General features: G+C 65.3%; 33 protein-coding genes and 7 pseudogenes. 29 read left to right on the top strand and 11 right to left on the bottom strand.

Features of this window, described 5'->3' with window-relative positions:
• Window positions 1-262 precede the first annotated feature (262 nt).
• Window positions 263-1,102 (top strand): sulfonamide-resistant dihydropteroate synthase Sul1, encoded by an 840-nt coding sequence (gene sul1, locus CRO07_RS16830; RefSeq protein ID WP_032072921.1) that lies wholly within the window; start codon window positions 263-265, stop codon window positions 1,100-1,102.
• 444 nt (window positions 1,103-1,546) lie between these two features.
• On the opposite strand, the gene CRO07_RS18520 is transcribed toward sul1, so the two are convergent.
• Entirely contained in the window at window positions 1,547-1,894 is a 348-nt protein-coding gene (locus tag CRO07_RS18520) for a hypothetical protein (RefSeq protein ID WP_141400099.1), read from the bottom strand.
• Window positions 1,895-1,915: 21 nt separating this feature from the next.
• On the opposite strand from CRO07_RS18520, the gene CRO07_RS16820 reads away from it, so the two are divergent.
• From CRO07_RS16820 to CRO07_RS16795, 6 genes are read left to right on the top strand one after another with little or no spacing between them, the layout of a single operon-like run.
• The gene (locus CRO07_RS16820) at window positions 1,916-3,241 is read left to right on the top strand and encodes a site-specific DNA-methyltransferase (RefSeq protein WP_068767875.1); all 1,326 of its coding nucleotides are present in this window, start codon (window positions 1,916-1,918) and stop codon (window positions 3,239-3,241) included.
• Window positions 3,241-4,224, top strand: a complete 984-nt coding sequence (locus tag CRO07_RS16815) for a DNA cytosine methyltransferase (RefSeq protein WP_176504617.1) — start codon at window positions 3,241-3,243, stop codon at window positions 4,222-4,224. Before CRO07_RS16820 ends, CRO07_RS16815 begins: the two co-directional genes overlap by 1 nt.
• On the top strand, window positions 4,172-5,683 hold the full coding sequence (locus CRO07_RS16810) for a phage portal protein (RefSeq protein ID WP_407919645.1): 1,512 nt from the start codon (window positions 4,172-4,174) through the stop codon (window positions 5,681-5,683). The genes CRO07_RS16815 and CRO07_RS16810 overlap by 53 nt, the downstream gene beginning before the upstream one ends.
• Before the next feature lie 4 nt (window positions 5,684-5,687).
• Window positions 5,688-6,713 (top strand): head maturation protease, ClpP-related, encoded by a 1,026-nt coding sequence (locus CRO07_RS16805; RefSeq protein WP_097031804.1) that lies wholly within the window; start codon window positions 5,688-5,690, stop codon window positions 6,711-6,713.
• Between the two features lie 4 nt (window positions 6,714-6,717).
• Window positions 6,718-7,083 (top strand): head decoration protein, encoded by a 366-nt coding sequence (locus CRO07_RS16800; RefSeq protein ID WP_097031803.1) that lies wholly within the window; start codon window positions 6,718-6,720, stop codon window positions 7,081-7,083.
• A gap of 25 nt (window positions 7,084-7,108) precedes the next feature.
• Entirely contained in the window at window positions 7,109-8,122 is a 1,014-nt protein-coding gene (locus CRO07_RS16795) for a major capsid protein (protein WP_097031802.1), read from the top strand.
• A 1-nt stretch (window position 8,123) separates the two neighbouring features.
• On the opposite strand, the gene CRO07_RS16790 is transcribed toward CRO07_RS16795, so the two are convergent.
• On the bottom strand, window positions 8,124-8,969 hold the full coding sequence (locus CRO07_RS16790) for a PGN_0703 family putative restriction endonuclease (protein WP_097031801.1): 846 nt from the start codon (window positions 8,967-8,969) through the stop codon (window positions 8,124-8,126).
• Between the two features lie 15 nt (window positions 8,970-8,984).
• Here CRO07_RS16790 and CRO07_RS16785 point away from each other — a divergent pair, with 15 nt between their 5' ends.
• Both CRO07_RS16785 and CRO07_RS16780 read left to right on the top strand, forming a co-directional pair.
• Window positions 8,985-9,299 (top strand): head-tail joining protein, encoded by a 315-nt coding sequence (locus tag CRO07_RS16785; protein ID WP_097031800.1) that lies wholly within the window; start codon window positions 8,985-8,987, stop codon window positions 9,297-9,299.
• Between the two features lie 5 nt (window positions 9,300-9,304).
• Window positions 9,305-9,937 (top strand): DUF6441 family protein, encoded by a 633-nt coding sequence (locus tag CRO07_RS16780; RefSeq protein WP_097031799.1) that lies wholly within the window; start codon window positions 9,305-9,307, stop codon window positions 9,935-9,937.
• Window positions 9,938-9,979: 42 nt separating this feature from the next.
• On the opposite strand, the gene CRO07_RS18515 is transcribed toward CRO07_RS16780, so the two are convergent.
• Complete coding sequence (locus tag CRO07_RS18515; protein ID WP_141400098.1) at window positions 9,980-10,357, bottom strand: hypothetical protein; 378 nt, start codon at window positions 10,355-10,357, stop codon at window positions 9,980-9,982.
• Window positions 10,358-10,444: 87 nt separating this feature from the next.
• Between CRO07_RS18515 and CRO07_RS16775 the strand changes: the two genes are divergently transcribed.
• The 4 genes and pseudogenes from CRO07_RS16775 to CRO07_RS16760 form a co-directional block, all read left to right on the top strand.
• Window positions 10,445-10,864 (top strand): acyl-CoA transferase, encoded by a 420-nt coding sequence (locus CRO07_RS16775; RefSeq protein ID WP_097031798.1) that lies wholly within the window; start codon window positions 10,445-10,447, stop codon window positions 10,862-10,864.
• Between the two features lie 24 nt (window positions 10,865-10,888).
• Window positions 10,889-11,833, top strand: a complete 945-nt coding sequence (locus tag CRO07_RS16770) for a phage tail tube protein (RefSeq protein WP_097031797.1) — start codon at window positions 10,889-10,891, stop codon at window positions 11,831-11,833.
• A 209-nt stretch (window positions 11,834-12,042) separates the two neighbouring features.
• Window positions 12,043-12,864 carry an IS110 family transposase gene (locus CRO07_RS16765; protein ID WP_176504616.1) on the top strand — a complete coding sequence of 274 codons (822 nt, stop codon included), beginning with the start codon at window positions 12,043-12,045 and terminating at the stop codon, window positions 12,862-12,864.
• A pseudogene (locus tag CRO07_RS16760) lies at window positions 12,789-15,972 on the top strand (baseplate multidomain protein megatron); the annotation flags it as partial. The gene CRO07_RS16765 and the pseudogene CRO07_RS16760, both read left to right, overlap by 76 nt.
• 55 nt (window positions 15,973-16,027) lie before the next feature.
• Here the strand turns inward: CRO07_RS16760 and CRO07_RS19590 are convergent.
• Window positions 16,028-16,294, bottom strand: a pseudogene (locus tag CRO07_RS19590) (GTA baseplate fiber-binding domain-containing protein); the annotation flags it as partial.
• Between CRO07_RS19590 and CRO07_RS19550 the strand changes: the two are divergent.
• From CRO07_RS19550 to CRO07_RS16735, 6 genes and pseudogenes are all read left to right on the top strand, one after another.
• Window positions 16,188-16,757 (top strand): annotated as a pseudogene (locus tag CRO07_RS19550) (baseplate multidomain protein megatron); the annotation flags it as partial. The pseudogenes CRO07_RS19590 and CRO07_RS19550 sit on opposite strands and share 107 nt — an antisense overlap.
• Window positions 16,758-16,778: 21 nt before the next feature.
• Window positions 16,779-18,701, top strand: a complete 1,923-nt coding sequence (locus CRO07_RS16755) for a DUF2793 domain-containing protein (RefSeq protein WP_097031795.1) — start codon at window positions 16,779-16,781, stop codon at window positions 18,699-18,701.
• Window positions 18,702-18,995: 294 nt separating this feature from the next.
• Window positions 18,996-19,676: an SOS response-associated peptidase gene (locus tag CRO07_RS16750; protein ID WP_097031794.1), complete on the top strand. Its 681-nt coding sequence runs from the start codon at window positions 18,996-18,998 to the stop codon at window positions 19,674-19,676.
• Window positions 19,666-20,268, top strand: coding sequence for an ImuA family protein (locus tag CRO07_RS16745; protein WP_051294656.1), 603 nt, complete (start codon window positions 19,666-19,668; stop codon window positions 20,266-20,268). The genes CRO07_RS16750 and CRO07_RS16745 overlap by 11 nt, the downstream gene beginning before the upstream one ends.
• A complete protein-coding gene (locus CRO07_RS16740; protein WP_097031793.1) occupies window positions 20,195-21,694 on the top strand; it encodes a Y-family DNA polymerase in 1,500 nt (499 codons plus the stop codon). The genes CRO07_RS16745 and CRO07_RS16740 overlap by 74 nt, the downstream gene beginning before the upstream one ends.
• Complete coding sequence (locus CRO07_RS16735; RefSeq protein WP_097031792.1) at window positions 21,691-25,038, top strand: error-prone DNA polymerase; 3,348 nt, start codon at window positions 21,691-21,693, stop codon at window positions 25,036-25,038. The genes CRO07_RS16740 and CRO07_RS16735 overlap by 4 nt, the downstream gene beginning before the upstream one ends.
• Window positions 25,039-25,367: 329 nt before the next feature.
• Here the strand turns inward: CRO07_RS16735 and CRO07_RS16730 are convergent, their stop codons facing one another.
• Window positions 25,368-25,955 carry a TetR/AcrR family transcriptional regulator gene (locus tag CRO07_RS16730; RefSeq protein WP_268876269.1) on the bottom strand — a complete coding sequence of 196 codons (588 nt, stop codon included), beginning with the start codon at window positions 25,953-25,955 and terminating at the stop codon, window positions 25,368-25,370.
• Between CRO07_RS16730 and CRO07_RS16725 the strand changes: the two genes are divergently transcribed.
• The 9 genes from CRO07_RS16725 to gltS all read left to right on the top strand — a co-directional run bounded on the left by CRO07_RS16725 (window position 25,954) and on the right by gltS (window position 38,961).
• Window positions 25,954-27,321: an HlyD family secretion protein gene (locus tag CRO07_RS16725; RefSeq protein ID WP_235841083.1), complete on the top strand. Its 1,368-nt coding sequence runs from the start codon at window positions 25,954-25,956 to the stop codon at window positions 27,319-27,321. The genes CRO07_RS16730 and CRO07_RS16725 overlap by 2 nt on opposite strands.
• Window positions 27,318-30,056 carry a ribosome-associated ATPase/putative transporter RbbA gene (rbbA, locus tag CRO07_RS16720; protein WP_097031789.1) on the top strand — a complete coding sequence of 913 codons (2,739 nt, stop codon included), beginning with the start codon at window positions 27,318-27,320 and terminating at the stop codon, window positions 30,054-30,056. Before CRO07_RS16725 ends, rbbA begins: the two co-directional genes overlap by 4 nt.
• Window positions 30,057-30,063: 7 nt before the next feature.
• The gene (locus CRO07_RS16715; RefSeq protein ID WP_097031788.1) at window positions 30,064-31,176 is read left to right on the top strand and encodes an ABC transporter permease; all 1,113 of its coding nucleotides are present in this window, start codon (window positions 30,064-30,066) and stop codon (window positions 31,174-31,176) included.
• Window positions 31,177-31,181: 5 nt separating this feature from the next.
• Complete coding sequence (locus CRO07_RS16710) at window positions 31,182-32,261, top strand: alpha/beta hydrolase (protein WP_068767092.1); 1,080 nt, start codon at window positions 31,182-31,184, stop codon at window positions 32,259-32,261.
• A 318-nt stretch (window positions 32,262-32,579) separates the two neighbouring features.
• The gene (locus tag CRO07_RS16705) at window positions 32,580-34,337 is read left to right on the top strand and encodes a PHA/PHB synthase family protein (protein WP_051693716.1); all 1,758 of its coding nucleotides are present in this window, start codon (window positions 32,580-32,582) and stop codon (window positions 34,335-34,337) included.
• A gap of 4 nt (window positions 34,338-34,341) precedes the next feature.
• Window positions 34,342-35,736, top strand: coding sequence for a bifunctional enoyl-CoA hydratase/phosphate acetyltransferase (locus CRO07_RS16700; protein ID WP_097031787.1), 1,395 nt, complete (start codon window positions 34,342-34,344; stop codon window positions 35,734-35,736).
• Entirely contained in the window at window positions 35,733-36,902 is a 1,170-nt protein-coding gene (locus tag CRO07_RS16695) for an acetate/propionate family kinase (protein WP_035745643.1), read from the top strand. Before CRO07_RS16700 ends, CRO07_RS16695 begins: the two co-directional genes overlap by 4 nt.
• Window positions 36,899-37,663: an enoyl-ACP reductase FabI gene (fabI, locus tag CRO07_RS16690; protein WP_035745640.1), complete on the top strand. Its 765-nt coding sequence runs from the start codon at window positions 36,899-36,901 to the stop codon at window positions 37,661-37,663. Before CRO07_RS16695 ends, fabI begins: the two co-directional genes overlap by 4 nt.
• Window positions 37,664-37,755: 92 nt before the next feature.
• On the top strand, window positions 37,756-38,961 hold the full coding sequence (gene gltS / locus CRO07_RS16685; RefSeq protein ID WP_097031786.1) for a sodium/glutamate symporter: 1,206 nt from the start codon (window positions 37,756-37,758) through the stop codon (window positions 38,959-38,961).
• Window positions 38,962-38,974: 13 nt separating this feature from the next.
• Here the strand turns inward: gltS and CRO07_RS19545 are convergent.
• The 5 genes and pseudogenes from CRO07_RS19545 to CRO07_RS16665 all read right to left on the bottom strand — a co-directional run.
• Window positions 38,975-39,172: pseudogene (locus tag CRO07_RS19545) on the bottom strand (transposase); the annotation flags it as partial.
• A gap of 13 nt (window positions 39,173-39,185) precedes the next feature.
• A pseudogene (locus tag CRO07_RS16675) lies at window positions 39,186-40,409 on the bottom strand (IS256 family transposase).
• Between the two features lie 64 nt (window positions 40,410-40,473).
• Window positions 40,474-40,587: pseudogene (locus tag CRO07_RS19540) on the bottom strand (IS5/IS1182 family transposase); the annotation flags it as partial.
• A gap of 95 nt (window positions 40,588-40,682) precedes the next feature.
• On the bottom strand, window positions 40,683-41,051 hold the full coding sequence (locus tag CRO07_RS16670) for an IS5 family transposase (protein WP_097031785.1): 369 nt from the start codon (window positions 41,049-41,051) through the stop codon (window positions 40,683-40,685).
• A gap of 84 nt (window positions 41,052-41,135) precedes the next feature.
• Window positions 41,136-42,230: an IS630 family transposase gene (locus CRO07_RS16665; RefSeq protein WP_097031784.1), complete on the bottom strand. Its 1,095-nt coding sequence runs from the start codon at window positions 42,228-42,230 to the stop codon at window positions 41,136-41,138.
• 245 nt (window positions 42,231-42,475) lie between these two features.
• Here CRO07_RS16665 and CRO07_RS16660 point away from each other — a divergent pair.
• Window positions 42,476-42,712, top strand: a pseudogene (locus CRO07_RS16660) (transposase); the annotation flags it as partial.
• A gap of 27 nt (window positions 42,713-42,739) precedes the next feature.
• On the opposite strand, the gene CRO07_RS16655 reads toward CRO07_RS16660, so the two are convergent.
• Window positions 42,740-43,052 (bottom strand): transposase domain-containing protein (locus tag CRO07_RS16655; protein ID WP_141400095.1); only part of this gene is annotated, 313 nt, incomplete at its 5' end.

Below are 43,052 nucleotides of genomic sequence, written 5' to 3'. Positions count from 1 at the left end.
CGCCCGACGACGCCGCTCGGGACGGAAAATGATTGTCCTGCGGTCGGATTCAGGCGAAACTCACGTCAGACGGCATGCCACTTGGGGAATGTATGCTAAGTGGAGCACCACTAGGGAGCGTAGCGTAAATGGCCGTTCGCCTGGGCCCGCCGAGTCAGCTCGGTGAAACTTCCACGTGGAAGTCGCCAATGTGCCACGGCGTCATTGCTGCCTTTTTGCTCGCCCGATCCCCATCGTGGAAGTCGCTGCGGAGGCCGACGCCATGGTGACGGTGTTCGGCATTCTGAATCTCACCGAGGACTCCTTCTTCGATGAGAGCCGGCGGCTAGACCCCGCCGGCGCTGTCACCGCGGCGATCGAAATGCTGCGAGTCGGAGCAGACGTCGTGGATGTCGGACCGGCCGCCAGCCATCCGGACGCGAGGCCTGTATCGCCGGCCGATGAGATCAGACGTATTGCGCCGCTCTTAGACGCCCTGTCCGATCAGATGCACCGTGTTTCAATCGACAGCTTCCAACCGGAAACCCAGCGCTATGCGCTCAAGCGCGGCGTGGGCTACCTGAACGATATCCAAGGATTTCCTGACCCTGCGCTCTATCCCGATATTGCTGAGGCGGACTGCAGGCTGGTGGTTATGCACTCAGCGCAGCGGGATGGCATCGCCACCCGCACCGGTCACCTTCGACCCGAAGACGCGCTCGACGAGATTGTGCGGTTCTTCGAGGCGCGGGTTTCCGCCTTGCGACGGAGCGGGGTCGCTGCCGACCGGCTCATCCTCGATCCGGGGATGGGATTTTTCTTGAGCCCCGCACCGGAAACATCGCTGCACGTGCTGTCGAACCTTCAAAAGCTGAAGTCGGCGTTGGGGCTTCCGCTATTGGTCTCGGTGTCGCGGAAATCCTTCTTGGGCGCCACCGTTGGCCTTCCTGTAAAGGATCTGGGTCCAGCGAGCCTTGCGGCGGAACTTCACGCGATCGGCAATGGCGCTGACTACGTCCGCACCCACGCGCCTGGAGATCTGCGAAGCGCAATCACCATCTCGGAAACCCTCGCGAAATTTCGCAGTCGCGACGCCAGAGACCGAGGGTTAGATCATGCCTAGCATTCACCTTCCGGCCGCCCGCTAGCGGACCCTGGTCAGGTTCCGCGAAGGTGGGCGCAGACATGCTGGGCTCGTCAGGATCAAACTGCACTATGAGGCGGCGGTTCATACCGCGCCAGGGGAGCGAATGGACAGCGAGGAGCCTCCGAACGTTCGGGTCGCCTGCTCGGGTGATATCGATTGATAGTGCGCGGTTTCATAGTGATTTCCTTGCCGTCTAAGGGAGGCGGATGCCGCGCGTCATCCATTGACTTGCCGCTGATCGCGCACATCAGAACATAGTGGCAACATATCAGATCGGACACCCTCCGTAAACGAGATGTTGTGCGGGGACTGGTTCGGGCGCTGATATGTAGTGACGTTGTCAATAGGGATGCCGTGCGTGAGACGATTTTCTGCGAGACACCGGATGCCAAGACAGATCGCGTCCAGGACGCTACAGATTCAATATACTCGGGAGAGGAGCGCGCAGGCACTGGCCGCGCCGCTGGCTTCCGGGGTCCAGCGAGGGGACCAGTCGGGGTCCAAACTGCCAAGCCTTTGATATCTTGGTTCCTTCCTGGCGATATTCGTATGCTGGCGGGCGAAGCGCGGCATATCGCCAGCGACAGGGCCGGATTTTTGGGAAGCCACCCCGGCCGGAAGCCACCACGCAATCTGAAATAACAACGCAATAACAGCGCCTTGGCTGGTGGACTCCGGGGTGGATACCCTGGACTCCGGAATCCAGCCGGGGCCGGTGGACTCCGCCATGCCGGAATCCACCGCGCAGCGCTGCTGATTGCTGCCCATTCATCATCGACAGGACTTCTCATGACTCTCGCCTTCGCCCCCGAGCGGATCGAGCAGTGGCCGCTTGCGCGCCTGCAGCCCTACGCGAAGAACGCGAAGCTGCACGGTGCCGACCAGGTCGCGAAGCTCGCCGCCAGTATGGCCGAGTTCGGCTGGACCGTGCCCTGCCTTGTGGGCGAGGACGGCGAGCTGATCGCGGGCCATGGCCGGGTGCTGGCCGCGACGCAGCTGGGGCTGACCGAGGCCCCGGTGATCGTGCTCGGCCATCTGACCGAGGCGCAGCGGCGGGCCTATCGGATCGCGGACAACAAGCTGACCGAACTCGGCAGCTGGGACGAGGCGCTGCTGTCGGCGGAACTGAACGAACTGCTGGCCGAGGATTTCGATCTGTCTCTGGTCGGATTTTCCGACGGCGAACTCGACAAGCTTCTGGCCTTCGTGCCGGAGAGCGATGGCGAGGATGCTGGCGCCGGGGGCTCGGTGCCGCCGGTGACCATCCCCGAACCGCCGCGCAACCCGGCGTCGCGGACCGGCGATCTCTGGATCCTCGGCGACCACCGCCTCCTCTGCGGCGACAGCACCAGCGCGGCCGATGTGCGCCGCCTGATGAACGGCGAGCGGGCGGTGCTCTTCGCGACCGACCCGCCTTACCTCGTCGACTACGACGGCTCGAACCACCCGACGCGGAACAAGGATTGGAGCCAGTCCTACGGCGTGACCTGGGACGACAGTTCACAGGGCGCCGAACTCTACGACGGCTTCATCGCCGCCGCCGTGGCCGAGGCGATCACCGAGGATGCCGCCTGGTATTGCTGGCACGCCTCGCGCCGCCAGGCGATGCTGGAAGCCTGCTGGGAAAAGGCCGGGGCCTTCGTCCATCAGCAGATCATCTGGGTGAAGGATCGCGGCGTCCTGACCCGGTCGCATTATCTCTGGAAGCACGAGCCCTGCTTCATGGGCTGGAGGCGCCCGAACCGCCCGCCGAAGGTGGCCGAGCAGACGCTGCCCTCGACATGGGAAATGCCGAGTTTCGCCAAGGACGAGCGCCCCGACCACCCGACGCCAAAACCGCTGGACGCGTTCGGGATCCCGATGCGTCAGCATGTGGCGCGTGGCGGTCTCTGCTACGAGCCGTTCTCGGGCTCGGGTTCGCAGATCATGGCGGGCGAGGCCAATGGCCGCCGCGTCTTCGCGATGGAGATCAGCCCGGCTTACGTCGATGTCGCCGTGGAGCGCTGGCAGGCGGACACGTGGCGCGAGGCGATCCTCGATGGCGATGGCCGGAGCTTCGCAGCCGTAAGGGCCGAGCGGCTGGGCGAGGACACAGACACCGACGCTGCCGCCTGATGGCCGTCTATTACAACGATTCCGACCCCGCGGCCTGTGCCTGGCTGCGGGACCTCATCGCCGCCGGCCACCTTCCGGCTGGCGAGGTGGACGAACGATCCATTCTCGACGTGGAGCCGTCCGACCTGCGCGGCTTCGCGCAATGTCATTTCTTCGCCGGGATCGGCGGTTGGCCCTACGCACTGCGCCTCGCTGGCGTGGCCGAGGACCGGCCGGTCTGGACCGGATCGCCGCCCTGCCAGCCCTTCAGCCAGGCCGGGAAACGCAAGGGACAGGACGATGACCGCCATCTCGCCCCCGCTTTCCTGCGCCTCGTTGCCGCCTGCCGCCCGGAACTCGTCTTCGGCGAGCAGGTTGCCAGCGCGGCGGTGCTCGGACCATCTGGCCGAACGGTTGGAACGACGGCTGAAGGTGCGGCTGGCTGGGCGTGGTTCGACGCTCTGGCGGCTGACCTGGAAGCGGCATCTTACGCCGTCGCGGCGGCCGATCTGCCGGCTGCGGGCATCGGCGCTCCGCATAGACGGGCCGAAACAACGGACCCGTCGAAGACGAGAAAGCCGCCCGCGCCGAAGCTGAAGCCCGTCCCCGAGGCGGCCGTGACCGCTGTTGGCGATACGCTCCGCGAACAGGGTCTGTCGGTCCCAGCGGTTGGCGGCGGCGGCACCTTCCTGCAGGCGAAAACCGCGAACGAGGTGCTGAAGGCGCAGGAGCGGCGCATCCGGCTCTCGAGGCTGAAGGGGGAGTTGATCGAGCGGGCACGCGCGCTGGCGCTGGTGTTCCGGCTGGCGCGGGAGGAGCGGGACGCATGGGTGACCTGGCCTGCACGCGCGGCGGCGCTGATGGCGGCCGAGCTCTCGGCCTCATGCCGCGATGCGACGGGCCAGCAGATCACCGTGGAGCCAGCCGCGATGCAGAAGGTGCTGGAGAGACATGTACGCGCCCACCTCGACGAACTCGCCGAGGTCCGGCCCGACTTCCGGTGATGATGACGCGCTGACGGACTTCGACGGCGCAGGCGAGATCCTGCGCGCCTGGGGCAACGGGCTGCGGCCTGATCCGGACCTGACCGTCTCGGAATGGGCTGACCGGCACCGGATGCTCTCGGGTCGCGCCTCGGCCGAACCCGGGCGGTATCGCACGGTGCGCACGCCCTACATGCGCGAGATCATGGACCGGCTGTCGCCCGGTGACGCGGATCTCCGCGACCGGGTCCAGCAGCTCTGGCTCGCCTGGACAGACGAGGCCGACGCGGACGGGCTGACGGACTTCTACGGCCTGCAGGCCATGGTCGCGCGGGAGATGTTCGTGGCCGGCGAATGCTTCGTCCGGATGCGCCCGCGTCGGGTCGAAGACGGGCTACTGGTCCCGCTGCAGCTGCAGCTTCTCCAGTCCGAGATGCTGCCCTTCGAGAAGACCGAGACCGCGGCGAACGGCAACCGCATCCGCTGCGGGATCGAGTTCGATGCCATCGGGCGCCGCGTGGCCTACCACTTCCGCCGCCGCCACCCGGGCGACAGCACCGACCAGGGGGCGGCCATCCCGGAGACGGTGCGCGTGCCGGCGGCGGACGTGCTGCACATCTATCGCCCCATCGACGCGGGCCAGATCCGGGGGCTGCCGCATATCGCGCCGGCCATGGTGCGGCTGTTCCTGCTCGACCAGTACGACGACGCCGAGCTCGACCGGAAGAAGACCGCGGCGATGTTCGCGGGCTTCATCACCAAGACCGCGCCGGAAGAGCCCATGATGGGAGAGGCGGAGGCGGATCTCGACGGGGCGGCCATCGCGAGCCTCGAGCCCGGCACGATGCAGGTGCTGCTGCCCGGCGAAGACGTGAAGTTCTCGTCCCCGGCGGATGTCGGCGGCGGCTACGAGGCGTTCCAGTACCGGACGCTGCTCTCGGTCGCGGCCTCGCTTGGGCTGCCCTATCACCTCGTCACCGGCGATGTCCGGCAAGCGAACTACTCGAGTCTCAGGGCCGAACTCGTCGAGTTCCGTCGCCGCATCGGCCAGCTGCAGCATGGCGTCATCGTGCACCAGCTCTGCCGGGCAGTCTGGCGGCGCTGGCTGGAGACCGCGGTCCTGTCGGGCGCGCTGGAGGCCGATCCGGCAGAGGTGCGACCGGTGCAGTGGATCCCGCCGCGCTGGGACTGGGTCGATCCGCTGAAGGACATCCAGGCACAGGTGCTGGCGATGGAGGCCGGCATCACGTCGCGGCGCAAAGTGGTCGAGGCCACCGGCTACGACATCGAGGAAATCGACCGCGAGAACGCCGCCGACGCCGCCCGCGCGACAGGTCTCGGCCTTCGCTACCGCACGAGCCCCGGCGAGACGCAGGGCGCCCGCGCGACGCCGGCAACGCGGGCCGAGCCCGGCAACGGCGCCGGCAACGACACGGACGACGGAGCGGCGACGACCGATCCGGCCACCGAACAGGAGTGACGACATGGCAAGCTGGTATGCGATCCGCGCCCGGGGGACCGGTGCGGAAGTAGCAATCTATGACGAGATCGGCGCCTACGGGGTCTCGGCGAAGGGGTTTCTGGCAGAACTGGGCGCGCTGCCTGAGGGCACGCCTGTCGATCTGCGGCTCAACAGCCCCGGCGGATCGGTCTTCGACGCGGTGGCGATCCACAACGCGCTGAAGCGCCACGAGGGCACGGTCACCGTCTGGATCGACGGCATCGCCGCCTCCGCCGCATCCTACGTCGCCATGGCGGGCGACGAGATCGTCATGCCCGAGAACGCCTTCCTGATGATCCACGACCCGGCCGGCCTCGTGATGGGCACGGCCGAGGACATGCGCGCCATGGCCGAGGCGCTCGACAAGGTGAAGGGCAGCCTCGTCTCCGGCTATGCCGCGAAATCCGGCCGGACGCCGGAAGAGGTCTCCGCGCTCATGGCCGCCGAGACATGGTTCGACGCGTCGGACGCCGTGGCGCAGGGCTTCGCCGACCGGCTGATCGAGCCCGTCCGCATCGCCGCGAACTTCGACATTGGGCGCTTCCGCAATGCGCCGCCGGTGTTGGTAGAGCAGGTCGAAGCGGATCAGGACTCCGACGACGCGGCCGACTGCGTCGAGATCGAAGCGGACGAGGACACCGACGAGGCCGCCGAAGGCGATCAGCTTTCTGATGTCGAAAACGAGCAGGCCGCCGCCGCCGACACCGCTCAGCCTCCGGCCGAGACGCCACCTCCCAGCGGCGCGCCGCCGGATCCCGCCGCGATCCGGGCCGATGCCATCGGCCACGCCCGCGCCGTCATCGATCTCTGCCTCCTTGCCGGCCAGGCGCAGATGGCCGGCCGCTTCCTCGAAGAGAACGCGAGCCTCGACGAGGTGCGCGCCGCGCTCCTCGCCGCCAAGGCCGAGGCCGAACCCGAGATCGTGCCCCATCACCCGCAGCCCGGCCGCTCCTCGGCCGCGCGCCCCTGGGGCGAGATCGTCGCCCGCACCTTCAAGCTGAAAGGATGACACCATGACCACGCTCGTCGAAGGCACGCACCCCGGCGGTTTCCTCGTCTGGGAAGCCTTCCGCGACTACACCCGCGAGACGATCACCGTCGCCTCGGGCACGCTTGAGCCCGGCACGGTGCTGGGCAAGATCACCGCGTCCGGCAAATACGCCGCGCACGATCCCGCCGCCGTCGACGGCACCGAGACAGCCGTCGCGGTGCTCTGGGGCAATGCGGATGCGAGCGCCGGCGATGCGCCCGCCGTCGCCGTCGTTCGCGGACCCGCCATCGTCAACCGCCACGACCTCTTCTTCGCGGGCACCCCCAGCGAGGGCGAGATCGCGGCCGCCCACACGGCGCTCCTCGCCGCGGGCATCCTCGTCCGCTGATCCAATCCCGACAGGAGGCATCCTCATGGCCACCATGGACATCTTCGAAGGCGATGCCTTCACCATCGTCGAGCTGACCCGCGCGCTCGAGAACATCCCCTTCAAGCCCGCGCTGCTCTCGGGCTCGGCCCTCTTCAGCCCGCGCGGCGTGCGCTCCCGCACGGTCGTCATCGAGAGCCGGGACGGCACGCTGTCGCTGATCCCGTTCTCCGAGCGCGGCTCGGCCTACGAGCAGCAGGTTCCTGATCGCCGCGAGATGCGCGCCTTCGTCTGCCGCCAGTTCAAGAAGCAGGACGTGCTCTGGGCCTCCGAGATCCAGTCCGTCCGCGACTTTGGCTCGGAAAGCGCAACCCAACAGGTGCAGACCGAAGTGGCCTACCGGCTCAGGAAGCTCCGCCAGGACGCCGAGACCACTTTTGAGTACCACCTGCTGAACGGCATCCAGGGGCTGGTGAAGGACCCGAAGGACCACGCCACGGTGGTGAACTACTTCACCGAGTTCGGGATCACACCGGCGGCCGAGATCGACTTCGATCTCGACAACGCGACCCCCGCCTCCGGGGCGCTGCGCAAGCGCTGCCAGGCGCTGATCGAGAGCGTCGAGGACTCGATGGGCGGGCTCTCGGCCGGCGCCGTTCAGGTTCGTGCCGAATGCGGCTCGGCCTTCTTCGCCGATCTCGTCGCCCACAAGGAGGTACGGGAGACTTACCTCAATACCGCAGCCGCCGCCGACCTGCGCGGCCGCGTGGCCGACGAGGTGAGCTTCGGCGGCATCACCTTCCGCCGCTACCGGGGCGGGGTCGGCTTCACGGTCCCGGCCGACAAGGCGTTCTTCTATCCCGAAGGCATCGAGGGGCTCTTCGAGATCTACTACGCCCCAGCCGACACCTTCGAGACGGTGAACACGCTGGGCCAGCCGCTCTATGCCCGGACGATCCCCGACCGGGACCGCGACGAATGGGTGCGGCTGGAGATCGAGAGCAACCCGCTCCCGATCTGCACACGGCCGCAGGTGTTGCGCTCGGCACGGCGGACCTGAGTCAGAGCGTGACGCCGTATCGGGCGTGAAGATCGCTGAGATGCCGGACCAGCCAGTCGGCCGGTTCGGTATCCTGCCAGAAGCGCCAGAGTTCGGGATAGCTCATCGCCTCGAACGCCGGCGATGATCCTGCCACGCGCGCCCTGAACTCCTCGATCTCGTCTCGATGGGCCACAAACTCGGGACCGGCGGTTGGGTTCGCGGGCTCCCAGAACAGATAAAGCAGCGTCACCGGTCGGTCGGGGAAGCTGCGTGCCAGTCCGAACGCATGCTTGATAAGCTGCGCAGCGTCGAGCCAGGTGTACTTGTCTGGCCGATCCCGGAGGCGCAGCATTTCGCGGAAGTATCCCTGGTCGCGCCGCGAGTCTCTGATCTGCTCCTCGTATGCGGGTGAGAATTCGGCTCGGTGGGGCGACAGGTGTTCGGTCAGCTTCGACTCGATCCCGACCACGCCGCCGGGGCCCGAAAGCACGACATCGAGGTTGGGTGCACGGCCGCCGCGGAGTCCGGTGGGGCATTTCCGTTCGAAGCGAAGATCGTCGAAACCGGCAGCCATCGGCATGGCGAGGTCGGCGATCCGGCTCCGAAACGGCGCGAAGCAGTTGACCGCCAGCCCAGATGAAGAATGGGCCGCCCGGAACTTGGTCTGCAGCTCGTTGCCGTCGCCTGAGGACAGGTCTGCTTCGAAATCCTTCAGCGTGACCTGCGGAAGCAGGGTGTCGCGAAAATCTGCAACGTAGCCCTTCGGGTCGAGGGACGTGTCCGGGTGCTGGCCCATGAACGCCTCTGACAGCGCCTGGACGGCTCGGACCCTCGTCGGGCGTTCTGAAATCGATTCCTGTTTCATGGGAGCAGTATAGCCATGGCCAGCGCGTTCGCATCCGCCCTCGAGGCGCTCTTCGCGGATGCGCATCTCGCGAGTGACATCGTCTACATCGCCGAGGGCGGCGCGCCTTCGCTGGTCCGCGCCATCCTGCGGCGCCCCGACGACGTCACCAGTTTCGGCGAGGCGCGGATCTGGTCGGAGAGCACCCGGCTCGATCTGCGCCTTTCCGAGGTGGCCAACCCGCGTCCCGGCGACCGCATCGAGATCGACGGCGAGGCCTTCCTCATCCAGGGCGAGCCCGTCCGCGACCGCGAACGGCTGGTCTGGACAGTGGATCTGCGTCCGGCCTGATCGCGATGAAGCTGAAGCTCGACATCACCCCGGACCTCGTCGCCGCCATGGCGGCAGAGGTGAAGGCCGGAGAGAAGGCCGTCACCGCCGCTATGCGCGAGGCGGGCACCGGGCTGAAGACCGCCTGGCGCGGCCAGATCACCGGCGCGGGGCTCGGCCGGCGGCTCGCCAACTCGATCCGGAGCCAGACCTTCCCGAAGGCCGGCGAGAGCCTGAACGCCGCGGCGCTCGTGTGGTCCAAGGCCCCGGTCATCGTCGGCGCTCACGACACCGGGCCGCTGATCCGCTCCAAGGACGGGTTCTGGCTTGCGATCCCGACGCCAGCCGCCGGACGCGGCCTGCGCGGCGGCAGGATCACCCCCGGCGAATGGGAGCGCCGCCGGGGGCTGCGGCTCCGCTTCGTCTACCGTCGCCGCGGGCCCAGCCTGCTGGTGGCAGAGGGACGGCTGAACAGTCGTGGGCTCGGTGTCGCGTCACGCTCGAAGACTGGCCGCGGGCGCACGACGGTGCCGATCTTCCTGCTGGTGCCGCAGGTCAAGCTGCCGAAGCGGCTCAACCTAGACCGGGATGCCGAGCGGGCGCTGGACAGCGTGCCGGGTCTGATCGTGGCGAATTGGGTTGAGGGGCGGCTTGGATGAGTGCGCAACCATTGGAATAAACCGGACGCTCGACGGAGCGCATTATTCAGCGCCCACCCACTTCAACACAGCAAGTGCCTCTGGCGAACTACGAACTCGAAGCTTGATTTCCCCGCGTGACGTTTCTTCCGAAGCGGGAAAGTGCTCTTTGGTCTTGCCCGGATCAATAAGCCCTGCATTCAAGGCAGGCTTCCGAAAGTACCACAGGACCCACTTCTGATTCAGGACAGCTGAATACAGCCAGTCGCCCTTGGCTTCGAAACGAAGTTCTCGTTCTATGTAACCATGTCCGGCCGGGCGCACCGTGGTCCCGCCAGGAAAATGAGCATGGGCAAAGGTCAAATAGGCGTCGCGGACGGCAGCATCGATGGCTGTTGCCGCTCGTAGCTGTTCTTCGAGTCTATGCGGATCAAGCAGCATCTTTCCTCCCACCGCTTGGTTCCGCGCGGCCTTCATTAATCCAAACACCCTCGAAACAAACGTCAAGCGCGGAGTCGCGTGACAGATATGCCCACCCCTCGCGAAACCATCCTCACCGCGCTGCACGCGCGGCTCTCGGCGCTGCCCGCCACCGCCCTCCGCGGCGAGGTGCTACCCGAGCGCGTCCCGGCCGAAGGCCTGCTGATCCTGCGCGACGGCGAACCAGGCGAGCCCGAAGTCACGCTGTCGCCCCTGCGCTACCACTACCAGCACCGCGCCGAGATCGAGGCGGTCGTTCAGGGCGCCGATCGCGACGCTGCGTTCGACACGCTGACCGCCAGCATCGGCGCAGCGCTTGCCGCCGACCGGACGCTGGGCGGGCTCTGCGACTGGGTCGAGGCCGAAGCCCCGCGCCCGGTCGATCTGCCGGTCGAGGGCGCGGCCAGCCTGAAGGCGGCCGTGATCCCGGTGGTGCTGCACTATTCCACGGCCGATCCGCTCGGCTGATCCCGACAACCCGAGGAGAACACCATGGCACGAGCCCAGGGGGCGCGGGCGCTGATGGCGCTTGCGTTCGAGACGACCTATGGAACGCCGCCCGCCAGCGGCTTCACCCGCATGCCCTTCGCCAGCACCTCGCTCGGCGCCGAGCAGCCACTGCTGAACTCGGAGCTTCTCGGCTACGGCCGCGATCCGCTGGCGCCGATCAAGGATGCGGTCACGGCCGATGGCGACGTCGTCGTGCCGCTCGACGCCGAGGCTTTCGGGTTCTGGCTGAAGGCGGCCTTCGGGACACCGACGACCACGGGTGCGGAGGCGCCCTACAGCCACGAGTTCCAGTCGGGGTCCTGGACGCTGCCCAGCATGTCGATCGAGACCGGCATGCCCGAGGTGCCGCGCTACGCGATGTACTCGGGCTGCGTGCTCGACCAGATCACCTGGCAGATGCAGCGATCCGGGCTCCTGACCGCGACAGCCCGGCTGGTGGCGCAGGGCGAGACGGTCGGCACCACGACCAGCGCCGGAACGCCCGCCGCGCTGGAGCTGAAGCGCTTCGGGCATTTCAACGGGGCGATCACGCGGAATGGGTCCGCCCTCGGCAACGTGGTCTCGGCCGAGATCACCTATGCCAACAACCTCGACCGGATCGAGACCATCCGCTCGGATGGCCGCATCGACGGCGCGGACCCGTCCATCGCCGCGCTGACCGGCCGGATCGAGGTGCGCTTCGCCGACCAGACGCTGGTGACGCAGGCAATCAACGGCGAGGCCTGCGAGATGGAGTTCGCCTACCTCCTGCCGTCCGGCGAAAGCTTCACCTTCACCGTGCACGCCGTCTACCTGCCGCGTCCGCGCATCGAGATCTCGGGGCCGCAAGGCGTGCAGGCCACCTTCGACTGGCAGGCGGCGCGCGACAGCGTCGTCGGCCGGATGTGCACCGCAACCCTCGTGAACGACGTGGAGACCTTGTCTTAAGATTTCCCCCGGTTCCCGTGCGATACGGGAGCCGCTGTCCGGCACCTCAAATATGCCGGACAGCGGCGGGGGACGGATCGTTGTGGAGATGGTCGGAGAGGGCCGGTCAGTAGTGTGATCGCCCCCGCCTTTTCGAATGTCCTGAACGGATACATGGGGAAGACCTCGCGTCCTTGCCCCGAATGACAAGGCCAGGAGGCGAAAAGACCATGACCGACACTATCGGGATCGACATCTCGAAGACCACACTCGACATCTACCGTATCTCGGACGGCAAACGAGCCCGCTTCGGCAACGACGCGTCCGGCTTGAAGGCCATGCGCAAGTGGCTCGGGGCGGCACCGCTCCGCGTCGTCTACGAGGCGACCGGGCGCTATCACCGCGATCTGGAGGCCGCGCTTGCGGCTTTCGGCCATCACAACGTCAAGGTGAACCCCGCACGGGCGCGACGCTTCGCGCAGGCTACCGGACAGGGAGCGAAGACCGACCGCGTCGATGCGGAGATGCTTGCACGGATGGGTACCGTGCTCGGCCTCGAGGCGACCCCGGTCAAAACTGACGAACTGCACGAAATCAAGGAGCTGCATGTCGCTCGGGTTGCTCTGATCAAGGATCGGACGGCCTGCCGAAACCGGATCGGCATGGCGCGCAACAAGATCGTCCTGGCGCAGCTGCGCGCGCGCCTTCGCCAGATCGACACCCAGATCGCGCAGATCGACAGGGAACTGCGCTCCCGGATCAAAGCCGATCCCGGGCTCGCCAGGCGCTACGAGATCCTGACGTCGATCCCCGGCGTCGGGCCCGTCGCCGCCATCGCCCTGATCATCGAGATGCCGGAGCTCGGGGCGATGAGTTCGAAGGAAGCTGCGAGCCTCGCAGGCCTCGCACCTATCACGCGGCAGTCGGGAACGTGGAAGGGCAAGGCCCGTATCGGCGGAGGCCGCACTGCTCTCCGTTGCATGCTGTTCATGTTCTCGGCGCGGCCGGTGCCGCCATTGGCAGCAGCATCGGCGGCGCGATCCTCGGCGTGAGTGCCGCCACCATCGGCGGCTTCATCGGCTCCAGCATCGGCTCGGTGGTCGACAGCTGGATCATCTCGTCGCTGGCGCCCACACAGCGCATCGAGGGCGCGCGGCTCGACACGCTCCGCATCACCTCGGCCACCGAGGGCGCGGTCATCCCGCGGCTCTATGGCCGGATGCGCATGGGCGGCAACATCATCTGGGCGACCGATTTCCGCGAGGAGACGAAGACCACCACGCAGGGCGGCGGCAAGGGCGGCGGAGGCGGCAAAGTCAAGACGACCGAGTATCTCTACTTTGCCAGTTTCGCCGTAGCGCTCTGCGAGGGCCCGATCACCGGGATCGGCCGCATCTGGGCCGACGGCAAGCCGATGGACCTCTCCGGCGTCACCTGGCGCTGGTATCCGGGCGACGAGGCGCAGACGGCGGACCCGTTCATTGCGGCGAAGATGGGCGCGGCCAACACGCCCGCCTATCGCGGCACGGCCTATGTCGTCTTCGAGGAACTGGCGCTCTCGACCTACGGCAACCGCCTGCCGCAGCTGTCCTTCGAGGTGTTCCGCCCGCTCGCCGATCCCGACACCGCCGAGGGGCTGACCCGCGCCGTCACCATGATCCCGGCCTCGGGCGAGTTCACCTACGCGACGCAGGCGATCCGCAAGACCGATGGCGGCGCGACGGTGCCCGAGAACCTGAACGCGTTGGCTGACTCCACGGACATGGTGGAAGCGCTCGACCGGCTGCAGGCGATGGCGCCGGCGGTCGAGAGCGTCAGCCTTGTCGTGGCGTGGTTCGGCGACGACCTGCGCGCGGGATCCTGCAAGGTGCGGCCGGGCGTCGAGGTGTCGGCCAAGTCGACCACGCCCGCCAGCTGGTCGGTCAACGGCGTCAGCCGCGCCAGCGCCTTCCTCGTCAGCCGCGACGATCAGGACCGCCCCGTCTATGGCGGTACGCCGTCCGACTTCGCCGTGGTGCAGGCGATCCAGGAGATGAAGGCGCGCGGGCTGCGCGTGACCTTCTACCCGTTCATCCTGATGGACGTGCCGCCGGGCAATACGCTGCCGAACCCGTATTCCGACAACGCCGCCGGGACCGGCCAGCCTGCGTTCCCCTGGCGCGGCCGGATCACCTGTTCCCCGGCTGCGGGGTTCGCCGGGACGGTGGACAAGACCGCCACGGCGGCAAGCCAGGTCGCGGCGCTGTTCGGCGCGGCCACGCCCGCGAGCTTCAGCGTTTCGGGCCAGTCGGTCTCCTGGACCGGGCCATCCGGTGACTGGGGCCTGCGCCGCATGGTGCTGCACTACGCCCATCTCTGCGCGGCGGCGGGCGGGGTCGATGCCTTCCTGATCGGCACTGAGATGCCGGGGCTGACGACGATCCGCTCGGGCGCCAGCACCTACCCGGCGGTGCAGGCCTATCGGGACCTGCTCGCGGATGTGCGGTCGATTCTCGGGTCCGGCACTAGGATCGGCTATGCGGCCGACTGGTCAGAGTATTTCGGGCATCAGCCGGGCGATGGCAGCGGCGACGTGTTCTTCCACCTCGATCCGCTCTGGTCGGATGCCAACATCGATTTCATCGCGATCGACAATTACATGCCGCTCTCCGACTGGCGGGACGGGTTCGAGCATGCCGACGCGGCCGAGGGCTGGCCTGCGATCTATGACCGGACCTATCTGCAGAGGAACATCGCGGGCGGCGAAGGCTTCGACTGGTTCTATGCCTCTGCCGCCGACAGATCCGCGCAGGTCCGCACCCCGATCACCGATGGCGCGGCGGCCAAGCCGTGGGTGTTCCGCTACAAGGACCTGCGCGCCTGGTGGTCGAACCCGCACTACAATCGCCCGGGTGGGGTGGAGAGCGGCACACCGACGGCGTGGGTGCCGGAGTCGAAGCCGATCTGGTTCACCGAGCTCGGCTGTCCGGCCATCGACCGGGGCACCAACCAGCCCAACGTGTTCTTCGACCCGAAGTCGTCGGAGAGCTTCACGCCGCATTTCTCGCGAGGCTGGCGCGACGACGCGATCCAACGCGCCTACCTCGAGGCCAGCTACCTCTGGTGGGGTCAGGGCGCGAACAACCCGACGTCATCCGTCTACGGCGGCCGGATGGTCCATGTCCCCGAATGCGCCGCCTGGACCTGGGACGCGCGGCCCTATCCGTTCTTTCCGGAGCTGACCGGCACCTGGACAGACGGCCCGAACTGGCGGCTCGGTCACTGGCTGACCGGACGGCTCGGCGCGGTGTCGCTGCCGGCCCTCGTGCGCCATCTCTGCCTGCGCGCTGGGCTGGCGGAAAGCCTGATCGACGTCTCGGGCCTCTGGGGCGCGGTCGAGGGCTATGTGATCGGGGCACTCGAAAGCCCCCGCGCCTCGATTTCCACCTTGGCCCGCCACTTCGGGTTCGATGCCATCGAAACGGAGGGCGTGATCCGCTTCGTCATGCGCGGCCGCGCCTCGGTTGCGACGCTCACCATCGACGATCTCGTCGCAAGCCGCGAGGGCGAGGCCTTCGAGCTGACCCGCGGCCAGGAGACCGAACTGCCCCAGGCGCTGAAATGGCAGGTCGCCCGCGCGGACGAGGATTATGACGCAGCGCTTGTCGAGGCCCGCCGTATCACGGTCGACACCACGCGCATTGCCTCGGAAAGTTTCCCGATGGCGATCCCGCCCGAAGAGGCCGAACGCCGCTGCCGCCGCGCGCTGATGGAAGCCTGGATCGGCCGGGAGAGCGCCACCTTCCGCCTGCCGCCCTCGCGGCTAGCCCTCGATCCCGCCGACGTCATCCGGCTGGCGCATGATGGCCGTGAGGTCGAGTTCCGCCTCGTCTCCGTCGCCGATGCCGAGGCGCGCGGGATCGAGGCTGTCCGCCAGGACCGCGCCGCCTACGATCTGCCGCCCGGCGATCCCCGGCCCGCTTCGCTGGCCAGCCCCGTCGTCTTCGGGACGCCGGAAGTGGTGATGCTTGACCTGCCGCAGATCAGCGAAGACCAGCCCGCACATCGGCCCCTGATCGCGGCCCATGCCAGTCCCTGGCCGGGCGAGATCGCCGTGTTCCGCAGCGCCTCCACGGATGGCTTCGCGTTGCTGACGACCTTCGGTAGTCGGGCGCGGATCAGGCGATAGCGGCCGGGGGCGATGAGTTCCGCCGCGCCTGCCTGGATGATCTCCCACACCCCTGCTGCCGCCTCGACCGCCAGCGCATTGACCCCGCCGAACAGCGCAACGTCCGTCACGCTCTCCAGCGTTCCGGACAGCAGATCGACGACCAGCGCGTTGCCCAGATCGAAGCGCGAGGTCGGCCCCGGAAAGAAGTCGAAGGCCAGCGTGCCGACCCGCCTGCTGCGTGGCCAGCGCGGGACGGAATACGCGATGGGCACCCCGGCACCGGCTGGGGCGCGGGTTGTGGTCCTGGACACCGCGCTGTCATCGCTGCCCATCGCCGAAGCCGACCTCGGTCTGCCTTGGAACTGGCGCATCGGCCCTGCGGCACGGGCCGTCAGTGACGCAAGCTATGCCGCGCTGGGCTTCGCCCCCTCCGGCCGGGGGCTTGTCCCCTTCGCGCCGGTGCATGCCGAACAGCCGTGGCGAACGGCCCGCAACACGGGCGATCTGACCATCCGCTGGACACGACGGTCCCGCGCGCTGGTCGCCGATGCCTGGGAGCAGGTCGAGGTACCCTTGGCAGAGGACCTGGAAAGCTACGACGTCCAGATCCTCGACGGGGCTGCGATCAAGCGCACTCTGACCAGCAGCACGACCTCCGTCCTCTACGCCGCCGCCCAGCAGACCACTGATTGGGGCGCGCCGCTCGGGCCGGGGCAGACGCTGGCCATCCGCATCTTCCAGCTCTCGAACCGCCTCGGCCGCGGCACGCCCGCCGCGGTCACGCTGCAATTCTGATCCCAATCCACGGGAATCCCCATGTCCGACACCACGACCCATCTGGGCCTGCCGTATCTTCTGGCCGCCCAGGCGCAGAAGCACGTCAGCCACAACGAGGCGCTGCGCCTGCTCGACGCCATGGTGCAGCTCTCGGTCCTCGACCGCACGCGCACCGCGCCCCCGGCCAGCCCGGCAGACGGCAACCGCCATCTGGTGGCCTCCGGCGCGACCGGCCTCTGGGCTGGGTGGGACTTGAACGTGGCCTTCTGGGTTGACGGCGCGTGGATCCGCCTCGTTCCTCGCACCGGCTGGATGGTCTGGGTCGCGGCCGAGGGGCTGTTCCTCGTCTGGAGCGGCAGCGTCTGGGAGGTCGTGGGCGAGCCGCGCGACGTCTCCGATGCCGTGTTCAGCCTGGTGAACGATGCGGACCCAACGAAGAAGGCGACATTCTCGCTGGCGGGGATCAGCACCGGCACCACGCGGAGTTTCACCCTGCCCAACACCTCCTCTGAACTGGCAATCCTTGCAGGCACCCAGACCTTCACGGGCAACAAGACGTTTTCGGGGACTCTGACCGCCTCGGGCACGGTCACCGTCTCGGCAGCGTCCGCCAGCATCGGCACGGCCACGACGACCGCGACCTACGGAATGGGCACCGGGGCGACGACCACCGGCGTCACCAAGACCGTGAACCTCGGCACCGGCGGCGCCTCCGGATCGACCACGGTCGTGAACATCGGCTCTGCGACGGCTGGCGCAGGCGGCACGACGGTGGTGAACACGCCCACGGTCACCTTCGCCAATGCGGTCACGCAGGTCGGCATGCCGCAGGCGAACCTGACTGCTCAGCTTCTCGGCCTCGGCGGGGCCACGGCGGACAGTTACAACCGGGTTTCGGTCAACACTCCGGCACTGCTGTTCAACAACGCAGGCGCAGGCATCGAGGCCACCGTCAACAAGGCGGCCGCCGGAAACGATGCAGCTTTCGCCTTCAAGACCGGGTTTTCGGCGCGGGCGCTGATTGGCTTGCTCGGCAACGACGATTTCAGCTTCAAGGTCAGCCCTGACGGATCCACGTTCTTCGACGCGATCCGGATCGACCGCACCAGCGGCCAAGTGGAACTGCCGCAGCCGACGGTATTGCCGGGACTGGCGGCCGCGCCAACCCCGCCGCCCGCAGGCAAGGCATCGGTCTATGCCCGCAACCGCGCCGGAGCGCCGTGGATCGACGTCATGCGTCCCTCGGGACGGGATTTCCCCTTGCAGCCGCACTTCGGGGTGAACCGGATCGCAAACTGGTCGCCCTCGGTCAGCACCACGATCACGACCGAAGGCCTGCCGATCACCTCGGTCGGCACCGTCTCGCACCCGACCCTCGCCGCGACGAACCTCGCCGCCTCGATGCGGCGCTGGCGTCTGACCTCGGCGGCCGTCGTGGACTCGGTCGCCGACCAGCGCTCCGCAGGCTGGGCCTGCTGGCGCGGCAACGCGGCGGGCTTGGGCGGCTGGACCTTCGTCACCAGGATTTCGCTCACGACACTGCAGGCGACGGGCATGGGCTTCTTCGGCCTCTATGGTTCAACGGCAGCCCTTGCCACCACCCTGACACTGGCCGCAGCCATCAACTGCATTGGCATCGGCTTCCAGCGCGGGACGCACACCCGTTGGCAGCTGGTCGCGAATGACGGCACCGGGGCGCCGACGCTGACCGACTTGGGCGCGAGTTTCGGTATCGCCACAGGCGGAGTGCTGACGCTGTTCATCGCCGCGCCTCCGAACGGAAGCTCTGTCTGGGTGCGGGTGGTCGACGAGGTCTCAGGCGCGGTGTTCGAGCAGGAGATCACCGCCGACCTGCCAGCCACGACGCAATTCCTATCCCCACGGCTGTTCATGAACACCGGCGCGACAGCCGCCGCCGTCGCCTACGACTGCGCCGGGGTCTACGTCGAGACGGACTTCTGATCCGGCTTGGTGGAGAACCAGCTCGTGTGAAGCCCGGGCCAGGCGACATCAGAACGGGAAGCGCCGAACGCCTCGACCGCGGCGCATCGCCCGGCCCGGATCACGGGTTCACGGTTTCAAAAAGCGGCAGGGATTCGCTGCGCCGGAATGGTTGCACAGCTAAGCGGCATCTGTCCCCTGCGGCGATGGGCACAAATCTGCACCTTGGATCAGGCCGAAATCTGAACCACGCTTTCCCCGAAGTCTCTGTTCTGGCAATGTTCCATCCTGTCTTTATGATTCCCGGACCTTCGCATGTGTAATTTGTATTCCCAGACCAAGAGCCAGGACGCCATGCGCCATGTCTTTGACGACATGCGCGGGGATGACGAGGACTTGGTCGATCTGACCGGCAACCTGCCACCCATGACCGGAATCTTCCCCGACTATCCCGCGCCGATCATCCGGCACGGGACACAGGGTGGCTGGCAATTGACCATGGCGCGCTGGGGTATGCCGACACCGCAGGTGTTTCTGGCAGGCAAGCGCACCGATCCGGGCGTCACCAATATTCGCAATGTCGCTTCGGCCCATTGGAGACGCTGGCTCGGGGTGGAGCATCGCTGCCTCGTCCCCTTCACCAGCTTTTCCGAGATCGACAGCCGCCCGGGCGCACCCCGCAACCATCCGGTTTGGTTCGCGCTTGGCCAGTATCGCCCCCTGGCCTTCTTCGCGGGCATCCGCACCGAATGGACCTCGGTGCGCAAGCTGAAGGAGGGCGAGGTAACGGCAGAGCTGTTCGGCTTTCTGACCTGCCCACCCAATGCCGAGGTCGCGAAGATCCATCCCAAGGCGATGCCGGTGATCCTGACCAGGCCCGAGGAGTGGCGGCGCTGGCTGACTGCACCGGTGGCCGAGGCCCTGCCGCTGCAACGCCCCCTGCCCGACGGTACGCTGCAGATCGTGGCGGAGGGAGTGCGGGAAGATGCGGCCTGAGACCTTGCGCCCTGAACTGGCCCACGCCGACGAATTCGACCTTTGTGGGCGACGTGTGCATGAAGCCGAAGGCCGCGGTCGCCGAACCTTTGCGCTGTTTCAGGCGGTGCGGCATCCCGGCCCGCTGGTCTGGATCCTGCCCGCCCATGTGCCGGAACTGCCGATGCTGCGCGGGTTGCCGAAAGGTGTCGGCGAACGGCTGCACCTGTTCCGCGCCGAGGGCGAGACCGATCTGCTGTGGTGCATCGAGGAGGCACTGCGCTCGGCTCCCGTCGGCCTTGTCATCGCCGAACCGGAAAAGCCCCTGTCGCTGACCGCCGGGCGTCGCCTGCAACTGGCGGCCGAGGCCGGGCGGACCACCGGCCTGATGCTGATCCGCGAAGGCGCGGGCAGCAATGCCACCGAAACGCGCTGGGCCTGTGCCCCCGTAGCAAGCCCGGCGGCGGACTCGACTCTGCATTGCTGGACCCTTAATAAGAACAAAAAGGGAACTTGCGGAAGTTGGATTGTGAACTGGAATGGCGCGACGGCTGCTGTCCATCTGGTTTCCGAGGCTGGGCAGCGACATCAGCCTGCGGAACCGCCCGGTTGAAGGGCCCCTTGCCCTGAGCCTGCGCTCGGGCAATGCCGATCATCTGCATTGCCTGAACCCCGCCGCCACGGCCCGCGGCCTGCATCGCGGCATGGCACTGGCCGATGCCCGCGCGATCTGTCCCGATCTTGCCATCCGCCCCGCTGATCTGGCGCGTGAGGCGGCGGCGCTGGTGTCCTTGCGCCGCTGGGCCAGCCGCTATGCCCCCATGATTGCCACGGATGGCGCGGACGGTCTTTTGGCCGATATCTCGGGCGTGCCGCATCTGTTTGGCGGCGAAGCCGATTTGCGCGAGGACTTGCACGCGCGACTGACGCGGGCGGGCCTGCATCCGGAAAGCGCCATAGCAGGAACCCGAGGCGCAGCCCATGCGCTGGCTCGTAACGGCGGCGGCATCGTGCCTGACGGGCGACTGATCGAGGGAATCGGTCGCTTGCCGGTGACAGCCCTCAGAGCGAATCCTGAAACGGCCGAGGCGCTGGCGCGGGTGGGTCTGGCACGTATTGCCGATTTGGCACATTTGCCGCGCGCGCCTCTGGCCCGCCGCTTCGGGCAAGGGCTGGTTCTGCGGCTGGATCAGGCGCTCGGGCAGCGGGACGAGCCCGTTGCAGCGGAACCGGACGCCCCGCATTTTGGGGTGCGGATGACGCTCCCCGAACCGATCGGGCTGCAATCCGATGTCATGGCGGGGCTGGAACGCCTGCTGGACCGACTCTGCGCCAAACTCGCCCAGCATCGGATGGGCGCACGCCGGGTCCGATTGGAGCTGCGGCGGGTAGATCGCCACTCGGCACGGGTCGAGATCGGCCTCGCCCGGCCGATGCGCGACCCCGCCCGGATCGCAGCATTGTTCGCCAAGGGCGTGGACGAGGTGGATGCCGGTTTCGGCATTGATGCCCTTCGCCTGACTGCCCCGGTGACAGAGGCCCTTGCGCCGGAACAGATTGGTGGCGGCCAGGCGATCCGGCACGACGATGCGTTGGCTGATCTTCTGTCCTCTGTCGGCAACCGCATCGGCTTTGACCGGGTGCTGCGGCTGTTGCCTGCAACCAGCCTGATCCCTGAGCGCAGCTTCCTCCTGGCCCCGGCTGCCTATACCGCATCCGAACCGATCCCGCATCGCGGGGGGGCGGCGCGGCCGATCTCCCTGTTTCCGCCCGAGCCGGTGACCGCCGCCTCGGGCAACCCGCCCGCGAGTTTCCGTTGGCGGCGCATGCGCTTCACCACGCTGCGCGCGCTGGGCCCAGAACGCATCTCGCCGGAATGGTGGTTCGACGATCCCGCCTGGCGGTCGGGCCTGCGCGATTACTGGCGGATCGAAACCCGGGAAGGGCCGCGGCTCTGGCTGTTTCACACCCCGCAAACCCCGGCCTGGCCCGCGCCCGGTGGGGCGCAGAACTGGCACGTACAGGGGGAGTTCGCATGATTCCCTACGCCGAACTTTGCGTCACATCGAACTTCACCTTCCTGACCGGCGCCTCGCATCCAGAGGAACTGGTATCGCGGGCGGCAGAACTGGGGCTGAGTGCCATCGCCATCACCGACCGCAATTCGGTGGCAGGCGTGGTGCGGGCCTTCTCCGCGCTGAAGGAACTGGCGCGTCTGCGCGACGAGGCGCGGACCGCGGCGGCAGAGTCAGGCCCCACCATCCGCTCGCAACGCGTGACGGACCATTCCAGCCGCCAGACCGTGCCGCATTTCACCGGACAGACTGATGCCCCCGCCAAGTCGGATGCGCCGCTGCCGAAACTGATCGCCGGGGCGCGTCTGGTGCTGACTGACTCCGCCGTGGAATGGCTGGCCCTGCCCACCGATCTGGCCGCCTGGTCGCGGCTGACCCGGCTTCTGTCGCTTGGCAAGCGGCGCGCGGCCAAGGGCGAATGTCACCTGCAACGCGCCGATCTGGTCGAATGGGGCAAGGGCATGGTGCTGATCGCCCTTTCGCCCGACCCGCTGGACGATCCCGGCCCGAAAAGCACCCGCGGCGATCTTCGCGCCATCGGTCGCGCCTTCCCTGGTCAGTGCTTCCTGGGGGCCGCCCCGCACTATGACGGCCGGGATCAGATCCGTTTCGACCAGATCGGCATTCTGGCGCAGGAGGTGAGCCAGCCGATGGTCGCTGTGGGCGATGTGCTGATGCACCGTTCCGCCCGTCGCCCCCTGGCCGATGTGCTGACCTGCATGCGCCTTGGCTGCACAATCGACGCCATCGGCGAACACCGGCTGGCAAATGGCGAGCGCCGCCTGAAATCCGGCGCCGAAATGGCGAAGATGTTTCACCGCCACCCCGCCGCGCTGCGGCGCACGCTGGAGATTGCCGACCGTTGCGCCTTTCGCCTCAGCGACCTGCGCTATCAATATCCCGATGAAGCCGAGAACGAGCCCGCGCAGGACCGGCTGGAACGGCTCGCGCGCGAAGGCCTTCACTGGCGCTACCCCTCTGGTCCGCCGCCAAAAATCGTGCATCGTGTGGAAAAGGAACTGACGCTGATCCGCGAGGTGGATTACGCCCCCTATTTCCTGACCGTCCACGACATCGTGCAGTTCGCCAGATCGAAGGGCATCCTCTGTCAGGGGCGCGGCTCCGCCGCCAATTCGGTGGTCTGCTATCTTCTGGGCATTACCGAGGTGCCGCCCGAGTCGATCACCCTGATCTTCGAGCGTTTCATCTCCAAGGAGCGGGGCGAACCGCCGGATATCGACGTGGATTTCGAACACGAACGCCGCGAGGAGGTGATCCAGTGGATCTATGCCCGCTATGGCCGCGAGCGTGCCGGCCTGACCGCAACGGTGATCCATTTCCGCAGCCGCGCCGCCATCCGCGAGGTTGGCAAGGTCATGGGATTGTCGCAGGACGTGATCGCGCGGCTTTCCGGGCAAATCTGGGGCTGGTCCTCGCCCCCCCCCGGCGAGGACCGGCTGCGCGATGCGGGCCTATCGCTTGCCGACCGCCGCGTGCAACTGGCCGTGCGACTGATCGGCGAGATCATCGGCTTTCCTCGCCATCTTTCGCAACACGTAGGCGGCTTTGTTATCACCAAAGGCCGTCTGGACGAACTTTGCCCAATTGAAAATGCGGCGATGGACGACCGCACCATCATCGAATGGGACAAGGACGACATCGACGCGCTTGGCCTTCTGAAGGTCGATATTCTGGCGCTTGGCATGCTGACCTGCATTCACAAGGCGTTTGCGCTTCTGGATGAGCATCGCGGGCAGCAGCTGACGCTGGCCAATGTGCCGCCCGAGGATCCGTCGATCTACGATATGCTCTGCCGCGCCGATGCGATCGGGGTCTTTCAGGTCGAAAGCCGGGCGCAATTGAACTTCCTGCCCCGGATGCGGCCGCGCAAATTCTATGACCTGGTCTGCGAGGTCGCCATCGTCCGCCCCGGCCCGATTCAGGGCGGCATGGTGCATCCCTTCATCAACCGCCGCATGGGGCGCGAAAAGGTCGAAGATCTCGGTCCCGCGATGATGGAGGTTCTGGGCCGCACCTATGGTGTGCCGCTGTTTCAGGAACAGGCGATGCAAATCGCCGTTGTCGCGGCAGGCTTCACCCCGTCCGAGGCTGACCGCCTGCGTCGGTCGCTTGCCACCTTCAAACGCATGGGCACCATCGGTTCGTTCCGCGACCGCTTTGTCAGCGGAATGCTCGCGCGGGGTTATGACGCCGATTTTGCGGCGCGCTGCTTTGCCCAGATCGAGGGGTTCGGCAGCTATGGTTTTCCCGAGAGCCACGCCGCCAGCTTTGCGCGGCTGGTCTATATTTCCGCCTGGCTGAAATGCCACCATCAGGCGGTCTTCACCTGCGCGCTTCTGAATTCGCAGCCGATGGGCTTCTATGCACCTGCACAGCTGGTCCGCGACGCCCGCGATCATGGAGTGGAGGTGCGGCCCATTTCGGTCAACCACTCGTTCTGGGACTGCACGTTGGAACCGCGCCCCGATGGGGCGCTGGCCCTGCGGCTCGGCTTCCGGCAGATCAAGGGGATGAGGGAAGAGGACGCCATCTGGATCGCAGCCGCGCGCGGTAACGGCTATCCCGATGTCGAAAGCCTGTGGCGCCGGGCGGGCGTGCACGCCGATGCGCTGGAACGGCTCGCCGAGGCTGATGCTTTTGCCGCCATCGGTCTCAATCGCCGAGACTCTCTGTGGGCAGCCAAGGCGCTGAAAGCCCCTGCGCCGCTGCCCCTCTTTGGCTCCGACGGCGAGGGAGCTGCCGAACCCGACGTCAAGCTGCCCCAGATGACCCTGGGTCAGGAGGTGATCGAGGATTACCTGTCGCTGCGGCTCAGTCTTCGCGCCCATCCGATGGAGCTGTTGCGACCGCGCCTGACCGAAAGCCTGGCCCATGATCGCCTGCCACAGGCCAGTGGCCGCATCACAGTCACCGGCCTTGTCATCACCCGGCAGCGCCCCGGCACGGCGTCGGGCGTCATTTTCCTCACTCTGGAGGACGAGACCGGCACAGCCAATGTCGTGGTCTGGAAGAAGGTCTACGAGACCTTTCGCAAGGCGGTGATCGCCGGGCGGCTCGTGAGCGTGACCGGCCGGATCGAGCGCGATGGCCCGGTCACCCATCTGATCGCCGAGAGGGTCGAGGATGTTTCCCCTCTGCTGGCCACTCTGGGCCGCCCCGTCCTGATCCCGCCCAACGACGGTCGCGCCGATGAAACCAGGCGCCCGACTGGCGGCAGCAGGAGACCAACAGCGCGCCATCCCCGCGAACAGGCACGGAAGCTGTTTCCGAGTCGGGATTTCCATTGATCGGGAAAATGGAAGCACTCGCCCATCCGCAGGGCCTTCGATGGGGGCCTCTGCAAATGTTGACCAGGTGTTGACAAGAATTTCAAAAGCAAAAACCCGACGGTTTAAGTCGGGCTCCAACATTTTGATATCGTTGATTTGTTTGGTTGCGGGGGCGCGCTACCTACGAGACCGACACTCGATCCAAGCGGCCATCTGACCGACCGTATATAGCCGCCTGAAAGCACCTGAGGCGTCCGATCAATCGTGTTGAAATCTCCGCACGAAACGCGGAAATCCCAACATGACTTATACAGGATCGCAGTTGGCAAGCTGACTTAGATAGTGGTCTAGATGGGACGCCAGCCGAATACCCCATCTGAACAACCAGGCAGCATTGCGTTCATCAGGGCGGTTTGCAGCATCTGTCGCTGATCCGCCTCGGGGATAGCCAGCAAATCCGCAGGCCCGAAAATCGCACGATGGGTCACGAAACCGCTGAGAAGGCTAAGCGCGAAATGCGCCCGTCCCGGATCCGCATGGCCAAACGCCCTGCTTAGAGGCAGGGCTAGTGACGTGCCAAAGAATTGCGCAATGATCGCCCGCGCCTCGCTGCAGAGGCTGGACTGTGTCAGTAAATGAAGCGGCCTGACATCTTCTACCTTGCGCGGATCACGCAGGAAGGCCAGATCGCAGATCCGGTTGATCATGGTCGCGCCATCGGGGTCCCCTGCGGCGATGTCATCGAGGGGCGCAAGCGCCAGCAAGGCCTGACGGAATATCTCGGCCTTCGACCCGAAGGCGCGATGGACATAGGCCACATCGACCCCAGCCGCGGCGGCGATGTCGCGCAGGCTGGTGTCGGAATAGGCCATCCGCGCGAAAAGCAGCATCGCCGATGCAAGAATGCGTTCTTTCCCGGTTGCCTGCCCCGGCATGCGGTCGGTCGAGTTGGCTGAGTTGAGCGTCCTTGGCATGGGTGGCTTGTGTTCGTCCGGTGGCTTCGACGCGAAGAAACTGAAAATGCTGCCCCGGAGCAGAGGTGCGGCAAGGTGCAGCCCACACCGGGTCGTGTTGTTTAGCTGGTTTTTCAACAGCAAACAACCAGCAGCCGCTTTTGCGCGACAATACAGGGTTTTACCCTGTCATCGAGCGTTGACAACAGGGGAGCGTAGGGCGAAAACCGCATCGGGACATGCGCGAAGCATCCATCAGCACAGCAATCAGAGGCAGATCATGGCAAAGCCCGGCAGAAACACCATTATTCTGGGCGGCCTGGCCGTTGTCGCCGTGCTTGGCTGGCTGGCCTGGGACCGGCTGCAACCCGCCGGTCTGCCGGCGGGTTTTGCCAGCGCCAATGGCCGGATCGAGGCGACCGAGGTGGATATCGCGGCGCTCACCGGCGGCCGAATCGCCGAAATCACCGCTGCCGAAGGTGACATGGTCAGCGCAGGCGATGTGCTGGTGCAGATGGACGTGGTGCAGCTGAACGCACAAAAACGTCAGGCCGAAGCGCAGCTTGCCCGCGCCGAAATCGGCGTCGAGACAGCAAGGGCGCTGGTCGCTCAGGCCGAGGCACAAGAGCGCGCGGCCCGGGCCGCGGTTGATCAGGCAGGCTCGGTTGCCGATGCCGCGTCGCGCAGGCTTGAACGCTCTGAGCAGCTTGCAAAGACCAGTGCGATCTCGCAGCAGGTGCTGGATGATGACCGCGCCCGGGACGCCCAGGCCCGCGCCGGTGTGGCCTCGGCCGAAGCCAGCCATGCGGCAGCGCTGGCGGGGGTCAGCAGCGCGCAGGCGCAGGTGGTCGATGCAAGTGCGGCCGTCGAGGCGGCAAAGGCGTCGATTGATGCGATCCAGGCCTCTCTGGACGACGCCACGCTGAAAGCGCCGCGCACGGGCCGGATCCAGTATCGCATCGCACAAGAGGGCGAGATTGTCGGCTCTGGCGGGCGGATCCTCAGCCTTGTCGATCTGGGCGATGTCTATATGACGGTTTTTCTGCCGACATCGCAGGTCGGCCGGGTGCAGGTCGGATCAGAGGTGCGCCTTGTCATGGATGCGGCGCGGGAATTCGTGATCCCGGCCACGGTTTCCTATGTTGCCGATGTGGCGCAGTTCACGCCAAAGACGGTCGAGACCGCCGATGAGCGCGAAAAGCTGATGTTCCGCGTCCGTGCCCGCATCGACCCCGAGCTGCTGTCGCGGCATATCGAATATGTCAAAACCGGCCTGCCGGGCATGGCCTATCTGCGGCTTGATCCGGATGCCGCCTGGCCTGACTTTCTTTCCAATGTCGCGAAATGACCGGCTCAGTTGCCGGGGTCTCCGGCCTGACGCTGCGCTATGGCAAGGTCACGGCGCTTGACAATGTGACGCTGGAGATCCCTGAGGGGCGCATGGTCGGGCTGATCGGGCCAGACGGGGTCGGAAAGTCCAGCCTTCTGTCGCTGCTGGCCGGGGCACGTGTGATCCAGCAGGGCAAGGTCGAGGTTCTGGGCGGCGATATGCGCGATGTGGCGCATCGCAACCGCGTCTGCCCCCGCACCGCCTATATGCCGCAGGGTCTGGGCAAGAACCTCTACCCGACGCTTTCGGTCGAAGAGAACCTTGATTTCTTCGGCTCGCTTTTCGGTCATGACAAGGCCGAACGCGAGCGGCGGATCACCGATCTGCTGGCTGCGACCGGCATGACGCCGTTCCGGTCGCGCCCGGCGTCAAAGCTGTCGGGCGGCATGAAGCAAAAGCTGGGTCTGTGCTGCGCGCTGATCCATGATCCCGATTTCCTGATTCTTGACGAGCCGACCACCGGCGTCGATCCGCTGTCGCGCCGCCAGTTCTGGGATCTGATCGACCGAATCCGCGCGACACGGCCGGGGATGAGCGTGATCACCGCCACCGCCTATATGGAAGAGGCCGCGCGCTTCGACTGGCTGGTTGCGATGAATGCGGGCCGGGTGCTGGCCACCGGCACCACCAACGATCTGCTGTCGCGGACCGGGGCCGACACGCTTGATGCAGCCTTCATCGCGCTTTTGCCCGAAGAAGACCGGGGCGAAGACAGTGCCGTGGTGATCCCGCCGCGGACCACCGATGACAGCGATATCGCCATCGAGGCCGAGGGGCTGACGCAGCGCTTTGGCGATTTCGTGGCGGTCGACAATGTTTCCTTCCGCATCCCCAGGGGTGAGATTTTCGGCTTTCTGGGTTCGAACGGCTGCGGCAAGACGACGACGATGAAGATGCTCACCGGGCTTCTGGAGCCGAGTGAGGGCCGGGTAAAGCTTTTCGGCCATGAGGTCGATGCAAGCGATCTGTCGGTGCGCCGCCGGGTCGGGTTCATGTCGCAGGCCTTCTCGCTCTATTCCGAGCTGACGGTGCGTCAGAACCTTGATCTGCACGCGCGGCTTTTCGATATGGCGGCCGAGAAGATCCCCGCCAGGGTTGACGAGATGATCGCCCGGTTCGATCTGGGCGACGTGACCGACAGCCTGCCTGAGGCGTTGCCGCTGGGTATCCGCCAGCGGCTTTCGCTGGCGGTGGCGATGATCCATGCGCCCGAGATCCTGATCCTTGACGAGCCGACCTCGGGGGTGGACCCGGTGGCGCGCAACGGCTTCTGGCGCATTCTGGCGGAACTTTCGCGCAAGGATGGCGTGACGATCTTTGTCTCGACCCATTTCATGAACGAGGCGGAATGGTGCGACCGCATCAGCCTGATGCATGCGGGCAAGGTGCTGGTCTCGGACACCGCCGAGGGGATCACGAAAGCCAAAGGTTGCGCCACGCTGGAAGACGCGTTCATCGCCTATCTTGAAGAGGCGATTGGCGAGACGGCACCCGCCCCCGCCGCTGCGCCCGAGGCCGCGCCCGAGGCCCCCGCAGCCGGGGTGACCCATCACGCGCAGCAATCCGGCTTCAGCCTGCGGCGACTGCTTAGCTATTCGCAGCTGGAAAGCCTGCAATTGCAGCGCGATCCGATCCGGCTGACCATGGCGTTGGTCGGCAGCCTTCTTCTGATGATCGTGGTGGGGCTGGGCATCAACATGGATGTCGAGGATCTGACCTTCGCCGCCCTTGACCGCGACCAGACCACCACCAGCCGCAATTATATCGCCGATATTGCGGGATCGCGCTATTTCATCGAACAGCCGGCCCTGACAAGTTACGACGAGATCGACGCAAGAATGCGCTCGGGCGAGCTGGCGCTGGCGATCGAGATCCCGCCCGGCTTTGCCGCCGATATCGCGGCAGGCAGGGATGTGCAGGTCGGGGCCTGGTTCGACGGCGCCAACCCCAGCCGCGCCAATACGGTGCAGGGCTATGTGCAGGGCATGCATGCCGACTGGATCACACGTCAGGCGCGTCAGCTTTACGGTGACAAGGCGAGCGGCGGCAGTTTCGAACTGGTGACCCGATACCGCTACAACCCCGATGTGCGCAGCCTGAATGCGATGGTGCCCGCAATCATCCCGCTGCTTTTGCTGATGATCCCCGCGATCCTGACGACACTCTCGGTCGCGCGGGAACGCGAACTCGGCTCGATCATCAATTTCTACGTCACCCCGGTGACGCGGCTGGAATTTCTGCTTGGCAAACAGCTGCCCTATATCGCGCTGGCCATGCTGAATTTCTTCCTGATGATGGCCATGGCGGTCACATTCTTCGCAGTGCCCTTCAACGGCAGTTTTCTGGGCTTTACCCTTTCGGCGCTGATCTATGTCACCGCGACCACGGCGCTTGGTTTTCTGGTGTCGGTCTTCATCGCAAGTCAGGTCGCGGCGCTGTTCGCGACCGCCATGCTGACGATGATCCCGGCGGTCAGCTATTCGGGTTTGATCGACCCGGTCTCTTCGCTGTCGGGTTTTGGTCGGGTTCTGGGCGAGATCTACCCCTCGACCTGGTTTATCACCGCCGCGCGGGGGGCTTTCTCCAAGGCCTTCGGAATGGCGGAACTGGCCGGGCCGATGCTGGCCATGGGCATCGCCATTCCGGTGATTATCGGGCTGGCGGCGGCCTTCCTGGAAAAACAGGCGAAGTGAGGGGCGGATGAACCTGCGCAACACCTTCAATCTGGGCGTCAAGGAATTGCGCGGGCTCTGGCGCGATCCGGTGATGCTGGTGCTGATCGTCTATTCCTTTTCGCTCTCGATCTGGACCTCTGCGAACGTCTCGCCCGAGGCGCTGACGAATGCCGCGATCTCGATCGTGGATGAGGATCAGTCGCATCTCTCCGCCCGCATCACCTCGGCCTTTTATCCGCCCTATTTTGTCGAGCCGCAGATGACCACGACGGCCGAGATGGATCGGCGGATGGATCAGGGGCTGGATACTTTTGCGCTGAACATCCCACCGGATTTCGCGCGCGATGTGCTGGCCGGAAAAAACCCGGCGATCCAGCTGAATATCGACGCGACAAGGATGAGCCAGGCCTTCACCGGCGGCGGCTATATCCAGCAGATCGTGTCCTCCGAGGTTTCGGAATATGTGGCGGGCTACCGGGCCGAGACCGCGCTGCCGGTCGATCTGGCGCTCCGCGCGCGGTATAATCCCTCGCTGGATCCGAAGTGGTTCGGCGCGATTTCCGCCGTGATCCGGTCGATCACCATGCTGTCGCTGGTGCTGACCGGCGCGGCGCTGATCCGCGAAAAGGAACATGGCACGGTCGAGCACCTGCTGGTCATGCCCGTCACCGCGACCGAGATCATGTTGTCAAAAATCTGGTCGATGGGGCTGGTGGTGCTGCTGGGGTCGAGCTTTTCGCTGATCATGGTGGTGCAGGGGCTGATGGCGGTGCCGGTGCAGGGCTCGGTCGCGCTGTTCCTTGCGGGGGCGGTGCTGATGGTCTTCGCCATGACGGGGCTGGGGATCTTCCTTGCCACGGTTGCGGGGTCGATGCCGCAATTCGCGCTTTTGCTGATGATGGCGCTTTTGCCGCTGCAGGTGCTGTCAGGCGCGATGACGCCGCGGGAATCCATGCCAGAGATCATCCAGACCATCATGCTTGCAGCCCCCAACACGCATTTCATCATCCTCTCGCAGGGCATCTTGTTCCGAGGTGCGGGGCTTGACGTGGTCTGGCCCCAGTTCGCGGCGCTGGCGGCGATCGGGGTGGCGCTGTTCTGGCTGGCACTGATACGATTCAAGAAATTCCTGCGGTAAGGCATATGTTGGGCCGCCTGCTTCTGATCCTGACGCTTGCGCTTGCAGGCTGCGCTGCGCGTCCGGGGCCGGAAGTTCTGGCCCCCGATGCCGGTGCCCTGCCCGAGGGCGCCCGCCTTGTCCGGGTGCTGACCATGACCACCCGCGCGCCCGAGGCAAATCTGCCGGGGGCCTTTGGCGACTCTCGCTCCATCCGGCCAAGCTGGCTGGAATACGAGGTCTCGGTGCCGCCTGGCCATCGGCCGGGAAAGATTGAATGGCCGGATCGCAATGGCAGCAGCGCCGACCGGAATTTCGTGATGCGCAGCCGGCAGACGCTTAGCCGTGACGCCTTTGCAAAGCGTCTCTCGCGCGAGGGGGTCGGGCTTTATGTCCACGGCTTCAACACCCGCTTTCATGAGGCCTTGTTCCGTACCGCGCAGCTTTCGGTCGATGCGCATATCGAGGAAAAGCCCGTCCTTTTTACATGGCCCTCGGCAGGCTATCCGGGCGCCTATCTGGCTGATCGTGACGCGTCTGACTTTTCCCGCGCGGCGCTTGCCGATCTGCTGCGGCTTTTGACAAAGGGTCGGTCCGCTTCCGACGCGGTGCCGGTGCTGGCTCACAGCATGGGCGCGCGGCTGACGATGGAGACGCTGGTGCAACTGCGTCTTGCCGGGCGGGACGATGTGCTGGACCGGATCGAGGTCATCCTTGCCGCCCCGGATATTGATATCGATCTTTTCCGCGCCCAGATGGTCAGCCTTGGGCCGATGAAGCATCCCATCACGGTGCTCGTCTCCTCGGACGATCTGGCGCTGAAACTGTCGTCGCGGCTTTCGGCACGTCGGATACGGCTTGGGCTTGTCGATGTGCGTGATCCGGCGGTCCAGCGCCTGGCGGTCGCGACCGGAATACGGATCGTGGATATTACCGATATTCCGACCGATGATCCCGCCCACAGCCGCTATGTCGGCCTGCTTTCCGGCGAGGCCGGGGCTGTGGTTGAAAACACCCTTTTCGATGAGGTACGCTTGGCGGGGGCCTTTGTCTTCAATCAGGTCGGTGGTGTCTTCACTGGCATCGGTGATGTGCTGGCGGATTGAGGCCGCGGCCTTGGCCCGGCGTTGGTGCCAGCGGCATTGGCCGGGTCATGGCCTCGACGTCGCGCCGTTTTGCCGGTAATCGTCCATGATGATCAGGGCAGGGACAGGGGATTCCGTGTCCGCCGCCGGACGCCGATGCTTTGCCTGTTCAGTCCGGGGGCGGCTGTTTCGGCGGTTTGACGGCGCTTTACGACATGTCGTCGGCATCGGGCCTTGGGCGCAATGCCTATGTTCAAGAAAAATCTTGAACTCTTTGAATTCGATCAACACTCGTTGATAGTTCTGTGCTAACTTCCGCCGGTAAATTGGAGACGCGACATGGCCCTTACTCCCAAATCAGATGGCTCGGGTGCAACCGGCGATGAAAGCCTTGGCATCGAGGCTTTTCAGGCCGTTGACCGCATACGAGAGGCGCTCTCGGGACAGCTCAGCGGCGGGGTCTCGCCCGGCTCGCTGATGATGGCCTATGTCGACTGGGCCTTTCATCTGGCGCAGGCACCGGGCAAGCAGATGGAACTGGGCGTCAAGGCGGGCCGCAAATGGCAGCGTCTCATGGCGCATCTGATGGCCTCGGCGATGGATCCGCAGGCCGCGCCGGTCATCACGCCCTTGCCGGGCGACCGCCGTTTCGCCGGTGAAGCCTGGGCGAAACCGCCCTTCAGCTGGATGTCGCAGGCTTTCCTGCTGCAGCAGCAATGGCTGCATAACGTCACCCATGAGGTTCCGGGCGTGACGAAGCACCACGAGGATGTGGTGTCTTTTGCCGCGAAACAGATCCTTGATGTCTGTGCGCCTTCGAACAACCCTTTTACCAATCCCGAGGTTGTGGCACGGACCTGGGCTACCGGAGGCATGAACCTTGTGAAGGGCTGGCAGAACTGGCTGCAGGACGTCGTCCGCCAGATCCGGCAGGAGCCGCCAGAGGGTGTCGAGGCCTTTACACCGGGTCGCGATGTGGCGGTGACGCCGGGCAAGGTAATCTTCCGCAACCACCTGATCGAACTGATCCAGTATACGCCCACGACAGAAACCGTGCACCCCGAGCCGGTGCTGATCGTTCCGGCCTGGATCATGAAATACTATATCCTCGACCTCAGCCCGGAGAATTCACTGATCCGCTGGCTGGTGGCGCAGGGCCACACGGTTTTCGCCATTTCCTGGCGCAATCCGGGTGCAGAGGATCGTGATCTGACGCTGGAGGATTATCGCCGGCTGGGCGTGATGGCCGCGTTGGATGAGATCACCCGTCTAATGCCCGATCAGAAAATCCACGCCACCGGCTATTGTCTGGGTGGCACTTTGCTGTCGATCGCGGCGGCTGCCATGGCGGGGAAGGGGGACGCGCGTCTCGCCTCGCTGACGCTGCTTGCCGCGCAGGTCGATTTCGCCGAACCGGGCGAGCTTGCGTTGTTCATCGACCCAAGCCAGCTGCATCTTCTTGAAAGCATGATGTGGAACCGCGGCTATCTCTCTGCCGATCAGATGGCGGGGGCGTTTCAGCTTTTGCGCTCGAATGACCTCATCTGGTCCCGGATGGTGCGCGATTACATGATGGGCGAGCGGACGGCGATGAATGATCTCATGGCCTGGAATGCCGACAGCACCCGGATGCCCTATCGGATGCATGCCGAATATCTGCGCAGGCTTTATCTGAATAATGAGCTTTCTTCGGGACGCTTCACCGCCGGGGGCAAGACAGTTCTGTTGCAGAACATCCGGGTGCCGATCTTTGCCGTCGGGACCGAGCGCGATCATGTCGCACCCTGGAAGTCGGTCTACAAAATCCACCAGTTCACCGATTGCGAGGTGACTTTCGCGCTGACGTCGGGCGGGCATAATGCGGGGATCGTCTCTCCTCCCGGTCACCCGCGCCGCCGCTACCGGCTGGCGACCCGCGCCCATGACGACGCGCTTTTGCCGCCCGAGACCTGGGTCGAGGCCAATCCTGCAACCGAGGGTTCGTGGTGGACGCCCTGGCAGGCCTGGCTTGCCGCGCGTTCGGGTGCCCCCGCCGCGCCGCCCGCAATGGGCAACGCGCTGGCAGATGCGCCCGGCACATATGTTTTCCAGAGGTGACAAGATGACCGGCACTCTGACCAACTATCTGTTTCACCAGATGAAAATCGGCGACCGCGCCAGTCTTGTCCGCCACGTCGGTCCCAAGGATATTGAATTGTTCGCCGCTGTTTCCGGCGACGCCAACCCCGCGCATCTGGATGCCGGTTTCGCCGCCCATGGGCCGTTTGGCCATGTCGTGGTGCACGGCATGTGGACTGCGGCGCTGATTTCGGCGGTGCTGGGCACCCGCCTGCCGGGGCCGGGGACGATCTATCTCGACCAGCAGATCCGCTTTAACAAGCCGGTTTCGCCAGGCGATACCATCACCGCCGAAGTTGAAGTGGCCGAGCTGATCGAGGGCAAGAACCGTGTCCGCCTGACGACCACCGCCCGCAATCAGCGGGGCGAGGTGGTGCTTTCGGGCGAGGCGCTGGTGCTGGCCCCGGTCGAGCAGGTGACCTGGGTGCCGGGTGACCTTCCCGAGGCGGTGGTCTTGCCGAAGGGGCGCTGGCAGGGCTTTGTCGAAGAGGCCCGCGCATTGCCCCCGGTGCGGGCGGCGGTGGTGCATCCCTGTTCGAAATCCGCGATCCTTGGCGCGATCGAGGTGCGCGACGAAGGCCTGCTTGACCCGATCCTGATCGGTCCCGGCGCAAAGATTCGCGCGGCGGCCGCCGAGGCCGGGGTCTCGCTTGACGGCTTCCGGATCGAGGAGACAGAGCACAGCCATGCAGCGGCGGCGCGGGCGGTGGAACTGGCGGCCTGTGGCAACGTCCAGGTGCTGGTCAAGGGCAGCCTGCATTCCGATGAACTGCTTGCGGCGGTGGTTTCGAAAAGCGGCGGCCTGCGCACCGAACGCCGGATCAGCCATGTCTATGCGATGGATGTGCCCGCCTATCGCAAGCCGGTGATCGTCACCGATGCCGCGATCAATATCGCACCGACATTAGAGCATAAGCGCGACATCTGCCAGAATGCCGTCGATCTGATGCGGCTTCTGGGGCGCGATCAGCCGAAGGTCGCGGTGCTGGCGGCGGTCGAGACGGTGAACGCGACGATGCCCGCCACGCTGGATGCCGCCGCGCTGACGGTGATGGCGGCTCGAGGCCAGATCACGGGCGCGCTGGTTGACGGGCCGCTGGCCTTCGACAATGCGATCAGCCCCGAGGCGGTGGCGACGAAGGGCATCGTCTCGCAGGTGGCGGGCGAGGCCGATATTCTTGTGGTGCCGGATCTCGAGGCCGGGAACATGCTTGCCAAACAGCTGATCTATTTCGCGGGCGCCACGGCCGCGGGGCTGGTTCTGGGCGCACGGGTGCCAATCGTTCTGACAAGCCGGGCGGATCCTTTATCGGCCCGCATCGCCTCGGCTGCGCTGGCCAAGCTGGTCGCGGTCCGCAAAGCGGAGGGGAAGGCGTGACCCGCGATCTGATCCTGACATTCAACACCGGATCCTCGACTATCAAGCTGGGGTTTTACGCACTGGAGGCCGCCGCGCCGCGCCCGCTGGCGTCGGGCGTGATCGATTTCCGCGATGAGCCTTTCGAAGTGCGCCTGACGCGCGAGGGCAAGACCTTTTCAGGCCCGATCACAGCGGATCCCGGCGATCTGACAGCCGTGCTGAACCAGGCTTTTGCCTGGCTGGCCGGGCATTTCAATCTTTCGCGCCTTGCGGTGATCGGCCATCGGGTTGTGCATGGCGGCGATGTCTTCACAGGACCAGCCCGGATCACCGATCAGGTGATCGCGCAGATCGACGCGCTGGCGCGGCTTGCGCCGCTGCATCAGCCGCAAAGCCTTGCGCTGATCCGGGCGATGCGGGGGCTTTACCCCGATGTGCCACAGACAGCCTCTTTCGACACGGCGTTTCATGCCACCAACCCGCCCCTGATCCGCCGCTTTGCCCTGCCGCGCGCGCTTTATGATCAGGGGATCAAGCGCTATGGCTTTCATGGTCTCTCCTACCGCTATATCGCCGGGCAACTGGGCGATCTGGCCACCGATGCAAAGGTGGTCGCCGCACATCTGGGCAGCGGCGCAAGCCTTTGTGCGATCCGGGGCGGCAAGAGCATCGACAGCTCGATGGGGTTTTCGACGCTGGACGGCATCCCGATGGCGACGCGTTCGGGTGCGCTGGACCCCGGCGTGATCCTGCATCTGATGGGCGAAATGGGGCAAAGCCTGAAACAGGTCGAGACCATGCTCTATCGTGAAAGCGGCCTTCTGGGCGTGTCGGGTTTCGAGGCTGACAGCCGCGAGCTGATGGCCAGCACGCGCCCAGAGGCTGCCGAGGCGATCGACCTCTTTTGCCTGCGCATCGCGGGCGAGGTGGCACGGTTGGCGACCAGCATGGGCGGGATCGATGCGCTGGTCTTCACGGCAGGAATCGGCGAGCATCAGCCCGGTATCCGCGCCCGTGTCGCCGCGCGGCTGGCCTGGCTTGGGGCAGAGCTTGACCCCGATGCCAATGAAGCAGGGTCGCGGAGGATCAGCACCGCCGCCAGCCGGGTGCAGCTTCTTGTCATTCCGACCGATGAGGAAAGCATCATCGCCCAGGAGGCCGTCAGCGAAGAGGCAGCGACATGATTGATCTGAAAGGCAAACGCGGCCTCGTGGTTGGCGTGGCGAATGAGGCCAGCATCGCCGCCGGTTGCGCCAGGGCCTTTCGCGCGGCGGGGGCAGAGCTGGCGCTGACCTTTCTTAATGAAAAGGCCCGGCCATGGGTCGAACCCGTGGCGCAGGAAGTGGGTGCGCCGCTGTTCCTTCCTTGCGATGTGCGTGAACCCGGCCAGTTGGAAGCCGTGTTTGACCGCATTACCGCTGAATGGGGGCGGCTTGATTTTCTGCTTCATGCCATCGCCTTCGCCCCGCGCGAGGATCTGCACACCAGCGTTGTCAACGCTTCGGCCGAAGGTTTTGCGACGGCGATGGATATCTCTTGCCACTCCTTCCTGCGCATGGCGCGGCTGGCGCGGCCTTTGATGCAGGCGGGTGGTTCGCTGATCACGGTCAGCTTTTACGGCGCGGATCGGGTGGTCGAGAATTACAACCTCATGGGTCCGGTAAAGGCCGCGCTGGAGGCTTCGGTCCGCTATGCGGCGGCCGATCTGGCGGGCGAAGGGATTCGTGCCTTTTCGCTTTCAACCGGTCCGGTCAAGACCCGCGCCGCCTCGGGGATCGACCGGTTCGATGCGCTGATGGATAAGATTCGCGCCCGTACGCCTGCGGGAAAACTGGTAAGCATCGAAGAGATCGGTACGCTGGCGGCCTTTCTGGCAACCGAGGCCGCAAGTCCCATGAGCGGATCGGTGGTCTATGCCGATAACGGATTTCACACCACCGCCTGAGGCAGGCGCGGGGCCCCGCCCTTGACCGGAAGGCGGATCCGGGGCAAAGCGGAATCAACATCAGTTGACAGCATTCTGACAGGCGCCGCCGCGTGACCTTCTTTACGGTTCATCCCTTCCATTCCTTCAATCTTGCCGTGGTCTTGCTGATCGCGGGCAAGATCCTGACCCTGAACATTGATCTTCTGCGCCGCTATTCGATCCCCGAGCCGGTGGCGGGCGGCTTTCTCTGTATCGCGGTAACGGGGCTCCTCTGGGCGCTGTTCGATCTGAAGGTCTCATTCGAGGTGGGGATCCGTGATTTCCTGCTGCTCGTGTTCTTTGCCGGTATCGGGCTGAAATCCGATATCCGCACGCTGCTTGCGGGGGGCAGGCCGTTGGTGATCCTGTTGATCCTTGCGACCAGCTTCATCCTTTTGCAGAACTTCGCGGGGATGGGGCTGGCGAGGCTCTTTGGAATGGAGCCGAAGGCCGGGCTGATGGTCGGCTCGGTTTCGCTGACCGGCGGCGTTGGCACCACGCTGGCCTGGGCACCGATATTCGCCGAAAAGCTGGGGATCACGAATGCGCTGGAACTGGGGGTCGCGGCCAATACTGTCGGGCTAATCGCGGCCTGTGTGATCGGCGGGCCGATTGCGGCGCTCCTGATCCGGCGGGGCGGGCTGAAGGCGGAAAACAAGCGCGATCTGGACATCGGCGTTCCGAATGAGGGGCGCGCGGCCCGGATGGATTACTTCTGCATCCTCTGGTCGATCCTGGCGCTGAATGTCACCGTGCTGATCGGGCTGGCGCTGCATGAGGCGATCACGGCGGCCGGCGTCACGCTTCCAGCCTTTGTCAGCTGCCTTGTCGCGGGGATCGTGCTGCGCAACCTTTTGCCGCTGGCCCCGAGGCGGTTAGTGCGGCGGATCTGGCCTGGGGTCGATGATGCGCTGGCGCTGATCTCGGATCTGTCACTCGGGCTTTTCCTGATCATGGCGCTGATGGGCCTGCAGGTCTGGGAGCTGAACGGCGTCCTTCTGTTCATTACCGCCGCCCTTGTGATGCAGATCCTGCTGACGGTCGGATTCACGATTTGGGTCGTGTTCCCCGCGATGGGGCGCGATTATGAGGCGGCGGTGATCTCGGCCGGGTTTGGCGGTATCACGCTCGGCTCAACCGCCACCGCCATCGCCAATATGACCGCCGTGGCGCAGCAACATGGCGCGGCGCACCGGGCCTTTGTGATCGTGCCGCTGGTCTGCGGCTTTTTCATCGATATCGTCAACGCGCTGATCATCTCGGCGCTGGTCGGCTAGGGTGTGTTGACGTTCACCGGAGTCGGATGACGGTTGCGGCGAGAGCAATGAAGGCGCTGAAACTTTCATCAGTCTTGCAGCAGCGCATGGCGATGCCTCTGTATTCCTTGAGCCTGCCGAAGAGGTTCTCGATCAGGTGCCGCCACTTGCAGGTTTCGCGGTCGAATTCGGCGGGGAAGCGGCGGTTGGGAGACTGTCCGGAATTCTGTGCCCCGGCGCGTTGATTACGCCATTGGGAAGCGGTCCTCGAACATGATGGCGAGCTGGCTTTTCACTGCGTGCCACTCGCGCACCGAGCGCTTCCACTCCTGAGAAGTAGCATTCAGGGCCAGATAGATCAATTTCGCCGCCGCTTCGTCGCTGGGGAAATGCCCCCGTGTGCGGACGGCCCGGCGGATCTTTGAATTCAGCGCCTCTACGGCATTCGTCGTATAGATCAGCCTGCGGACCTCGGGGGGATAGTCGAGGAACGGGATCACCTCGGTCCAGGCCCGTCGCCAGCTCGGCGCGATTGCCGGGTAGCGGGCGGCCAGATCGCTCTCCTCGAAGTCGGTCAGCGCGGCCTCGGCGGCTGCCGGGTCGATGGCGGAGTAGACCGCCTTCAGCGCCACTGCCACGGCCTTGCGGTCCTTGTAGCTGGCGAAGCTCATAGAATGGCGCAGAAGATGCACGATGCACGTCTGAACCTGGGTTTGTGAGAAGGCTGCCTCGATGGCCTGGGGGAAGCCCTTGAGGCCGTCCACGACCGCGATCAGGATGTCCTGCACCCCGCGATTGCGCAGGTCGTTGAGACCCTTGGCCCAGAACTAGGCGCCCTCATTGGCCTGAAACCATAGCCCCAGCACGTCCCTCGTGCCGTCCGGGAGGATAGCCAGGGCGACGAAGACTGCCTTGTTCGAGACCGCGCCATCGCTGCGGATATTAACCCGGATCGCGTCCATGAACACCACCGGATAGCAGGGCTCGAGCGGACGGTTCTGCCAAGCCGTGACCTCGTCCATCACCGCATCGGTGATCGCCGATATCAAGCTCGGGGAGGCCTCGATGCCGTAGATCTCCTCAATGTGTCCTTGGATTTCGCGGGTCGTCATCCCGCGCGCATACATGGAAATGATCTTGGTATCGAACTCCGGGAAACGGCGCTGGTACTTGGCGATCAGCATGGGATCGAAGCTGCCGTTGCGGTCCCGAGGGATGTCCAACACGACCTTGCCACTGTCGGTGGTGACCGTTTTCTGGCTGCTACCGTTAAGCCGGTTCGGAGTCTGAGACGCCCCTTCCGCGGGTGGGACAGCTCGTTCCTCGGTCAGATGTTCTTCCAGCTCGGCACTCAGGGCGCGCTCTGCCAGCGCCTTGGTCAGCTCGGCCAGAACGCCGTCCTTGCCGAAAAGGTCGCTGGCCGTCCGGCCTTTCATCAGCTGGTCCAGAAGGTCTTTGTCGATGCTCATACGTGGGTCTCCTCATTTCAGAGTTACCACGCCGGGGCACAGAATTCCGGACAGTCTCGCGGTTGGACTTTGGCGGAATGACCGGCTCGATCCCTGCACCGGTTAGCGCCTCGCGCAGCCAATCGGCATCGAACGCCCGGTCGGCAAGAAGTTGGCCACACGTCAGGCCATCGATCAGCGCCCCTGTGCCGCGCAGATCATGGGCCTGTCCCGGCAGCAGCCGAAAGTCGGTCAGGTTGCCGACCGCATCGGCCTAAGCCATGATCTTGGTTGTTATCCCTCCGCGAGAGCGCCCGATGGCCTGGCTTTGCGTCCCCCTTTTGCGCCCTGTCCGTGGCGGTGAACGTTGACGATGCTGCCGTCGATCATGGCGCATCCAAAATCGGCATCTTCAGCCAGGGCTCGGAACATGCGGTAGAACGCATCGGCCTTTACCCATCGCCGGAACCGCTTGAACACTGAGTTCCACTTGCCGAAATCCGCCGGCAAGTCGCGCCATGGACAACCGGTCCGGACTATCCAGAGAACCGTCTCAACAAAAAGCCGAGGGGCGGGGCCGGTGCGGCCAGGGTCACATTCCCGGCCAAGGCAATGTGGAGCGATAAGTGCCCATTGTGTGTCGGTCAACGTCGTGCGGATCAAGGTTGCCTCCCATTTGGCAGCCTTGAATCAGCCAGCGATCAGTTTGGAAATCCTCAAACGTCAACACGCCCTAGTCACCCGAATCTAAAGTTCGCCACATAGGTTCTGCTGGGTTCTCTGGCAGAAGCGTTTGACAGCTGCGAGGATATCGTCGGCGGATTTGACCCACCGGTAAGGTTTGGGGTTTTCGTTATGCGCCTCGATGAAGGCGACGATGTCGGCCTCCAGTTCGGCGGTAGAGCGGTGGACACCCCGTTGCAGTTGCTTGCGCGTCAGTTCGGCGAACCAGCGTTCCACCTGGTTGATCCAGCTCGCCGAGGTGGGCGTGAAATGCACGTGCCAGTGCGGGCGGCGCGCGAGCCAGGCCTTTATCGTCGGCGTCTTGTGAGTGGCATAGTTGTCCATCACCAGATGCACGTCAGGCCCGTCCGGCATGGCCGCATCGATCTGCTTCAGAAAGTCGAGGAACTCGGTTGCTCGATGGCGCTTGTAGCATTTGCCGATCACCGCCCCTGTCGCGATGTCGAGTGCCGCGAAAAGTGAGGTCGTGCCGTGGCGGATGTAGGTATGAGTTCTCCGTTCAGCCACGCCAGGTGCCATCGGCAACACCGGTTGCTCCCGATCCAGGGCCTGGATCTGAGATTTTTCATCCACGCACAACACGATCGCCCGGTTCGGCGGAGCCATATAAAGGCCGACGATATCCTGCACCTTGTCGACGAATAGTGGATCGGTCGAGAGCTTGAACGTTTCGCTCCGATGCGGCTGCAGACCGAAGGCGGCCCACATTCGGCGGATGGTGGTATGCGACAGGCCTGTCGCCGCAGCCATCGAGCGGATCGACCAATGGGTGGCGTCCTTCGGGAGGGTATTCAGCGTCCGCTCGATTACTTGGGCCACCTGATCGTCCGACACCGTGCGAGGCCGGCCGGGACGATATTCGTCGCTGAGACCGACGATCCGGTCCTTCACAAACCGTCTGCGCCACTTGCCGACCGTGTGCTCATGCGCCCCGAGCCGCTCAGCGACCTCCTTGCTCTGAAAACCCTCCGCACAAAGCAGTATCATCCGGCACCGGTCAGCCAGCGAGCGCGCCGCCTTGTGCCGCCGAACCTGTGCTTGGAGAAACGCGCACTCCTCAGCGCTCAGAACCACTTCGTCCGCAACCCGACCTGCCATCGCATCATCTCCCGAAACCTCTCAGCTCAATGATACGAACTACAGTTCCAGGTGACTAGCGATTGTGTCTATTGATCAACCTCTAGATGCCATACCTCGCCTGTTTTCAGGACGGCAATTGCGATAGTGATCAGCCGGCGCGCGATGGTGATGATGACGCCCTTAACAGGCTGCTGAAGAAGTCCGCCCTCGACGCGGTTTGAGGAACATGATTCACCCTCGGGACGACAACGGCGGGGGTGACGATGCGCGGGACGGACGAGACGAGCGGGTCGCTGTTCAGCTATGTCGATCTTGAGGCGCGGATCCCGGCACGGCATCCGCTGCGCAAGATCCGGCAGGTGGTGAACGAGGCGCTGGCCAGCCTCGATCCCGAGTTCGAGTCGCTTTACACCGACTTCGGCCGTCCCTCGATCCCGCCGGAACGGCTGATCCGGGCGAGCTTGATCCAGATCCTGTTCTCGGTCCGCTCCGAGCGGCGTAAGCGTTCGCTGTGGGCCACAGTCAGCTTATCTTGACGGCGTGAAGTTCCACGGTAGCAGATCGTCTAGACGGCTTTGAGGGTGGCCGTTGGCGAGCGCGGTCAGGGTTGCCTTGAGATAGGCGAAGGGCTCGATGCCGTTGATCTTGCAGGTTTCGATCAGCGAGGCGATGCGACCCCAGGCGATGCCGCCCTCGTCATGCCCGGCAAAGAGAGCATTCTTGCGATTTAGGGCGATAGGACGGATCAGGTTTTCGACCCTGTTGGAGTCGATCTCGACGCGGCCGTCGGTCAGGAAGGTTTGCAACCCGTCCCAATGATTGTGGATGTAGGTCAGCTTT

The sequence above is a fragment of the Cereibacter ovatus genome (assembly GCF_900207575.1).
Taxonomy (GTDB): Bacteria; Pseudomonadota; Alphaproteobacteria; order Rhodobacterales; family Rhodobacteraceae; genus Cereibacter_A; species Cereibacter_A ovatus.
Note: the sequence above shows the minus strand (reverse complement) of the source record. Positions and strands in the feature narration are given on the sequence as shown.

Excerpts from the sequence above, each read along its gene's own strand:
- CRO07_RS16730 (WP_268876269.1), bottom strand. The coding sequence starts at position 25,955 with ATGCCGGGGCAGGCAACCGGGAAAGAACGCATTCTTGCATCGGCGATG.
- CRO07_RS18520 (WP_141400099.1), bottom strand. The coding sequence starts at position 1,894 with ATGGGCAGCAATCAGCAGCGCTGCGCGGTGGATTCCGGCATGGCGGAG.
- CRO07_RS16755 (WP_097031795.1), top strand. The coding sequence starts at position 16,779 with ATGTCCGACACCACGACCCATCTGGGCCTGCCGTATCTTCTGGCCGCC.
- CRO07_RS16665 (WP_097031784.1), bottom strand. The coding sequence starts at position 42,230 with ATGGCAGGTCGGGTTGCGGACGAAGTGGTTCTGAGCGCTGAGGAGTGC.
- CRO07_RS16780 (WP_097031799.1), top strand. The coding sequence starts at position 9,305 with ATGAAGCTGAAGCTCGACATCACCCCGGACCTCGTCGCCGCCATGGCG.
- CRO07_RS16795 (WP_097031802.1), top strand. The coding sequence starts at position 7,109 with ATGGCCACCATGGACATCTTCGAAGGCGATGCCTTCACCATCGTCGAG.
- CRO07_RS16705 (WP_051693716.1), top strand. The coding sequence starts at position 32,580 with ATGGCCCTTACTCCCAAATCAGATGGCTCGGGTGCAACCGGCGATGAA.
- CRO07_RS16790 (WP_097031801.1), bottom strand. The coding sequence starts at position 8,969 with ATGAAACAGGAATCGATTTCAGAACGCCCGACGAGGGTCCGAGCCGTC.
- CRO07_RS16735 (WP_097031792.1), top strand. The coding sequence starts at position 21,691 with ATGATTCCCTACGCCGAACTTTGCGTCACATCGAACTTCACCTTCCTG.
- CRO07_RS16820 (WP_068767875.1), top strand. The coding sequence starts at position 1,916 with ATGACTCTCGCCTTCGCCCCCGAGCGGATCGAGCAGTGGCCGCTTGCG.
- CRO07_RS18515 (WP_141400098.1), bottom strand. The coding sequence starts at position 10,357 with ATGCTGCTTGATCCGCATAGACTCGAAGAACAGCTACGAGCGGCAACA.
- CRO07_RS16815 (WP_176504617.1), top strand. The coding sequence starts at position 3,241 with ATGGCCGTCTATTACAACGATTCCGACCCCGCGGCCTGTGCCTGGCTG.
- fabI (WP_035745640.1), top strand. The coding sequence starts at position 36,899 with ATGATTGATCTGAAAGGCAAACGCGGCCTCGTGGTTGGCGTGGCGAAT.
- CRO07_RS16740 (WP_097031793.1), top strand. The coding sequence starts at position 20,195 with ATGGCGCGACGGCTGCTGTCCATCTGGTTTCCGAGGCTGGGCAGCGAC.
- CRO07_RS16770 (WP_097031797.1), top strand. The coding sequence starts at position 10,889 with ATGGCACGAGCCCAGGGGGCGCGGGCGCTGATGGCGCTTGCGTTCGAG.
- CRO07_RS16765 (WP_176504616.1), top strand. The coding sequence starts at position 12,043 with ATGACCGACACTATCGGGATCGACATCTCGAAGACCACACTCGACATC.
- CRO07_RS16700 (WP_097031787.1), top strand. The coding sequence starts at position 34,342 with ATGACCGGCACTCTGACCAACTATCTGTTTCACCAGATGAAAATCGGC.
- CRO07_RS16810 (WP_407919645.1), top strand. The coding sequence starts at position 4,172 with ATGTACGCGCCCACCTCGACGAACTCGCCGAGGTCCGGCCCGACTTCC.
- rbbA (WP_097031789.1), top strand. The coding sequence starts at position 27,318 with ATGACCGGCTCAGTTGCCGGGGTCTCCGGCCTGACGCTGCGCTATGGC.
- CRO07_RS16805 (WP_097031804.1), top strand. The coding sequence starts at position 5,688 with ATGGCAAGCTGGTATGCGATCCGCGCCCGGGGGACCGGTGCGGAAGTA.
- CRO07_RS16775 (WP_097031798.1), top strand. The coding sequence starts at position 10,445 with ATGCCCACCCCTCGCGAAACCATCCTCACCGCGCTGCACGCGCGGCTC.
- CRO07_RS16750 (WP_097031794.1), top strand. The coding sequence starts at position 18,996 with ATGTGTAATTTGTATTCCCAGACCAAGAGCCAGGACGCCATGCGCCAT.
- sul1 (WP_032072921.1), top strand. The coding sequence starts at position 263 with ATGGTGACGGTGTTCGGCATTCTGAATCTCACCGAGGACTCCTTCTTC.
- CRO07_RS16745 (WP_051294656.1), top strand. The coding sequence starts at position 19,666 with ATGCGGCCTGAGACCTTGCGCCCTGAACTGGCCCACGCCGACGAATTC.
- CRO07_RS16800 (WP_097031803.1), top strand. The coding sequence starts at position 6,718 with ATGACCACGCTCGTCGAAGGCACGCACCCCGGCGGTTTCCTCGTCTGG.
- CRO07_RS16725 (WP_235841083.1), top strand. The coding sequence starts at position 25,954 with ATGCGGTCGGTCGAGTTGGCTGAGTTGAGCGTCCTTGGCATGGGTGGC.
- CRO07_RS16710 (WP_068767092.1), top strand. The coding sequence starts at position 31,182 with ATGTTGGGCCGCCTGCTTCTGATCCTGACGCTTGCGCTTGCAGGCTGC.
- CRO07_RS16785 (WP_097031800.1), top strand. The coding sequence starts at position 8,985 with ATGGCCAGCGCGTTCGCATCCGCCCTCGAGGCGCTCTTCGCGGATGCG.
- CRO07_RS16715 (WP_097031788.1), top strand. The coding sequence starts at position 30,064 with ATGAACCTGCGCAACACCTTCAATCTGGGCGTCAAGGAATTGCGCGGG.